This window comes from Alphaproteobacteria bacterium (genome assembly GCA_016722515.1).
Classification (GTDB): domain Bacteria; phylum Pseudomonadota; class Alphaproteobacteria; order Rickettsiales; family JADKJE01; genus JADKJE01.
Genome location: JADKJE010000002.1, coordinates 57,672 through 115,342, shown reverse-complemented (window position 1 = coordinate 115,342; position 57,671 = coordinate 57,672). Strand labels below are relative to the sequence as shown.

Below are 57,671 nucleotides of genomic sequence, written 5' to 3'. Positions count from 1 at the left end.
TAAGACCCTAATTCTTAGAGGGTATCTCATTGGATTCTTAGAATCAGATTTAATCGATGAACAATGCTACCTCAATCTCTCTCGCTGCCTCTATAGCATTGGGTACTCAGAATTGATCAGATTAATGACTGATGTTTTAGATGATTTCGAATACTATAAGAAACTGGATGACTTAACTCTTTCAATTAATCGCATCGAGCAATTAGGTTGTATACATCCAGAAGATTATAAGATAAATAGAAATCAACTTGATCTAGAGATAATTTTACATAAGAAGGAAAAGGATTATCGCCCTGAAATATTTAAAGAAAGGGCCTATAACCATTTGGAATCTGGATTTAATCTGGCTCATTTAATATGGGGAGGGTATTTGATCTGCCTTTATCAACATCATTTAATTGATTATGACTTGTATGCTTTTATAAATGCGAGGAGAGTCAATAATATCGCAAATGAAGAGTTATGTGAGCTATATGTTGGTCATCGATTAATTAAGAATGAAAATGAATATATCACACAATTTGTGTTAAATAATCCATCTTTTATTTAGAGTGGAGAGGCCTTGTGATATTTTATCCTTTGGTGCACTAAAATGATGAGATCGCTTTTATTTTCATTTCTTTGTCTCGTGTCGGCATTGATATTCATTTTTCCAGTGCCAGCATTGATGATGGTATTATAACCTGATCCCATTATTGGTTGGAGTCGGATTGGTTGCATTATCAGCGTACAATGTTTATGATGGCTATAAGACAAACGGTGCCTTAGGAGCTTTAAAAGCCGCCGGAGTAGAACTCGGTATGTACATGGTTTGGCGTACTAGTCAAAGGATTCATGGTAGCTGGCAAGGTCTATAAGGCTACACAAGCGGGTGAAGCGTTCGCTGCTTGGCTCGGTAGTGATTCAGTTACGGCTAAGTTTGTTGCTAAGTTTGTTAGTAATGGGGAAAAGGGTATTGAAGACGCAGCTAATGCTGTTGGAGTTGGTGGAAAGACAGCAAGTGGTACTGGAAAATTAATAGGATCAGTAGACGGGTTGCTTCACTCTAGACCAAAGCGCAAAGATCGGGCAATTTACAGCCTTGGGTGTAGGGTTCCTCAGTGGTGAGAGTGCGGGTGAGATACAGATATCAAATGCCACAGCACTACAAGCAATCAATTTTAATTTATTGCTGCCTACTGACACGCATGCTGGTGAGCTCCTTGACGAAGTGGGGAAGAGTTTTTCAGAAGGGGAAGAATTGACGGGTGATTTAATCGCTGAGCATACGCCTGAATCCATCAAAGAAGCTTACAAAGAAGCTTATGGGATGTTTGCCGATGGCGCTGAATATACCATGGGTACCGTTGATTCAGAATTACGTCTCTTGCTCGGTGATGCAGAGGTGGATGCATTGTATGATTATGTGGGAGCTAAAAAAGATGCAGCAGGAAACTGGCTCTATGATCAATTTACGCCGGATCAATTGCATGCTATTATTGGTTTTGGGGCGGTATTTCTTGCTCCGGCGTTTGCTCCAGAAAAGGCGGTAGCAAGTGCTGCGGCAACTGAAATGGGTGAATTGGCAAATAATATAAAAGTGATAGGTAGACTTACTGATACTGAAGTCGCTAAAGATTGGGTAGGACATGAAGTACTTGATATTCCTGAGTGGTCAATAGAAAAGAATATGCAATGGGTAGATTCGGGTATTAAAAATCAGCAGAATTTTTATTTGGCATCGCCATTAGAAGATAATCTTCTCCAAAGTTCTGGATTATATTCGGGAGAACCGACTATAATGGCATTAGAGATTGAACATTTAGAAAATGCCGGTTATGTGAAAATGGGTAATTATTTTGTGCATCCGTCAAATATATCAATTTTTAATATTCCATAACGGGTTAAAAAATGAGGGAAATCATAAAGGAAATCATTGTTCTAGAGGATCGCGAACTAGCGTATTTTCAATTGGTTTCTCTATTTAGGAACAGCTCAGCAGACGAAAGAGATTATATTATTAATCAATGGGATTTTGGGGTTAAGTGGAAATATCCAAATCAAAGAAGATTATGTTGCCTTAAAGGTGAGCGTTTCACTTGTAAGGATAGAATAGAGGCTTCTTTATCCTATTTTGCCATTTCAGCGCGTAAATCAAAAGACATTCGTGAGTCAATTTTCGCATATGCGGTTATATATAACTCATGCACTCTAATTGGATTAGATCCTGTTAGAATTTTTCACTCAATTTCTGAGATAGCAGATCCTAATATTAAACAATCAATGAATGATTTCATTTTAAGAAAAGATGAAAATAAGAGTCTCTCAGCCTTTAAGCTCACGACCAAGCAAAATGAACATGGAGAAATCGAATTAGTAACTATGTGGGATACTAAATCATCTAACGCCTAACGATAATATTATTATCCATTCGTTTATTTGGGGGGGATTGGTGGAACAAAACAAAATAAAATACTATTGTGCAGTCGCGATATCTATACTATTAATTGGCCTTGTAATTTTTTGTGGACCCTACTATATATTGGGGTATCTCGATCAATTAAAGATGTTTCTAATCCAAAAAGGATATTTAATTAATAGCTGCAATACACTTGGATTATACATAGGATTCATCTTATTGATAAGCGCAGCTGCTTCATTATTGATAATATTAAATAAAAGATACAAAATGGCAATTTATATTATCATTATTTCATTTGCCATGATATTAAAAGGAATTTATCACTTTGTGTTGCTGTTTAGCACTTAAGGGTATTCACATGTTGCGGTTCATATGGATAGACGCTATTTATGCTATACTCGTAAGTATGTTTCTTCCATGGCTAATAGGAATAATATAATGTATGTCGCTAGTTCAGTATCTGCTCTCCAGCGTAATAATCAAAATCTTGTGATGTTTTATCCTTTGGAGCACTAAAATGATGAGATCGCTTTTATTTTCATTTCTTTGTCTCGTGTCGGCATTGATATTCATTTTTCCAGTGCCAGCATTGATGATGGTATTAATGATGTCAATTGCTAGTGGATTCACTTCCTTTGGTTTTGGAGGCGTTGCTTTGTTCTATTGCATCGTCATGGTGTTTATAATGGCCTTGTCTGCATATGCAGCTTTTAAATTGAGGTCACGAAATGTGACCATCTATCTGATTATTGTGAATGTTTGTTTACTTATAGGTGGTCTCCTATCATTCGTAATGATCACTGTGGCGAGCGCTCAGTAAAAGAAGCTTTCTGGAGCGCTTGACTTTCGGAGGTATATTCCATTAAAGGCAGGTTAGAATGAGTCACAACGTAACATTTATTGCTGTCATTATAGTGATGTCGATATCTGTAGCATCTATAGCCATGATATATTGGGGATTCATAATGTATGGAGACTCACATTCTTTATGTTCAAGCTTTGATCATTCGCTGCGGTGTGAACAGGTGAGTTTCTTTGCTCCAGCACTTGTTTTGGGTGCATTGGGTTTAGTCATCTTTAGTAAGAAAGAAAAATATAAAGCCGTTATATATTTTTCTATAACGACTTACCTAATATGCGGTTTGTTGTTTTTTAGTATAAGTCCTGGATAACCACGTAGAATAATGGTTGAATTATGCTGTAGTGTCCAGATTAGAATGGGGTTCTAGCCATATGGCTAAATAGCCTTTGTTAAGGTGTCCCACTTACGATGAGTTGCTAAAGGATAATGCGTTACGATTAAAGACAGGAGTCAATAAGGCCACCAATAACGGCACTAAAGAATTTCGCCATAGTGCTCTTGGTTTATAAGGGAGCTTATTGGCATATTGATGCGCGAGTTGATTTAATGTAGCTTCAATTTTGAGTAAGGGATGTGATGATGCGTTGAATGGTAAGGAATTGCGCTGGTCGCGCAATCAGTATTGTGCTGGTTCCCCGATTTTTAGATGAGTGCTCGCCTTCGGCTCGCCACTCATCTAAAAACCAAGGATGACGGCGTTACTTAAGGTAAATTCTTACCTGCAAACTCGGTCATTCTCCCCCCTTCCAGCATGCTTTATCTTACCCCAACCAACCCAAAGGGTGTTGACTCCCTGCCATATATCTTTATTATAATGGCTAACGTACGTAAACTTAAGGCATATCTATGGAAATGAACGGCGCTTCGATTGTTGTGAAGGCTCTGGTAGATCAGGGTGTTGACACCATTTTTGGTTATCCGGGTGGGGCGGTGCTTCCACTTTATGACGAGCTTTTTAAGCAAAACCATATCCGCCATATCTTGGTGCGACATGAGCAGGGCGCTGCGCATGCGGCAGAAGGGTATGCGCGCTCTACGGGTAAAGTGGGCGTGGTGCTGGTAACGTCGGGGCCGGGTGCAACCAATACCATTACTGGTTTGGCTGATGCGCTGATGGATAGTATCCCTATCGTTTGTATTACCGGCCAGGTAGCCACCCATTTGATTGGAACAACCGCCTTCCAGGAAGCCGATACCGTTGGCATCACTATGCCATGTACTAAACATAATTACCTGGTTAAAAACATTGCTGACCTTGAAAGCACCGTCCATGAGGCATTCCATATCGCCCGTACCGGCCGCCCAGGACCGGTGGTGATTGATTTGCCTAAAGATATCCAAAATACCATTGGTGCGTATACGGGCGTTACTGAATGCACACGTACATCGTATCGTCCTCGTTTTACCCCCGATGAAGCCTCGGTTATTGAAGCTGTTGAATTGATTGCAACAGCTAAGCAGCCTGTTTTTTATGTGGGTGGTGGCGTCATCAATGCGGGCGATAAAGCCTGTGAAGCATTGAGAAAATTCGTAAAGCTGACGGGTTTCCCTATTACCCATACCTTGATGGGTTTGGGAGCTTATCCAGGAGATGATCCACAGTTTTTGGGAATGCTTGGCATGCACGGCAGCCTTGAAGCCAATATGGCGATGGCCGAATGTGATGTAATGATTAATATCGGCGCGCGTTTTGATGACCGAGTCACCGGTCGCTTAGATGGGTTCTCACCATATTCTAAAAAGATCCATGTGGATATTGATCCATCGTCTATTAATAAAAATGTCCATGTTGATATTCCGGTTATCGGCGATGCTGGTGTGGTGTTAGAGCGGATGCTGCATCACTGGAAGCAACGCAAATTTAAACCCAATACCAAGGCGCTGGAAGCCTGGTGGAAGCAGATTGATAAATGGCGTGCCAAGCATAGCTTTAGCTATAAGCAAAGCGGCAAAACGATTAAGCCTCAATATGTGTTAGACCGTTTGGATGCGCTCCTTAAAAAAGAAGATGCGTTTGTCACAACCGACGTTGGCCAGCATCAAATGTGGTCGGCGCAGTTTTTAAAATTTAACGAACCCAAGCGCTGGATGACATCGGGCGGTTTGGGAACCATGGGGTATGGCTTGCCTGCTGCGGTGGGTGTTCAAGTTGGTAATCCAAAAGGTAAGGTGGTGTGTGTCACCGGTGAGGCATCGATTTTGATGAATATCCAGGAACTGTGCACGGCGGTTCAATATCGCCTGCCGGTTAAAATCCTGATTCTCAATAACCAATATATGGGCATGGTACGCCAATGGCAGCAAATGTTCCACGGTGACCGCCATTCGGAAAGCTATATGGATGCGCTGCCTGATTTTGTTGAGTTGGCCAAAGCATTCGGCGTGACTGGTTTACGTTGCGACACGCCTGAAGAGGTTGATAAGACCCTCAAAAAAATGCTGGTGACCGATGGGCCGGTGTTGGTGGATATGTGGGTGGATCGCAAGGAAAATGTCTATCCGATGATTCCAGCCGGCGCTGCCCATAATGAATTGCTCCTGAAGCCGGGCGAAACGGTAGAAGTGGACGAAGAAGAAGCCAGGATGCAGGTGTGAGGAGAAAACTATGAAAAAAAACGATAAGCAGGAACGCCATATTATAGCCATCGTAGTCGATAACGAAGCTGGAGTGTTGGGACGGGTTGTTGGGTTATTCAGTGGCCGTGGCTATAATATCGAAAGCCTGACCGTGGCGCAGATTAATGACCAGGACCAATTATCCCGGATTACCATTGTGACCAAGGCCGTACCGAAGATTATTGCCCAGATTTTGGCGTTGCTTGAAAATTTGGTTCCCACCCATAAAGTCTGTGATGTAACGGTTACGGGCCCTTATGTGGAGCGTGAACTGGCATTGGTTAAAGTGGCTGGGGCTGGCGAGCATCGGATTGAAGCACTTAGGATTGCTGAAATCTTTCGCTCGCGGGTGGTGGATTCTACGGCGCAGTCTTTTGTATTTGAAGTGACTGGCAACCCAGAGAAACTCGACGCTTTTATCGATTTGATGAAGCCGCTTGGCTTGGTAGAAGTGACCCGTACGGGGATCACGGCTATTACGCGTGGGGCGGAAAGTATCTAATTTTTTTAAGGGGCTCCCTCTTGACAAAGGGGAAAGCGGATCCCATATCGATCTAGGGTGATTGATTCACTCAAGGTATCTATTGTTGATGTAATAACCAGAAGAGGTAAACTATGACCAGTATTACGCCATTACACGACCGGGTTGTCGTTCAGCGTTTAGAAGAAGAAACCAAAACCGCTGGCGGGATCATTATCCCAGACAGTGCACAAGAGAAATCATCGCGTGCTAAAGTGGTTGCGGTTGGTAAAGGAGCCCGTAAAGAAGACGGCTCTATCGTTCCTTTGGATGTTAAAACAGGCGATGTTGTCCTGTTGGCTAAATGGGGCGGTACTGAACTTAAAATCAATGGTCAGGAATATATCATTGTTAAAGAATCCGATATCCTGGGTATTGTTAACGAAAAACAAGCTGCCTAACTACCTTTAAATTTTAATCAATTGGAGACTAATCTATGGCTAATCAAGTAATTTTAGGCGATGAATCACGTAAACGTCTGCTCGAAGGTATCGTTATCCTTGCTGATGCGGTAGCGGTGACCTTAGGCCCACGTGGCCGTAACGTTGTGATTGAAAAATCATACGGTGCCCCACAAATCACCAAAGACGGTGTAACCGTGGCTAAAAGCATTGAACTTGAAGACAATGTTAAAAACATTGGCGCTCAGGCGATTAAACATGTTGCTACCAAACAGAATGATGATTCTGGAGATGGTACAACCACGGCAACCATTCTTGCCCGCGCGATTGCGGTTGAAGGTATTAAAGCGGTTGTTGCTGGTTTCAATCCTATGGATTTGAAGCGTGGTATTGATAAAGCAGTTGTGGCTGTGATTGAAGATATCAAAAAACGCAGCAAACCAGTGAATGGCAAAAAAGAAATTTGCCAAGTTGCGACTATTTCTGCCAATGGCGAAAAAGAAATCGGCGAAATGATTGCTGAAGCGATGGAGAAAGTGGGTAAAGACGGCGTTATCACCGTTGAAGAAGCCAAAGGCCTGAGCTCAGAAATCGATGTGGTTGAGGGTATGGAGTTTGATCGTGGTTATCTGTCTCCTTATTTTGTGACCAATGCTGAAAAAATGTTGGTAGAACTCGACAATCCATTTATCTTGTTGTTCGAGAAAAAACTGGCTGGATTACAGCAATTATTGCCATTGCTTGAGGCTGTGGTTCAATCGGGCAAACCTCTCTTGATCATCGCTGAAGATGTAGAAGGTGAGGCGCTGGCTACCCTGGTGGTTAACAAACTCCGTGGTGGTTTGAAAGTCGCTGCTGTAAAAGCTCCTGGATTTGGTGATCGCCGTAAAGCGATGTTGGAAGATCTGGCTATTTTAACCGGTGGACAAGTAATCAGCGAAGAGTTGGGTTTGAAGCTTGAAAATATTGGTATTGCAGAGCTTGGCCGTGCTAAGAAAGTTGTGATCAGCAAAGATAACACAACCGTGATTTCTGGCAATGGCTCAGAAGACGATATTAAAGATCGTTGTGCACAAATTCGTCAGCAGATTGCAGATAGCACTTCTGATTATGATAAAGAAAAACTGCAAGAGCGTTTGGCTAAACTCTCTGGTGGTGTTGCTGTACTGAAAGTTGGCGGCGCTTCTGAGACGGAAGTGAAAGAACGCAAAGACCGCGTTGAAGATGCACTGAATGCAACCCGCGCTGCCGTTGAAGAAGGCGTTGTGGCTGGTGGTGGATCTGCACTTTTCTATGCAGCTCATGCACTGGATGCTATTAAAGTGGATAATGAAGACCAAAGAGCTGGTGTGAATATCGTGAAGAAAGCACTGCAAGCCCCATTGAAACAGATTGTGGATAACGCAGGTGTTGATGGCGCTGTTGTGGCTGGCAAACTTGATGATAAGAAAGACACAAGCTGGATTTATGATGCTCAAAAACTTGACTATGTGAACGCTTTTGATGCGGGCATTATCGACCCAACCAAAGTAGTACGTACTGCATTGCAAGACGCTGCTTCTGTGGCTGGCCTCTTGATCACAACCGATGCATTGATTGCAGAGAAACCTGCACAAAATGATAATAAAGGTGGTGGTTCTGGCGGTATGGCTGGTGGCATGGGTGGAATGGGCGGCATGGGTGGAATGGGCTTCTAGTCGATTTTTACCAAGCGAAACATTTTATCAAAAAGGGGTGGCTTTTGCCGCCCCTTTTTTAATTTGCTCTTAGGAGGGGTGCTCCTACATGTCTGAGTCCCCTCCCACCACCCCAGATTCATGCCGAAGAGGGCATGAATCTGACACTCCTCTCGGAGGAGGGTAGAAAGAAGCGAGCTACTCCCCTCTTATGAGTAGGGTAGAAAAACGTAAATGTTGAGTTCTTGCTTTACTATCAGTCCTAGGTTACTATTAGGCTCAGAGCCCCAAGGAGGTTTGTGTTATGTCAGGAAAAATTGTGACACTCGATAATCAAAATAAAGACAAGATATTTGATAACAAGGACATGGAGATCCATGATTTCCAGTTTGATAAAGCTGTAGCGCAGGTATTTGATGATATGGTTAGTCGCTCTGTTCCCTATTACGCTGAAATGCAGCGTATGACGGTTGAGCTGGCATCTGATTTTGCCCGTCCAGGAACCAACCTTTACGATATGGGCTGCTCAACGGCGACCACGTTACTTGCTTTGGATAATGTGCTGGATCCCGGCGTTAATTTTATTGGTTTTGATAATTCAGCCGACATGCTGCAACAGGCCAAAGACAAAGTTAAAAAATCGCAATCAAGCCGTAAGTTTGACTTCCAAGAGGTCGATCTCCATCGTCCATTTTCGATGGAAAACGCCTCGGTTATTACGATGCTGCTAACGCTGCAATTTGTTCGCCCGCTACATCGCGAGCGGGTGATGAAAACCATTTGTGAAAGCTTAAATGATCAGGGTTGCCTTATTTTGATTGAGAAATTGACCAGTGAAGAAACCATGTTCAACCGTTTGTTTATCGATCATTATTACGATTATAAACGCCGTAACGGGTATACGGATACTGAGATTGCTAAAAAACGTGAAGCACTTGAAAATGTATTGATTCCTTACCGCATGGAAGAAAATATCGAATTATTAAAAGGTGCTGGCTTTAAACATACCGAGGTCTTTTTCCGCTGGTATAATTTTTGTGGCTTAATTGCGTTAAGGTAGGTGATGATGATGAAGCAGCAAATGATAAAAATTGGGAGTTTTTTCTTTAAATACCGCGATAAGGTATTTCCCATTTTAGTACTGGCGCTTTTTTTGTGTTTTGCGCCTATTCATACGGTTGCTGGAACGTTAGTGCTTGAACGGGCAAAAGATATTCTGGCTGTTGCCATTGTGGTAGCTGGTCTTGCGTATCGCGGCTTGGTGATTGGCTATGCCTATATCAAGCGTGGTGGGCTGAATAAGGAAGTCTATGCCGATAAATTGGTAACAGAAGGTTTGTTTACCTTAAGCCGTAACCCGCTTTATCTGGGAAACATGCTGATCTGCATCGGCATTTTTCTAATGCATGGCCATCCGGTGGTCGTTAGTGTGGGAATTGCCCTTTATTGGTTTATCTATCAATGTATTATCTATACCGAAGAAAAATACCTTGCTGACAAATTTGGTAGCGATTATGAGCAATATTGTCAGGAAACTCCACGTTGGATACCCATTTTAAGCCGCCTTCGTACCGCTGTTGAAGGGATGGAGTTTTCATTCAAGCGCGTGATTATCAAAGATTATGGCACTATGGCAACGTCGCTGGGAGCCCTTATCCTGATTAAAATATACGAGCATTGGACGCGTCCGCAGGACATCGTTGATAATGGCGGTGTTGTTTGGTTGATCGTGGCGTTTATGGCCGTGATTGCTGCTGGTGTCGTCATTCGTGTCCTAAAAAAGAAAAATCTGCTAGTTGAATAATCGGGGATCGTACTATGTCGGCTGATTCGCCTTACCATTTTGCTTTGTTGCCGCCTGGGTTCTTCGATGTTATTGAAGAGCAAGCTTCATCCCATGAGCGGGTGCGGGGTGTGTTATTGGCCCATTTTCAGCAATATGGATACCAGTTGGTCAGGCCTCCGCTGATGGAGTTTGAAACCAGCTTGTTTGCCGACAGTAACCAGCCCCTACGTAAGCACGCTTTTCAGCTGATTGATCCTATTTCCCATCACATGCTGGGCATTCGACCCGATATTACCACCCAGGTGGCACGTATTGCTGTGAGCCGTCTCGCTTATTTGCCACGACCGCTTCGCTTATGTTATGCTGGTGAGGTGCTGCGCACCAAAGGCGAGGGTATTGAAGGCAAGCGCCAGCGTACTCAGGTTGGCTTTGAGTTGTTGGGATCTGATAGTGTTTCTGCCGATTCTGAAGTGGTGCGTGTGGCGCTTGGGGCATTGTCTGTGCTTGGCATTACCGACGTTGCCATTGATTTAATTATGCCGCCGATTGTTCGTGATTTGTTCAAGCATTTAAACTTGAGCCTGGATACGCAACTTCAGTTAAAGGAAGCGTTGAGTAAAAAGGACCTGCAATCGATTAAAGTATTAGCCGGGGATGACCATCATTATTTTATTCCGCTGATTACACTTTACGGATCGGTCCAAGATACATTGTTGCATATACGCTCATTGCCGTTAACTGAAAAAACACTCGAGCTTTGCGGACGTTTGGAAACCATTGTTGCCATGATTGCAAGGCATTATCCGCATGTCCATGTAACGATTGATGCAGCAGAAGCAGATTATTTTGACTATCACACCGGAATAGGTTTTTCTATTTTCTCCCGTCATACGGCTGTTGAATTAGGGCGGGGCGGGCGTTACATCGTGCAGCAAAGCCAGCATCTTGAACCTGGGTGTGGTTTTACCCTTTATGTAGATAGTTTAGCCCATCTCATTGCTCCCCAGCCAGCCAGCCATACGGTGCTGGTTGCTCCCGATTGCGAAAACGGAGTGATTCATTCGCTCCAGCAGCAGGGTATGGTCGTGGTATTTGCAGATGACTCAGATACGCTTGAACAGCAGGCACTAAACAGAACCTATTACGGGTGGGTTGACGAGGCAGGAATATTGCACGCGGTAGCTTGACATGACATCGATCTTAACGATCACAGGGTGGAATTTGATACCGGAGAGTTTATTGCCGCATGTGCCTGATGCCCAGGCTCTAGATTATCGGCCCTTTAATCATATGGACGATGTTGCACGATGTTGCTTACGTTATAACCAATCATGGGATATCATTATAGGATGGAGTTTAGGGGCGCAGATCGCATGCAGGCTTGTTGCACAGCAGGTATTGCACCCCAAGAGGCTTATTTTAATAGCTCCCCCGTTTCAGCATGTGCAAGCTAATGGCACTGAATATGGCATGGCGCCATGTGTGTTTGAGTCATTCCGTAATGCCTATGCTGCTTATCCAGAAAAAACATTGCGGAAATTTGCACTGATGAATCACGGGTCGACTCAGATGGCCAAATACATGCAAACCATGCTGGATGAGAATATGAGCCACCATGCTCATTGGCTGTGGTGGCTGGATGAATTGGGCCGTTTCTCGTGCCATGATCTGGATTTTAAGGGTTTCCCTCCTACCACCCTTATTCATGCGAATGATGATCAGGTGGTGTCTATTCATCAGATTAAGGCGTTTCAAAAAGTGCTTCCGGATTATAAATTGGTGATGCTGGATCAAGGTGGACATGTCCCGCATTTGCATGACAGGGATTTATTAACAAGGGTGATCGCAACATGTTAAGACTCTTTTCGTTTAAACAGCGCGTCCAGCACGATTTTTCTGCCGCGGCCCAACACTATGACCACGTTGCCTTGTTGCAAAGACAAGTGGCTAAATCTCTGGCTCACCAAGCGGTGGCTGCCAGTCGTGAATTGCATCAGAAAAACCCTGTCTGGTTAGACATGGGTTGTGGTACGGGTTTTGTGGAACAAGCGTTACATGATTTGCGCTTCGATACAGAGCTTTTGTCATTCGATTTATCGCTGCCGATGTGTAATGTCCACGGCAAAGCTATCAATGCCGACATGGAATATGTGCCTGTGGGTAATGGTAAATGTAATGGTGTCTTGTCGTCTATGGCCATACAATGGGTGCCACAGCCACTCAAAGTATGGAATGAAATGGCCCGCGTTTTAGAGCCAGGAGGGTTTTGTTTAATAGCGGTGCCAGCAGAAAATACGCTCCATGAATTGGTGAAGACCTATCAGGCTTGTGGTTTACAGCAGCCTGTCTATGATTTTTCATTACCTTATTTAGGGGAGGTCAATGCTCTCTTTAAAGAAGTTGAAATTCGCCATGAAATTATCAAATGGCATTACCCGGATGTCATGGCATTACTGCGTTCAATCAAACAGGTGGGGGCTCGCCATAAAGCGCAGGCTCAAACCTTAACCCGTGGCCAATTTAAAGCATTGGAAACTTACTACAGGCAACATTTTGCGGATGATAAAGGCATTATTGCTACGTGGGATATTTGTTTTATCAAAGGCTATGTATGAAGCCACTGTTCATTACGGCGACGGGAACCGATATTGGCAAAACATGGATAGCAACACATTTGATTGCGCAGTGGCGCCGAGAAGGAAGGACGGTTGATGCCTGCAAGCCCGTTGTGAGTGGTTTTAGGTCCGATGACGAAGCATCGGATACGGCATTGCTTATCAAGGCACTGGGGTGCGCTCCAACTGTGCAGCAAATCGATACGGTCTCGCCATGGCGGTTTAGTGCTCCCTTGTCACCCGACGTTGCCGCAGCACGTGAAGGAAAAAAGATTGACGAATCGGAGCTGCTGGCATTTTGTAAAACACGATTAGTGTGTACGGAGGCTGATTATTTTCTATTCGAAGGGGTGGGGGGCGTTATGGTCCCTTTGAACCATCGGTACCTGGTGCTGGACTGGATGCAGGAACTCTCTATTCCTGTTTTAGTGGTTTGCGGAACCTATGTGGGAAGCATCAACCATACCTTGCTGACCTTATTGGCACTCAAGCAGCGTGGCATTGTGGTGGCCGGTTTGGTGGTAAACGAAACGCCTTCATCCCCCATGCGTGTAGAAGAAATGCTGGCTACCCTGGCCAGGCATAGTGATGTGCCAGCCATCGGTCTACATCAGCTTGATCATGGTGAAGAAGCGCCAAGTTTTATGTCATTTATGGAGAAGATTCTATGAATGAATGGATGGCCCTTGCTCTCACAGAAGCCAAAAAGGCATTTGCCCGTGATGAGGTGCCGGTAGGGGCGGTTGTGGTTTATCAAGGTAGAGTTATTGCTCAACAGGGTAATCAAGTAGAGGCGGAGCATAATCCCATGGCTCATGCAGAAATGTTGGTTCTCAAACAAGCCTGCGAATTTTTAGGCGATACCCGTCTGACCGAATGTGATCTTTATGTGACGTTAGAGCCCTGCCCGATGTGCGCCTATGCCATTAGCCTTGCCCGCATCCGACGGTTGTATTTTGCAGCCTATGACCCAAAGGGTGGTGGCGTTGAGCACGGACCGTGCATCTTCCATTCTACTTCCTGTCATCACAAGCCTGAAATTTACGGTGGTATTGCTGAAAGAGAGGCTCAATGGTTGTTAAAAGAATTTTTTCAACTTAAAAGAAGCAATTGCAATAAATAGAAAAATAGGCTATCAATACCGCGCTCATCTAGAGCTATAGCGGACATGTTAGTGTGTGTCGTTTTTAAAAAAACTAAAAACATCCAAAGCATGTGGAATAATTTTTATTTACACTAATTGCTTGCATAATGGTGTGTCACCCATTATAATTCCAGCTTGAGATTCAAGGAGAGATTGGTTAAATTCCTTTCCCACCCCAATAATCAGTAGGTTATGCCATGACAGACACGGTTAAAAAACCATCCCATGCGGAAGAAATTAAACTCGCAAGTCGCTATTTACGTGGTGATGTGAGTAAGGAACTGGATGATACTTCAAACGATTATGTATCAGATGATGTTTATGAATTGCTTAAATTTCATGGCAGTTATTTTGGTTATGATCGTGATACCGCGACTGAACGTAAAAAAGCAGGCCTGGAAAAGCACCATGAATTCATGGTGCGTTTGCGGATGCCAGGGGGGCAATTGACTGCCAAGCAATATCTGATCATGGATGATTTGTGCGACCAGTTTGCCAATGGCACATTGCGCATTACGACGCGTGAGACGTTCCAGTTCCATTGCATCGTTAAAAAAAATATGAAGCCCTTTATCAAAGCCATCAATGAGGCCTTACTGAGCACGCTGTCGGCTTGTGGTGATGTGGTGCGTAATATTTTGTGGACGAGTGCGCCGATTAAGGATGCCAAGCATAAAATCATCGAAGATTTAGGGTATGCACTGGCAAAACATTTTGCTCCGCAAACCCATGCGTACCATGAAATCTGGATCGATGGTGAAAATATAGTCGACCCTGAAACCGAAGAAGAGCCCATCTACGGCACATTATACTTGCCGCGCAAATTCAAAATTGCCATTGCCGAACCATTGGACAATTCAGTGGATGCGATGACGAACGACCTTGCTATTATTCCCTTTTTCAATGGTCAGACATTGGAGGGTTACAATGTCTGTTTGGGCGGAGGGCTGGGTATTACCCATAATAAGCCTGATACCTATCCGCGTCTGGCAACGCCTATTGCTTATGTAAAGCCAGAGGATATCGTTTCGGTCTCTGAAGCTGTGGTGAAATTGCAGCGTGATAATGGTGACCGTACCAATCGCAAGCATGCACGTCTTAAATATGTAGTAGAAGAAAACGGCATTGAGTGGACACGTAAAACGCTGGAGTCGTACTTTGGCAAGCCACTTCAGGATCCACGGCCTATGGGCAAATTTGACATACCCGATCATTTGGGATGGCATGAGCAGGGCGATGGTAAATGGTGGTTAGGAGTTCCGATATCTAGCGGAAGAATCCTGGACCGCGATGACGAGAGAATTCGTACCGGGTTACGCAAGGTAATCCAGACATATCGCATGGATTTACGTTTAACTGCGGATCAAAATATCCTGTTGTGTAACATTGATGCCGCCGACAAAGCGGATATCATCGCCCTTTTTAAAGAGCATGGCATTAAATTGCGTGAAGATATTTCTGCCGTATATCGGGATTTTCTGGCTTGTGTTGCGCTGCCAACCTGTGGAAAGGCCCTTGCTGAAGCGGAGCGTGTCAAGTTACCGCTGGTGGCTGATCTAGAAAAAATAATGGAAAAACATGGGGTTCTGCAGGAAAAAATAGCTGTACGCATGACGGGCTGCCCTAATGGTTGTGCCCGTCCGTATGTTGGTGATATTGGTATTGTAGGCAGAACCCCAGATCATTATGCCATTTATATTGGCGGCGATTTTGAGGGGACACGTTTGAATACAAAAATTCTCGACCGGGTTCCTTTCAGCGAATTGCCACGTATGTTTGATGTGTTTTTTGCTGATTATGCCCAAGGTAAGTTATCGGGTGAGGGGTATGGTGATTATGTGCATCGTGTGGGTACGGACCATGTCGTAACGCAGCTTCAATCACAATGTGCAGGAGCCGTGTGGCTTAAATAAAATCAAGCAGGTATAGCAACGTGTTTCCCATTATAGCCCTTCCATCATTGAGCATTTTATTAGTTGGTAAAGGCGCGCTTTTGACGAAGCGAGCCGCGCAATTGCGCGCAGAGGGCATGGAGGTTACGGTACTTGATTACTTTCCAGATGAAGATCAGATTGCTGGGCATGCAATGATGTTTGTCGTTGGGCTGGACCTGGAAACATCTAAACAGCTACGAGACATCGCGCATCGCTATCATGTGTGGGTGAATGTGCACGATACTCCAGATTTATGCGATTTCAATGTGCCTTCTATTATGCGTCAGGGTGATTTACTGATTTCCGTATCTACCGGCGGTAAAGCGCCGGGACTTGCCAAACGCATCCGTCATCATTTAGAAAAATTGTTGGGTTTGGATTGGGACAAGCGTATTACTAAGCTTCACGCCGTACGCCAGGACTGGAAAAAAGAGGAGCTTTCTTATAATGAGATGGTAAAACGTATGGATGCGTTAATTGATAAGGAAGGGTGGCTATGACTGTTTCCGTAACGCGTCTGCAAACGTTTTTTGGTGGACTTGATGCTTTACCTTTAATTCGGGTCATGGCTAAGGAAGAATTTCCTGGAGAAATTGCTGTTGTTTCGTCATTTGGTGCTGATGCTGTGGTGTTATTGGCTCTGGTTGCAGAGGTCGATCCAACGATACCTGTTCTATTTTTGGAAACAGAAAAGCATTTTCCAGAGACATTAGATTACGTTAATGAAGTGATTCATTGTTTGGGACTTAAAGATGTACGAATGCTTCGTCCAGATCCTAATTTGGTGAATAATATCGATAAGCAGGGAGACTTATGGAGCTATCAGCCCAATCGGTGCTGCTGGCTACGCAAAGTTGAGCCACTTGACCGCGAAATAGCCCGCTCAGGATTGCGGGCGTTAATAACCGGGCGCAAGCGATTTCAAACCAAAGATCGCGAAGATATGGATTCTATTGAGATCGACGAAAAGGGGATTTTTAAAATCAATCCCCAATTCAGCTGGACAAAGGATGATGTAACGCGTGAAATGGAAAAAAGAAATTTGCCTAAACATCCGTTGGTTGATAAAGGGTATTTGTCCATTGGCTGTGCTCCATGCACGAGACCTGTGAAGAGCGGCGAAGATGAACGCGCCGGACGCTGGGCACATACGGCTGGTTTTCCAGGCGGGGAGCAAAAGCAGGAATGCGGACTTCATGTACCGCAGGATGCAGATTGGAGTGTTTAATAGGCATAGATGAAAGTGAATTAAAAAAGGTAATATTATGGATCATTTAGATCAACTAGAAGCACAGAGTATTTATATTTTTCGCGAAGCGTTCAACGCCATTAACAATCTTGGTATGCTGTGGTCATTTGGTAAAGACAGCACGGTGATGATCCACTTGGCGCGCAAAGCTTTCTTGGGACATGTGCCATTTCCACTTATTCATTGTGATACCGAATTAGAAATGGAAGAAGTGTATGAATATCGTGCCAAGTACACCAAAGAATGGAACCTAGATTTAATTATCGAAATTTGTCCACCCATTGAAACCACCGATCCCAGCCTGCCGCATTCAGCACGTGTAGCAGCACGAAAAACCGGCGGTTTAAAAATGTATTGGCAAAACATGGTTTTAATGGTGTGATTGCCGGCATTCGTCGCGATGAGGAAGGAACCCGCGCTAAAGAGCGTTATTTTAGCCCACGCGATACCGAAGGCCAATGGGATGTCAAAGACCAGCCACCTGAATTTTGGGGCCAGTATATGACGGATTTTGCACCGGGCACACATATTCGTATCCATCCATTGCTGCATTGGACTGAGCTTGATGTGTGGCTTTATATTCAACGCGAAAAAATCCCGGTCGTTCCACTTTATTATGCACGGCCTTATTTTGAATTCTTTGGCAAAGAGTATGGTGGCGAAATGATGCGTTTCAGGTCGCTCGGTGAAAAAGGCATTACCTTCCCATTGCCAAGTGCAGCGCAAACCATTGAAGAAGTGATTCAGGAATTGCGTGAAACCAAAGTGTCAGAACGTTCAGGCAGGCCTATGGGCGCCGATGAAGACGAGTCGGCATTTGAGCGTTTGCGTGCTGATGGGTATATGTAGGCCATATCAATAAGAGATAAATTGAGCAATAATAGTGGATAGGATAGGAAATAATATGATGGATGTTCTTGCAGCACAATTTGGCCAGGAGCCACAATGTCATCGCGAACAAATGAAAATTGTGATTGTGGGTCACGTGGATCATGGTAAATCAACCTTAATTGGCCGTTTGTTCCATGATACGGATTCTTTGCCCGATGGCAAATTTGAGCAAATTCAAATGTTATGCAAAAAGCGTGGTATGCCGTTTGAGTGGTCATTCTTAATGGATGCACTGCAAGCAGAACGCGATCAGGGAATTACCATCGATACATCGCAAATCTGGTTTAAAACACCGTTGCGTGACTATGTTATCATTGATGCTCCAGGCCATAAAGAATTCTTAAAAAACATGATTTCTGGTGCGGCGAACAGTGAGGCGGCCCTATTAATTATTGATGCCAAAGAAGGTGTTAAAGAACAATCTAAGCGCCATGGTTATTTGCTGCATTTGTTGGGGGTCCGCCAGATAGCTGTTGCTGTCAATAAAATGGATTTGGTGGGATATGATGAAAATGTGTTCAGGCAAATTGAGCAGGAATATCGTGAGTATCTCAAAGATATTGGCGTCGTGCCTACCTATATTATTCCAATCTCGGCTCGTGAAGGCGATAATATCATCAAGACATCGGATAAGATGAAATGGTACACGGGTCCTGCGGTTATTGAAGCATTGGATCATTTTAAAAAACAGCCTGCTTCTGCAGAATTGCCGTTGCGCTTTCCGGTTCAGGACGTTTATAAATTTGACGAGCGTCGCATCATTGCCGGTCGTATTGAAAGTGGATCGATTCGCGTCGGTGATAATATCATTTTTTCTCCTACCAATAAAATGGTGAAGGTCAAATCCATCGAGAGCTGGAATGGCAGCCGTGATTTGCCAACTGTAGAGCACGCATCTGCGGGCATGTCCGTTGGAATTACACTGGAAGACCAGATTTTTGTCGAACGTGGCCATGTAATCAGTCATGTTCAGCAAGCGCCTTTTTTGACAAATATTTTTAGAGCAAGGATTTTTTGGTTGGATGATAAGCCTCTTGTTATTGGTGAGCGCTATAAATTAAAAATCAATACGTCTAGTTATGAAGTCGAAGTGAAAGAAATTGAACGCGTAGTTGATACATCCGATCTTGGGCATCATGTCAAAGAGCGTGTTGAACGCAATGATGTAGCCGAAGTCATCTTTAGAATTAAAGGGCTGGCAGCAATGGATTCGTTTAACGAAAATGCTGATACTGGTCGTTTTATGTTAGTGCGCGGGTTTAGACCGGTCGGTGGTGGTATTATTGATCTATATGGATTTACCAACCAACGTGTCGATGTGGAAATTAAATCCAAAAATATTCACGCGGTGGATATTCGTATTACACCGGAACAGCGCGCGCTGCGCAATGGCCACAAGGGTGGCGTGTTATGGTTTAGTGGCTTATCGGGTTCAGGAAAAACGACCCTGGCACTTGAATTGCAACAGCATTTGTTTAACAAGGGCTATCATGTGTACGTGCTTGATGGTGATAATATCCGTGGTGGTTTAAGTGCCGACCTTGGATTTGCCCCTGAAGACCGTTCAGAAAACATTCGGCGTGTCAGTGAAGTTGCCGCATTGTTTGCCAATGCTGGGATGATTGTCATTACGGCATTTATTTCTCCTTACCGTCAGGATCGTCATCGGGCGCGTACGGCAGCACCTTCGTCTTTCCACAGTATCTATATCAAAGCAGATGTAGCAACCTGTGAAAAACGCGACCCTAAAGGCCTTTATCAAAAGGCACGCAAAGGTGAAATTAAAGAATTTACAGGCATTTCAGCTCCTTACGAAGAGCCCGATAATCCAGATTTGATTGTCGATACCGAAAATTGCGACATCTTGACAAGCGTTAAAATGCTTCTTGATTATGTTGAGAAAAATTTGGTTGAAAGTGTCGCCGATTTGGATGCAAAAGCCACTACCGGCAGTGGCATTTAAGAAGGGAGAAGGATCAATGGGAAAATTGCATTTAGCCTTTGGGCTGACATTTGCCGATCTCTACAGGCGCGAAGGACTGGAGCGTGTTGACGCGGCCTTTATACACGCGCTGAAAGGTTCTAACATTGATCTCTTTAATCGCTTCGTTAAAGCAAGGGCTTTACCGGGAGAAATAGAAGCTAAAGATGAATCAAATCTTCTCATTGAACTAGCTCCTTATGTTGAGGATTTTATCGGGAGCTTATTTGGGTGCCAAAAAGAAGTGATTGCCTTACAGCAACAGCATCATGAATTAGCGCCTATCTATACGTGTAAGCGCTTATTTGTACAGCGTCGTGCCCCTAAATTGGCTACCAGCAAAGATATTTCAGTTATTGACGGTGAGCGTTTAACGCGTGATGTAGAAGAGTTAATTGGCGGCGATATTAATGAGTTGCGTTATTCCCAAGCGGTCAATAACAAGATGGAAGAAGAAGAGGCAAACCTCGAAGCATTAAGTATCCTTGCCAATTATGCGTTATGGGCGCTGGATTCGGACGAAGGCAAGCAGCGGCATAAATACGGTGTGTTATTTAAACGTCCGCATAAACTCGATTTTGATCACTTGGTGCCCGTAGAAACAGAAGTGATACATGGCGTTACCGTCCTTAAGATGGAGGATGAGAAATTACGCTATCGCGAAGGGTTTAAAATGACCGACCCGGGATATTCACTTAAGAAAGCACTTGATGATGCTAATTACTGTATTTATTGCCATAACCAGGGCAAAGATTCCTGTTCAAAAGGTTATAAAGAAAAGGATGGCAGCTTTAAAGTAAGCCCCACTAAAGTAACCTTGACCGGTTGTCCGCTTGAAGAAAAAATTTCTGAAATGAATATCGTGAGTGCCCAAGGGTACGCGGTTGGCGCATTAGCAATTGTGACAGTGGATAATCCAATGTGTGCAGGTACAGGGCATCGTATCTGTAATGATTGCATGAAAGGATGTATTTATCAAAAACAAGAACCGGTTAATATTCCGCAAGTCGAAACCAAGAACCTCGAAAATGTACTGCACTTGCCGTGGGGGTTTGAAATTTATTCACTGTTGACCCGATGGAATCCGTTAAATCTTCATCGTCCGTTACCGCGTGTTGAATCCGGATATAAAATATTAGTCGCCGGTCTTGGGCCTGCCGGATATACCCTGGCGCACCATTTGCTCAATGACGGCCATACGATTGTGGCCATTGACGGCCTTAAAATAGAGCCACTTCCTGTGGAAATATCAGGTATTACGCCTCATGGGGAGCGGGTGCCTTTTGAACCGATAAAACAGGTTCAGCAAACCTTATTTGAACCGCTTGATACGCGTACGGTAGGTGGATTTGGTGGTGTTGCCGAATATGGGATTACGGTTCGTTGGGATAAAAACTATCTTAAGGTGATCCGTCTTTTATTGGAAAGACGCGAGTCCTTCCGCATGTATAGCGGTATTCGTTTTGGCAGCAATATCACCTATGACGATGCAAAAGAACTTGGTTTTGACCATATCGCTTTATGTATGGGGGCGGGAAAACCAACGGTTCTAGATATCCCAAATGCCATGGCACGAGGTGTCAGGACTGCATCTGACTTTTTGATGGCACTGCAGCTAACTGGCGCAGCAAAAAGTGACTCGATAGCTAATTTACAGGTGCGTTTGCCGGTGGTTGTTATTGGCGGTGGATTAACCGGTATTGATACAGCCACTGAGGCGCTGGCTTATTACCCAATCCAGGTCGAGAAATATTTAAGTCGGTATGAAACCTTAGTGGCCCATTATGGTCAAGAAGCGATAGAGCGGGCATGGAACAGTGAAGAGCGAGAGCTTGCTCAAGAAATGATGAGTCATGCTAAAGCGATTCGGGATGAGCGTGAGCGTGCTCTAAGCCAGCAGCGTGAGCCAGATATTATTTCATTATTGAGACAATGGGGTGGATCATCCCTTGTTTATCGTCGGCCCTTATCCGATGCACCTAGCTATCGCTTAAACCATGAAGAAGTGGAAATGGCGCTACAGGAAGGTATTTATGTGGTCGAGAATGCCAATCCTCTGTCGGTTGAAGTTGATGGTACAGGACATGCCGCAGGGCTGTTGGTGTCTATTCGCGAAGAGGTGAATGGCGAAGTGGTTCTGCGTGAGCAGTTAATTCCCGCACGGACAATTTTCTTTGCCGCAGGAACCAGCCCAAATACCGTGCTGCATAGGGAAGATCCGGAGCACTTTGCTATCCATGGAAAATATTTCCAAGCAGTATCGGAAGATGGCAGTCCCGTTGAACCTGATGCTATAGCTAAGCCAGAGCAAGTGCAGGTGTTGTTATCTATTGATGAGGAAGGCAAGGCGGTCAGTTTCTTTGGTGATCTGCATCCTTCGTTTGCCGGTAATGTCGTGAAAGCTATGGGAAGTGCGAAACAGGGGTATCCGGTGGTATCGCGGATATTATCCAAAGCAGCCCCACGATCAGCAGAAGAAGCCGTGTCATTCTTCAAAAAACTCGATCATCTGCTAATAGCAACGGTAAAAGAAATCATTCGTTTAACGCCCACAATCGTAGAGGTTGTTGTTCAGGCGCCCTTAGCTGCGCGCCATTTCGAGCCAGGGCAGTTTTATCGTCTGCAGAATTTTGAGCGATTTGCCTTAAAAGTAACCGGCGATCACCAGACGACACTGGCGATGGAAGGATTAGCGTTAACGGGTGCTTGGGTTGATAAAGAGCAAGGGCTGATGTCAACGATTGTGCTGGAAATGGGGGGATCATCCAATCTCTGTGCACATCTTCATCCTGGAGAGCCGGTGGTGCTGATGGGACCAACAGGTACACCGACGCATATCACATCGGGTGAGACGGTTATGCTGGTTGGCGGAGGGTTGGGTAACGCGGTTTTATTTTCCATTGGTAAGGCTTTACGCGAAGCTGGGTCTAAAGTTTTATACATTGCCGGTTATAAGAAACTTGAGGATCGGTACAAAGTAAAAGAAATTGAAGACGCTGCTGATGTCATTGTCTGGGCATGCGATGAAGGGAAATTCCCAGTAGAGCGTTCGCAGGATGCCTCTATCCATGGCAATATTATTGAAGCGATTGTGGCATACGCCAAAGGCGATTTGGGATTGCAGGATATTGATACGCATGCAGTTGATCGGATTATTGCCATTGGCTCAGATCGCATGATGGCGGCCGTAGGACAAGCACGTCATGGCGTGCTTAAACCGTTCCTTAAATCCAATCATACGGCCATTGGCTCGATCAACTCACCTATGCAATGTATGATGAAAGAAATCTGTGCTCAGTGCCTGCAAAAACATATCGATCCCAAAACAGGCCGCGAGTATTATGTGTATAGTTGCTTTAACCAGGATCAGCATTTAGATGAGGTTAGCTTCCCTCATTTGAATGAACGTTTGAAACAAAATACCGTCCAGGAAAAATTAACCACCAAATGGATAGAATTTTGTTTATACTCTTTAAAGGCAAGTAAAGCATCCTGAGGGGCACTATGGAAGCGCAGACGGGTAAGAAACGAATGATCATCAAGTCGGTGGGGTATGCCCTGCCGAGGATTATCCTGCCTGGGTCGCTTATTGTGATTGCCGCCATAAGTCATTTGTTGACCTTGCCGATGGCTCTAGGCCTTATTATGATCATTCTGCTTTCTGGCATAGCATGTGGCTATGTACGTTACCGGGAAATTGAGGCGCTGAGTATCTATATTCGGCAACTTTCAGACGATCGCAAGCCCGCCGATGATATTATTCAATTCTTACGTAAAGATACAAGTCTTGCCGAATCCTTAGATGAGCTTCAGCATAATTGGCGCAATAAAAAAACCCAACTTGAAACGATGCTTGCCGAAAGCAAGATCGTTTTTGATACGATGCCGGATGTATTTGTCATGCTTAACCGCCGCTTGGAAATTATCCGGGCGAATTCAGCCGCGCATGAAGCTTTTAAGCGTAATCTCAAATGGAAGAATTGTGATGCTATTAGTGCGGATCCTGTGTTTCTGCAAGCCGTTCAGTCGGTTTTAGAAGAAGAAACCAGCCGATCTATAGAGCTGCGTATTCCAGAAAATGGGCGGGATTATTCATTGCGAATTGAACGCTTCCCAGTTGCATCACCTGGTGGGATTGCCTTAATTTTAGTCATGCATGATATCACTGAATCCAAGAGAATGAAGCAATTGGTCAGTGATTTCGTTGCTAATGCTAGCCATGAAATCAGAACACCGCTTACTGGAATTATCGGCCTCATCGAAACCATTCGAACGTCAGCCAAAGATGATCCGCAGGCACGTGAAACGTTTCTTGAAATGATGGCTGAGCAGGCAAAACGCATGAATGATTTGGTCAATGAGCTTTTGTCCTTATCAAAAATTGAAATCAATGCGTTTAGTACGCCCAAAGAGATTGTCCATGTTGAAGATATTATGGCCGATTGTATCCAGCAAATGGAAGCATTAGCGGCAGAGAAAGAAATGGATATCCTTGTGGAACCACATAATGATTTGCCACTTATCAAAGGCGATACGAATGAACTGGCCATGGTGCTTACGAATTTACTCAGTAATGCTATTAAATATGGCAATGCAAGAACTCCCATTCATGTCCATGTGGGGACGACATCGTCATTTGCGCTAGAAATAAAGGAAGCATTGCCGTTGGAATGCAAATTGGCAATTTATATAGCGGTGAGTGATAATGGCGAAGGTATTTCCCCGGATCATTTACCGCGTTTGACTGAGCGTTTTTATCGCGTTGATAAAGCGCGAAGCCGTGCAGTGGGTGGATTTGGATTGGGGCTTTCAATCGTAAAACAAATTATCAATCACCACCAGGGGGCATTACAGATTGAAAGTGTATTGGGCCAGGGAAGTAAATTCACGGTGTATTTGCCGGTATAAAAGGCGTGGACTTTCTTTGGTTTGACAAGGCGTTTAGATTCCGGCCAACCCCAATAACTCCTATACACATAAAAGCTGCTGTAATCCAACGATCGCGCCACATGTCATAATCAACCATCCCTATAAATAAGTAATTCACCAGACTTGCCATGCAGAGACTGCGAAACACGAGGTGATGATTGAGGCGATGAATGCCCAGCAATAAACAGATAACAAACCCGGCAAACAGGATAACCCCTAAAAACCCAAGCTCTAAATAGAGTTGGAACCACATATTGTGAGGGTGGCGCAGGGGAATTTCTATGTGGGCATCCAGGAGAGCTTGTGGCATGTTTTGAAGATTATCCAAATGTTCGGTATTCCCAATCCCCAGGCCCCATGGAAGTGCGTGCTTCAAATGCAACATATAGCGTTGCCATATATAAAGGCGATGTAACGAACTAAGTGGAAGATGTGGTCCATATTGATGAATAAATGGATCGTCAATCATCATGAGCAGTAATGGGATAATAACAGGAGTAATCATCACCAGTGCAATAAAGACATTTACGATTCTTCCGTTGGTTCGATAATAAAGGAGCATTGCCACGCTGCCGAGAATGAAACCTAATTGTCCTGCTAATGAATGAAGTTGGCTGATGACAAGTGCAATGCCTATCCACGCGCCTACGAGAAACGAGGGTTTACACCAACGCAGGCATAATGCGGCAACTGCAAAACTGTAGGGGGTCATAAATTGAACCGATTTATTTAATAAGTCTAAGGAAAAAACATCCTGTTCTTTGCGGTTAACGACGAAGCGCCACCAGCGGCTGACAAATCCATTTGAAACATACTCTTCGGTCAAAAAGGCCAATCCGCATAAAAATCCACCCACAATGGCAAAGACAATCCATGAGGATTGCTTCTGTGTTAGGTACCAAAGGCCAACCACAAACACAATACCGGGAACAACGGTGTTAAAAACAAGATGAGAAACATGGATGGCCCGATCAGGGTGAAGCGCCCAAAGGCATGAGAGGAACCCAAGCATCATCAATGCTAAAAACCATCTCCAAACAGGTAGTTTGATCCACTGCCATTGTTTGTCGGCGATAAGCAAACCAAGAAAAGGAATGCTGGCAATAGCAAGCGTTACAGAAATGGCTCCGCCGGAAACAACTTCCAGGGGAGGAATAATGCAAAATGCAAGGGTAGCGGTGATGATAGCAACCAGGTGAAAGAAACGGCTGGAGTAACGTTGAAATAGAACCATCTGTGACCGTCCACTGTTTAAATCCAGACAGGAGTGTCTATGATTCTGTGCATTTTGTCGAGAGTGAAAACTTTTCGGTTTTCATGTGAAAGATGTGAGGATCTGTTGACTTCTACCGTCAGGGTTTTTATTCTAGTAGGTAATAAGGGTTTAATGAAATCATATAAGGCTGGGCATGGCGGGTGAAGCGGCGGGAACGGTAGCAGCTAAAACAGGTTTCGGCGGGTTTAAAAAACTAACCGAATACCGCGATACCGCGTTTGCGATTGGCATTTTGGGGATTTTGTGTGTTTTATTGATCCCTGTTCCCAAGCAATTGCTCGATTTATTATTGGCAGTATCCATTACTGCTTCGGTGGTTATTTTAATGACCGTGCTTTTTATCAGCCGGGCTTTGGATTTAAGTTCGTTCCCTACTATTTTGCTTGTGACAACGATTTTAAGGCTGTCGCTTAATATTGCATCCACGCGTTTGATTTTAAGGGATGGCCATACGGGCTCAGACGCTGCAGGACATGTGATTGAAGCGTTTGGTAAATTTGTGATCCAAGGGTCAGTGGTGATTGGGGCCATTGTGTTTCTGATTCTAACCATCATTAACTTTGTGGTGATTACCAAAGGTTCTGGTCGTATCGCTGAGGTGGCTGCGCGTTTTAGCTTGGATGCCATGCCTGGAAAACAAATGGCTATTGATGCTGATCTTTCTGCGGGATTGATCGACGAGCAAACAGCAAAGAGTCGACGTAAGGAATTAGAAGAAGAGAGCACCTTCTTCGGATCGATGGATGGTGCCAGTAAATTCGTACGCGGCGATGCGATCGCCGGGTTGCTGATTACAGGCATCAACTTAATTGCCGGTATTGTGATTGGTGTTGTGCAGCGTGATATGGATTTTCATCATGCACTTGAATCCTATACATTATTGACAATTGGTGATGGGCTGGTGGCGCAAATTCCTGCCTTGATTGTGTCGATGGCGGCGGGTCTCTTGGTTGCCAAAGCAGGTGTTGCCGGCACCACTGAACGGGCGATTTTTGGTCAGTTAAGTAACTTTCCTAAGTCTCTGGCAATTTCCAGTGGATTATTATTTACGTTGGCTGTGGTTCCTGGAATTCCTTCGCTACCATTTTTGATATTATCGCTTATGATTGGCTCGGCGGCATGGAAATTGCGTGGAATTGATACTAAACACCCTCAAGGGGTACAGGGTGCGACGAAAGATGGACGAGATTCTGGCCTGTCTTCAGCAGCGACAGTCCCTGGAAAACCAGGTGCAGCAGAATCAGATGAACCCGTATCGCAAGCGTTACATATCGATATGCTGCGTTTGGAGCTGGGCTATGGGTTATTGCCACTGATCCATTATGCTAAAGGCCATAAATTAACGGAACAGATCAAAGCCCTGCGTAAACAAATGGCTCGTGATTATGGATTTGTGATGCCTTCCGTGCGTATCCAAGATAATATGCAAATGGCGTCAAGCCATTATGCTATCCGGCTGAAAGATATTATTTGCGGTGAAGGTACGATTGAGCCCGATAAATTATTAGTGATGGATCCCACGGGTGCGCCCATTACGTTGCCAGGAAATGATACCAAAGAACCAGCATTTGGCCTTCCTGCTAAATGGGTCGCCGAGCATCTGCGTGAGGATGCACTATTTAAAAACTTAACTGTTGTCGATCCGCCTACGGTTATCACGACGCATTTAACCGAAATTATCAAAGAAAACATTACGGATTTGCTCACGTACAGTGCCACCCAGCGCTTGTTGGATGAATTGGCAGAAGAACATCAAAAACTAGTTGGCGATACAGTACCTTCGCGTATCAGTGTAAGTGGTGTGCAGCGTGTGCTGCAAAATTTGTTATCAGAATTAATCTCTATCCGCGATTTGCCCACGATCCTTGAAGCATTAGCCGAGGCCACCCGTACGACCCAAAATATTACTCTGATTACCGAGCATGTACGCTCCCGTTTGGCGCGGCAGATCAGTGCCAGCCAAACCAGTGCAAAAGGTTATATTCCTATTATTGCCCTGTCGCCAGAATGGGAACAGGCATTTATGGAATCGTTAATGGCAGTGGGTGATGAAAAACAATTATCGATGGCGCCATCCAAGTTACAGGAATTTATTGCTAAAGTGCGTAAGGTGATGGATGAGCAATCGATGAAAGGTGAGCAACCGATACTGTTGACGAATCCAGCTACCCGTCCTTATGTGCGTTCAGTGGTAGAGCGGTTCCGGGCGATGACATCGGTTTTATCGCAGCAGGAAATTCATCCCAAAGCTAAAATTAAAATACTCGGTCAAGTGTAGGTATCATCATGAATGACAATGCCATCGAAAAAGCGTGGTTTGCCGGCGGATGTTTTTGGTGCATGCAGCCACCGTTTGATAATACCGTGGGTGTGGTTAAAACAACGGTGGGTTATATGGGAGGGCATTTATCTAACCCAACCTATCAGGAAGTCTGTAGCGATAAAACTGGGCATGTAGAAGCCATCGAAGTCGCTTTTGATCCCGCGATCGTGCGTTACGAGCAATTATTAGCGATTTTCTGGAGCAATATTGACCCCTTTGATGAGGGGGGCAGCTTTGCTGATCGCGGGGAGCATTATCATACGATTATTTTTTATGGCGATGAAAGTCAGCGTAGAGCTGCAGAAAAATCAAAAGCCGAAATAGAAATTCGCTTCCTTGGTAAACCCGTCGCTACCCGCCTTGTGCCGGCTAAGCCATTTTATACAGCAGAAGATTATCACCAGGATTACTATCAAAAAAACACTGTTCATTATAATCTCTATAAACATGCCAGCGGCCGCGTGTCGAAATTGAAAGAGATATGGGAGAAATAAGATGGATAAGCCTAAAAACGACATGCCAAGTTGCGCTATCAGCAATGAGGAATGGCAAAAGAAATTAAGTCCTGAAGCATATGCGGTACTGCGTCAAGAGGCTACCGAACGTCCCTTCACCAGCCCGCTTTATCTTGAGAAACGCGAAGGCATGTATGTATGTGCCGGTTGCGGTCATCCATTATTTCCTTCCACAACTAAATACGAAAGTGGTACCGGCTGGCCAAGTTTCTACGATGCCATACCCGGCAGCGTTGCCACCAAAACCGACCACCATATTGGTGTTGCTCGTACTGAGTATCACTGTGCTCAATGCGGCGGACATTTAGGGCATGTGTTTGATGACGGGCCTAAGCCTACGGGAAAACGCTATTGCAATAATGGGGTGGCGCTGCGATTTGAGGAGAAGGATAAGTAATCAAGCGACATGCTTTAACCAAAAAATAGGGTATATTCAGCACTTCTGACTCTCTCACTACGTTCTAACTGCTTTTTTTAGGTTTAATCCCCTTGAGACAATGAGGCCATTGAAAATTTTTTTGGCACTCAACCCTCTACTAATGGCGCATGGCTGCCGAATGGCGTGCGGTTGCCCGTGATAGGGGCATTGGTTCGACCGAAATTGGACGGATGGCCTCCGCCTTTGAACATCAAGATCGTGAACAGGCTATTGGATTTTAATGTTCATTTAAGCTTGCGCTAATCTGTTTAATGTCTGTTATAATGAGCGTGAATGTGGATCGCAAACGTGCGTTATAGACCAGAATTGCCCAGAGGCCTTCTGCGGAATTATTATTATTATGGAATGAACGATGTTTTCAAAAAAGGAAGATGGAGCATCCAAAACTAGCTTATACATCTTCGTTTCACTAACCAGTGGGGAGGGGCTGCGCCACCCGTGGCTCGTAAGAGCGAGGGGTGGTGAGCGCGGTGGGAATCGAACCCACGACACCATGATTAAAAGTCATGTGCTCTACCGACTGAGCTACGCGCTCCCGTTCAAAGGAGATGGGCATTCTAACCCTACTTACGACTAAAAATCAATTGTTTTTTCCAAAGTGGGCTATTTTTTCGTATTAAGGGCGAAGATACCGTGACAGTCGGGGTGGAGATTGCTATCCTGATGAGGATGGGTTGCGGTGCTTTTATCTAGGGAAATCATGTCAGTTGATATAAAAGGTTTGATAGCGGCGGTAGAAGGAATATCACCTTACCGGATTGAAGGGAAAGTATCCTCGGTAACCGGATTGATGCTTAAAGCCGATGGAATTCACCCATTTGTGAGTATTGGCAGTCGCTGTGTGGTTATTAACCGTTTTCGTCAGGAAGTGCGATGTGAGGTGATTGGCTTTGGTCATCGCCAGACTTTTTTAATGCCTTTTAGTCATTTAGATGGCATTGGGCCTGGCTGTAAAGTGATTATTGAAAATGAACAACCCTGTATGCACCCCCATGATTCGTGGAAGGGAAGGGTGATCAACGCTTTGGGTGAGCCCATTGACGGCAAAGGCCCTCTAACCCTGGGGGGAAAGGCCTATCCGCTAAAGGCCACTGCCTTGCCTGCCCATAAACGCAGGCGGGTCATGAATAAAATTGATCTGGGTGTGCGGGCGATGAATACGTTCCTGAGCTGTTGCAAAGGGCAGCGTATGGGGATTTTTGCCGGATCAGGTGTGGGAAAATCAATGTTGGTTTCGATGTTGACCCGTTATGCTGCGTGTGATGTCAAGGTAATTGGGCTGATCGGCGAACGCGGTAGGGAAGTTCAGGAGTTTTTAGAAGAATATTTAGGGCCAGAAGGGCTCAAAGAAGCTGTGGTTGTGGTGGCTACTTCGGATGAATCACCATTGTTGCGTAAACAGGCGGCCTATACCACGTTGACGGTTGCTGAATATTTTCGTGACCGCGGCAGTAACGTTTTATGCCTGATGGATAGTGTCACGCGTTTTGCGATGGCCCAACGGGAAATTGGGCTGACTGTTGGTGAGCCACCTACGACCAAAGGTTATACGCCTACGGTGTTTGCTGAATTGCCTAAATTATTAGAGCGCGCAGGGCCTGGAATAGAAGGGATTGGAGATATCACCGGGTTATTCAGTGTATTGGTAGAAGGCGATGACCATAACGAACCTGTAAGCGATGCTGTTCGCGGTATTTTGGACGGGCATATTGTGCTAAACCGAAATATTGCCATGCGTGGACGTTATCCAGCAATTGATATACTTAAAAGCGTATCGCGGACAATGCCAGGGTGTAACACGGATGCTGAAAACCAATTGGTGAAATATGCCAGAAACATGTTGGCAACTTACGAAAACATGGCAGAGATGATTCGCTTAGGTGCCTATCGTAAAGGCAGCGACCCAGACGTGGATAAAGCCATTCTCTATTATCCCAAACTAGAAGCCTTTCTGCATCAGGATCCCAAAGAACGCTCCACCTTGCAGGAAGGGTATAGTCAATTGGCAGAAATCCTTGACCTGCCAGGCTGGCAAGGCTCTCAACAATCGGCCATTGGTCAGGAATCGATTGATGCGTTGAAGGAAGAATTGGAAAAGATAACGCGGGAGTAGGCGGTGTTGGAAGGTATGTTAACAGGGATGATGTATGGAGCTATTGGCAAATGCTTTTGAGTGCATTCCATTGATCGTTGGTTAGAATGGGTTTTTCCTGAAGGGGAGGTGGTGTCATACGAATATGTTGAATCCTCTCGGCTGTTAATGGGTGGGCGGAAACAAAATTAAAGAGCTTAGAGGCTGTGCCTTTTAAGATTTCCCTTTTCTCAAGCCGTTCAAAGAATGTTGCAACGCCACCTGGACTAATCTGTGCTTTTACCAATAATTGAAGGGCTACGTCGTCTGCCTCAGATTCGGAATGCCGGTTATTATGCAAATGATACATATTATCAGCAAAGGAAATAATGTTGCTGGTATCGCCCATATTGCCAAAGAGCAGGCCGTTGATAAGTCCAATTCCAAAATTTTGAATAAATTGCTGTGTCGGATGGTTCTTTATCACATGCCCCATTTCATGGGCGAGAATTCCTGCCAATTCTTCAGGAGTCTGTGTATCGTCAATCATGCCGGAGAGGATAACTATTTTTTCGCCTGGAAGGGCAAAGGCATTTATCGCTTTATCTTTAATTACTTCGATTGTGAGGTTGACCTTTTTTGAAGAGGCGGCGCGTAACCGGTCGCTGATAATAGTCAGGATGTCGTTGCCATGATGCGCATTGCAGACAATTTTATTGCGGTATAACTGATTGAGTGTGCGATCACTCAATGCCCGTTCCCATGATGAGGGAAATAGGTCGGCAATGACACCGGTTATTTCTATAAACTGGCTGTAAATTCCTATGATGATAAGGCAAGAAATAAGGCTTAATAAACTGATTATTTTCCAGGATAATTGAAATGAAATGTTAGGAAGAGCGGATTTTGGTAATAATGAAAACAAGGAGGAATGGCTGTGACTTTCAAGAATCATCAAGGTGGCGTTAAGTTTGTCTCGATGGTAAATGAAAAGAGGTCTATTGGCCTCAGGGCGATTAGGAATTCTTAATTGCGGGTAATCCCAGTGTATAGCAGGCTCATTATGGTGCAGGTAAATGGTTAGACCGCTTGCTTCAAATGACACAAGCACGTCATGCGTTTGTGCCATTTTGCCATCATAATAACGTGCTGGGAACCGTTCTGTCATAGCTAAAATGCAACGGAATCGCCAAATAATAAATGAGCGCCCTCTCCCAATATGCCGCCTTTATTATGTTTAGATTGAATGATCCCTGACGTATTATCCTCGCCAATGACGGTGAAGTGGCGAACAAAGAATTCTAGCCTGCGTTGCATAACCAGTGCAGATGCCCATCCGCTACCCAATATTAATGCTATTACGGAGATAAGCACACCATAGAAGCCGGTAATATCGATGAAATTAATGATGGGCGAACCAAGTTTCCTTATGTTTTCTTGAACAATGTTATCTACGCGCGCTTGTACTTTGTTGACGGTGTCAGTGCTCTCAAGAAGAGTGTTAGTAGAAACGGGAGCTGGGATGGTTGAGTCAATGTGAATGGGCGGGGTTGCAAAAAATAACACCGAAAAGACAATGAGATAGGGAGCAAGGATAAGGATGATATTGCCAAACAGTAATTCAAGAATATTGTATCCGCTGTAAGTAGTATGAAATCTAAAATGCCCGAGCCTGAGTGAAGCAAAAATATGGTTATGCAGCTTTGCGCTGTACCATAGTCGGGCTACGCCAAAGGTTACTAAAGCTAGCAGCAGAGTCACTATATTGGTTTTCATCAATAGGCGCGGAGAGGGTGTCATGTAAAATGGTTGTGATCCAAAATAAGAATTTTTATAGAGGTACTGTGTGCATTTTATATCGGCATAAGGGGCGTAGATTCCCAGCGTTAATAAGGTCAACACGAGTTGTCCTATAGTATAAAACGCGTAAAACCAGGCGGATCCCTTTAATTGAAGGCACACGCCTCGCCAAAAAATGCGTGAATAGCGATAGCGTAATCCCGCATAGGAAGCAGCAAGTACCAAAATCAGCACGAATGGATAGACGTATAATATGGCGCGATTCATCATTGTCGGTGGTATGATCAAAAAAAGGGTAATAAAGGCTGCCCAAAAAGGGAGTGTTTTCAAAAAGCCCAGTAATAATTCTGTTCCTCGGCCGGTATAGGTAAATCGATCACCCATTAAACTAAAGCTCTCCACCAGATAGCGGCGCATCCGTGTTTTGCCCCAAAAAGTATAAGTTCCTAAGGTTATTATTTTAAGGACGAGGTTTAATATCCACATCGACCAGATCGTGTTGGTAGTGCCATCATAATGGACCTGATGGGGTGGGTTTTGCCATAAAGCGTCGGTCGATGGGGGAATCTGGGAGGCTTCATCGGTGCGCACAGGGATAGTGGAAGCAGACAAAGTGGTGTTTGTTGTATTGTTCATAGTGTTGCTGTTTTGTGAAAAATATATTTTTATCACAATTAAAAGTAATGTCAATGCAGTATGTTGTAGATGAGGGTATTTGTTTTTTGGATTCTTTGGCTATAAATATAATAATTTTAAATATTCTATGTTAAGAAAAAAGCCGCCACAGGGATGGTTGTGATATGTATTTTTATTAAAAAAACTGATACGGATCAATATCAATTTTTAAACGCACATTCCTTGGAATGGCCGCGTTTTGCAGCCATGCCATAATGAAGGGTTGCAGCATAACGTCGCGGGGGGACTTGATTAAAATACGGAACCGGTATTGTTTGCGAATATGGGCAATGGGTGCGGGCGTGGGGCCGAGGATGGAAATGTCTTTGTGAGGAGGGGCTATGCGGGTAAGCTGTTGGGCCACTTGCATTACCTGCCGCTCATCGCTGCCGGTGAGAATAAAAGAGGCTAGACGCGAAAATGGCGGCATGTTGGTGAGAGTCCGGCTTTCTTGTTCAAATTCTAGAAAATGATCACGATTCCAGTGGATGAGTGCTTGCAGCAATGGGTTATCAGGTTGATAGGTTTGAATATAAACTTCCCCCGGTTTTTCACGACCGGCCCGGCCTGCGACTTGATGCAGCAATTGGTAGGTGCGTTCGCTGGCGCGGTAATCGCCGCTGCCCATGCCGGATTCGGCATCAATGACGCCAACCAGGGTGAGGTTGGGAAAATGGTGACCCTTTGCTAAAATTTGCGTGCCAACCAGAATATCAATTTTTTTGTTCAAGATAGCATCAATGAGTGCTGTCATTTTGCTTTCACTATCCATGGTGTCGCTGGAAAGCAGTTCGACCGTTGCCCTGGGAAATAAGGCTCGTGCTTCTTCTACAATACGTTCGGCACCAGGGCCAAAGGCTTGAAGGCTGTTAGGTGTATTGCATTCGGGGCATGCGGTGGGCTTGATGGTTTTATAGCCGCAATGGTGACACATTAATTGATCGTGGCGCTTATGTTCTACCAGCCAGGTAGCGCAATCGGGGCAACCAATATGATGGCCACAGGAACTGCACACCGTAACAGGCGCATAGCCGCGTCTGTTCAAAAACAACAGGGCCTGATCGCCTTGCTCCAGATTTTTGGCAATCGCACGGCTGAGAGGTTCGGATATCCAATGCTGATAGGGTAATTTGACCGCTTTCAAATCGATAATTTTAATGGTCGGCATATCGTCCACACCGTAGCGTGACGGAAGTTTAAGGTGCTGGTATTTATGTGACATCGCATGAAGGTAGGTTTCTAGCGAAGGTGTTGCCGAGGCAAGGATAATCGGGAATTTCTCTTTATAGGCGCGGGTGACTGCCATATCGCGGGCATTATAGATGACACCTTCTTCCTGTTTATAAGAGCCATCATGTTCCTCATCTACCACAATCAAGCCTAATTGCGCATAAGGCAGAAAAAGCGCAGATCGCGCGCCAATGACCACCCGTGCTTCGCCACGGATAATGCGCTGCCAGGTTTCTTTACGCTGGCGTTTGCCAATCGACGAATGCCAGATATCAGGCGCAAAACCAAAGCGTTTCGTAAATCGTTCCAAAAATTGCGAGGTGAGGGCGATCTCTGGCAACATCACCAGCATTTGTTTGGAGGTGTGTTCCAGTAAATAGGCGATGGCTTCCATATACACTTCGGTTTTCCCAGACCCTGTAACGCCATCCAGTAACGCTGCATGAAATTGTTCGGTTTGCAAATAAGGGAGAATATCATCAAGGGCTTGCTGTTGATAGGGGCTCAGGGTAACCATGCAGGGTGCTAGAGGAATCATATCATCACTGTGAGTGAGGTCTGCTTCAGCTTTAACCAGGCATTTGGACTCAACCAAACTCGAGATAACCGCTTTGCTGACGCCGGTCCATTCTAGGATGCTTTTTAAGCTTCGAATCTGATGGTCGTCCATCAAGGCTATCACTTTTTTGCGTTCAGGCGTCAGGCGGCTTGGGGTGGCTAGTCCTCTTTGAAAATAAAGGTCCGTTGGTTTGGTCTGAAATTCCAGTGCGTCTTCCACGGGCATAGCCATTTTAACGATATGGCCGATGGGGGTGAGGGTGTAAGATGCCGCCCAATTCAGAAAATCTATAAAACGTGACGAAACCGGCGGTGTGTCCAGAACCCGGATAATCGGTTTTATTTTTTCGGGGTTCAGTTCGGAAACAAGCAACGATTCTACCACACCAAAATGGCGGCTGCGGCCAAAGGGCACTTCCACGATATGGCCAATGTCGACCGCCATGCCCGTGGGAATGGCATAATCAAAGCCCGTGTAAAACGGTAAGGGAAGTAAAATATGGGCGTGTTGATTGAGGGACATTGGTGTCTACTATTTTGAAGGTGGATAGTCGTGTATGTGGGGCTAAAAGGCAAGGATATTTACTATTAAAGCGGTGACGTGGAGCTTGTGGGTTATAATCGTCCTTGCTTCCTTTCGTATGTTTGGTTACCCTTTGGCCATCTTTATATTTAGGAGAATGATATGGAATTTTTTGTCGATACCGCAGATATTAATGAAATACGCGACCTTGCCGCAACCGGTATGATTGATGGAGTTACCACCAATCCTACGCTGGTAGCGCAGTCGGGTGGAGATTTTCGTTCGATCTTAAAGGAAATTTGTGCCATTGTGCCTGGTCCTGTCAGCGCAGAAGTAACGGCTACCAAAGCCGATGCGATGATTGAAGAAGGTCTGTCCCTTCACAAAATTGCCCCGCAGATTACGGTCAAAGTACCCCTTACCTGGGATGGCTTAAAAGCCTGTAAAACACTCAGCGGCCAAGGCATCATGGTCAATGTAACGTTATGCTTCTCCGCTTCACAGGCAATCCTTGCCGCGAAAGCAGGTGCTACCTTTATTTCGCCATTTGTTGGGCGGTTGGATGATATCAGTCAGGATGGCAATCAGCTTATCCGTGATATTTGCCAAATTTATAGCCAATATCCTGCCTTTAAAACCAAAGTGCTAGTGGCATCCATCAGGCATCCTATCCATTTGATAGAAGCTGCCAAAGTTGGAGCGCATGTGGCAACCCTGCCTCCGAAAGTGATTCGTCAATTAGCAAATCATCCCCTAACCGATAAAGGGTTGGATACGTTCCTTAAAGATTGGGCAAAGACTGGACAGAATATTTTGTAAGGGCAAAATAATCGTATTGTTTTTGGCTTGAAAGGTTTTGGTGTTGTGGTAATTTAAGAGGTAGAGAGGGGCGGTAATTGCCGCCCCTCTCATGCTCATGCTCCGAAAAAAGCTGAATATCCAGCGCAACACTTAATTGCGCGAACCGCGCAATTCTTAATCTAATTCTTAACGTAACCGATGGGTATTCGTAGATGGTTGCAGTTAAGGAGTTAATCATAAAAACCAAAGATAAAAATACAATATAGCCGCTTTTTGGAAGGTCTGTGGCCAAAATGCCATGCCATTAAAACCGTCTAGCGAATAAACATGCTTGAGTTCGGGGCGAAAATATGGTACATAGGCACGTTCCATATATCCATGTAAACATATTTCAATAGGTTTTTCCTGATGACGTTAGGCCTTTCACTTGTAGCGGGTCGTTATGCTAAAGCGCTTTTTTCCCTTGCTAAGGAAAAAAACGTACTTGACCAGGTTGCAGACGATTTAAAAAAACTAAAAGAACTTTTTTCTCAATCTGAGGAATTAAGGTTGTTCGCGGTCGATACCTTGTTATCGCGTCCGCAACAGGCCGAAGTGATGAAGAAGGTTGTTTCTTCCCTGAATCTTCATGATCTGGTGATTCGTTTGTTGGGCGTTTTAGCTGAGCGCAGACGCATGGGTGCATTTGAAGACGTGGCTCAGAGCTTTTTAGGCTTGATGGCTAAAGAAAAAAATATCGTTCCCGTCACGATTGTTGGTGCTACCACATTTAGCGACCAGCAACAAAAAACAGTGACAACATTGTTAGAGCAATCGCTGCAACGCAAGATAACGGCGGAGTGGGAAATTGATCCTTCTATCATTGGTGGAATGTTAGTTAAAATTGGTTCAACGCTTTACGATTGCTCGCTTGCTGGAAAATTACAGCGGGTTGAAGCGCTTGGTCATGAAGCAATTGCTGCATAAATAGGATTATAAAAAGGAGTATCTATGGCTGATAACGCTGTATCTGAAGTTTCGTCAATATTAAAACAGCAAATTGAACATTACGGCCGCCAGGCAGAACGTAAGGAAGTGGGTGAAGTCATCACTATGGGTGATGGTATTGCACGTATTCATGGCCTTGATAATATTCAAGCGGGCGAGCTGGTTGAATTTGCTAATGGCATTAAAGGCATGGCCTTAAACCTAGAGCACGACAATGTGGGCGTGGTGGTGTTTGGTGACGATAGAGCCATTACCCAGGGTGATGTAGTGAAGCGTACCGGCGAAATTGTGACGGTTCCTGTTGGTAAAGAATTGCTGGGCCGCGTGGTGAACGCGCTTGGTGAACCCATCGATGGTAAAGGCCCGCTGAATGCCAAACATACCAGCCCGGTAGAAACCAAAGCCCCTGGTATTATTGCCCGTAAATCAGTTCATGAGCCTGTTCAAACCGGGATTAAAGCGGTTGATACCTTGATTCCAATCGGTCGTGGTCAGCGTGAGTTGATCATTGGTGACCGTCAAACGGGTAAAACAGCAGTTGCGATTGATGCTATTTTGAATCAAAAAACCAATAACGCCAGCGATGATGAGCATAAAAAACTTTATTGCATCTATGTGGCTATTGGACAAAAACGCTCAACCGTTGCGCAGATTGTGAAGCGCCTCGAAGAAGAAGGTGCGCTTGAGTACAGTATCGTAGTTGCGGCTACTGCTTCTGATCCTGCGCCAATGCAGTTCCTTGCTCCGTATACGGGGGCTGCCATGGGTGAGTATTTCCGCGATAACGGAATGCACGCGTTGATCGTTTATGATGATTTGAGTAAGCACGCTGTGGCTTATCGTCAGATGTCATTGTTGCTTCGTCGTCCTCCTGGACGTGAAGCGTATCCTGGAGACGTATTTTATCTCCACTCGCGTTTGTTAGAGCGTGCTGCTAAAATGTCTGACGCGATGGGTGCTGGATCATTAACTGCACTGCCTATTATTGAAACACAGGCGGGTGACGTATCTGCGTATATCCCAACCAACGTCATTTCAATTACGGATGGTCAGATTTTCTTGGAAACCGAATTATTCTATAAAGGTATCCGTCCGGCTGTAAACGTGGGTCTGTCTGTCTCTCGGGTAGGATCTGCGGCGCAAATTAAAGCGATGAAACAAGTAGCCGGTACGATTAAATTAGACTTGGCGCAGTATCGTGAATTAGCGGCCTTTGCCCAGTTTGGTTCTGACTTGGATGCCTCAACGCAAAAAACACTGGCACGAGGTGCTCGTTTGACCGAACTTCTGAAACAAGCTCAATATTCTCCGTATGTGGTAGAGCAGCAGGTTGTTTCGATTTTCGCAGGCGTAAAAGGTTATCTGGATCATATCGAACTGAAAGACGTTACCCGTTTTGAGCGTGAGTTGCTGTTAGAATTAGAAAGCAATTACGCGGGTATTTTGAAGTCGATTCGTGACGAACAGAAAGTATCGGATGAAACCGAGAAAAAACTGCGTGAAGTGATTGAGCAAGTGGTGAAACGTTTCACTCCTGTTGATTAAAGATTGGAACTGCTATGCCAAGTTTAAAAAGCCTTCGGGTTAGAATTAACAGTGTAAAGTCAACGCGTAAGATTACCAGCGCCATGAAAATGGTGGCTGCGTCAAAATTACGCCGTTGCCGTGATCGTGTTGAAGCGGCCTTTCCTTATGCTAACTGCATGAGCCAAATTTTGGAAAACCTAGCTTCAGCGGCGATGACCTCTGGGACTGCGCCACCGTTATTATCGGGTAATGGCCATGATAAAAAGATTTTAATTGCCGTTATCAGTTCCGATCGTGGATTGTGCGGTGGTTTCAATGGTTCCATCAGCAAAGCAACGCGTCAGCTTTATGCCGAGCTTACCCGTCAGGGCAAAGATTGCTATTTCTATTTTATCGGTAAAAAAGGCTTTGAATCGCTGCATCGCTTGGAGGAAGGCCACATTGTGGCACGTATGCCAAGCCCGGCGTCTAAAGTGTTTAAATATCATGAGGCTGAAGAAATTGCGCATGACATTATCCAACGCTTTGAAAAGGGCGAATTTGATCGCTGCATGTTGGTGTATAACATGTTTAAATCGGTGATTAAGCAAGAAATCGTTACGCAGCAATTGATACCGGCTTATGTCTATAATGAATCGCGTGATTCAGCAGAAGGCGTCGATCATGTTGAGGCCGATTATGAATACGAGCCAGATGCTGAACAGGTATTAGGTTCGCTCTTGCCTAAAAATATTGCGGTTCAAGTGTATCGTGCGTTGCTTGAAAGTGCTGCCAGTGAGCAAGGTGCTCGGATGACAGCAATGGATAATGCAACACGAAATGCGGGAGAAATGATCAAAAAATTGTCGTTGCAGTATAATCGTTCGCGTCAGGCTGCTATTACGAAAGAATTGATCGAGATTATTTCTGGTGCGGAAGCATTATAATTATTGGAATTTAAGTTAAGGAAGGAAACACTATGTCAAAAAACAAAGGCATCATTACGCAGGTGATTTCGGCGGTTGTGGATGTGCAGTTTGGTGAAGGGAAAGTCCCATCGATTTTGAATGCATTGGAAACCCAGGTTGGCGATCGTCGTCTGGTTCTTGAAGTTTCTCAGCATTTGGGTGAAAACTCGGTTCGTTGTATTGCGATGGATTCTACCGATGGTTTGCAGCGTGGCGTAGAAGTGCGTGATTTGGGCAGCCCGATTTCAGTGCCCGTTGGACGTGAAACCTTAGGCCGTATCATCAACGTGATTGGTGAGCCAATCGATGAGCGTGGTACCTTAACCACTTCCATGCAAATGGCAATTCACCAACCTGCTCCGTTACTTGAAAATCAAGCAACCGACCGTGAGATTTTGGTGACTGGTATTAAAGTCATCGACCTATTAGCGCCGTATGCTAAAGGTGGTAAAGTAGGATTGTTCGGTGGAGCCGGTGTAGGTAAAACCGTGTTGATCATGGAATTGATTAACAACGTGGCTAAAGCCCACGGTGGATTTTCGGTATTTGCCGGTGTGGGTGAACGTACCCGTGAAGGTAACGACCTTTATCACGAGATGATGGAATCGGGCGTTATCAATCTGGAAGACCAGAGCAAATCCAAAGTTGCCCTTGTTTACGGACAAATGAATGAACCACCTGGGGCTCGTGCTCGTGTTGCCTTGACCGGTTTGACCCTTGCTGAATATTTCCGTGATCAGGAAGGCCAGGATGTGTTATTCTTCGTGGATAATATCTTCCGATTCACACAAGCAGGATCAGAAGTATCTGCGTTGCTTGGACGTATTCCATCTGCGGTAGGTTACCAGCCAACCCTGGCTACCGACATGGGTGCTCTGCAAGAACGTATTACCTCAACCAATAAAGGTTCGATCACCTCCGTACAGGCTATTTACGTACCTGCGGACGACTTGACCGACCCAGCGCCTGCGACCTCGTTTGCGCACTTGGATGCAACCACGGTATTGAATCGTCAAATCGCCGAGCTTGGTATTTATCCGGCGGTGGATCCACTTGATTCAACCTCACAAATGCTTGATCCGGCTATTATCGGTGAAGAGCACTATAAAGTAGCGCGTGAGGTGCAAAGGATTCTGCAAACCTATAAATCACTCCAGGATATTATTGCGATTTTGGGTATGGACGAATTATCAGAAGAAGATAAATTGATCGTAACCCGTGCGCGTAAAATTCAACGTTTCCTGTCTCAGCCATTCCACGTAGCCGAAGTGTTCACTGGAAGCCCTGGTAAACTGGTGCGTATCGAAGATACGATCGCTGGCTTTAAAGGATTGGTTGAAGGCCGTTATGACGATTTGCCTGAATCGGCATTCTACATGGTAGGAACCATGGATGAAGCGATCGAGAAAGCAAAACGCATGGCTGCTGCTTAAGGCACCATAGGAGGTTACAGGTATGTCTAGTATTTACGTAGAACTTATTTCGCCTGAAAAGGTTGTCTATGCGATGGATGCCAACAGTGTTATCGTTCCTGGCACCGAGGGTGAGTTTGGCGTATTGCCAGGACATGCCCCTTTTATCTCAACCATCAAGCCGGGCGTTGTGCGTGTTGAAACACTCGATGGACAAATCGAAAAAGTGTTTGTAACGGCAGGTTTTGCCGAAGTGCACAACACCAAATGCCGCTTGTTGGTAGACAAAGCAGAAATGCTTCAGGATATTGACCGCAAAGAGGTTGAAAAACACATCCAGGAAGCGAATGAAATTCTGACCTACACCACTGATGAAGATGGTAAGGCAAGGGCAGCAAAAGAACTTGCACTGGCCCAGGCTAAAATCCAGGCGCTAGACGCGTTTGGGGGGTAGGGTTTTAGTAATTAGTTGAGTGGATACGGTGTTTGTTGTGGATGTTAGTTAGCCCCGACACTCCGTCATACTCAGCTTTTTTCATAGTCTGAGCCGTAGGCAAGGACGGAGAAAAATGCTGGGTATCCAGGCGTCTTCTTAATACTTGTTGCGCCTAGGAGCAATTCCTACTTCTTCTCCTCGTACCGTTGCTCCAGCCATTCAAAGCAGTCGCTAGCTCTATCCTTAAAGCCATGAAGATCAATCGGATAAACATCCATTGGTCCACCATCGCGCGGTTGCACTTGAATTTCAGCGTATTCTTCGATTTCAAAATACGTCATGATTTGCGCATTATTTGCCTCATTAAAGCGATCTCCATAATACGAAAATTCATGGCCATGTACATTAAGGATAACCGTGTCCGATGGTGCAACGATTTTATTCCATTGAATGAAGGCACCATAGCGTTGCTTAAATCCTTCCCTGTTAAAAACAATAATCAAATCGTCTTTTTGTACCAGGCAGACATGTTCAGCACGTGTAGATTGCTTTTGTATCTGCCATGGCTTGGTCGAGACGCTGTGATTGATTCGTTGCCTTGTTCCCCCAGTTGGGTTAGTGCAGGCACTTATTAAAATCAAAAGAAGCAGCATTACTACTTTATAAGCGGGTGGCTGCATGGGTCGATAAAACCCTACTTTAAAAGAGTGCATGGCTTATTGCGATTTATGATTAGGGTTAATCGAGGCATCGTTGATATAAACCTGACATTCATGCCTTAGTTTTTTAAAGCCGGTTAAATCAATTTTATAGATATTGATGGGCTCTTGCGACAGGGGATTGACTTCAATTTCGGCTGAATTGGCAATTTCAAAATCATCGGCGATCTGATGCTCGTCTTTGCTATAAAACAGAACCAGAATATAGGGGTAGGTATGGTTGTTAACCTTAAGCGAAATTTTATCTTTGCTAAAAAGCCTGGCATCCCATACTACGACTTCGGTTGCTTTGTTTTTCTCAAAATTATAGGTCAAAGCCACCGTGATATCACCCTTAATGGTACAGCTCTTGCTGGTCTGGGTCATTTTAACTTCTTTGGTCCAATGTTTTAAATAGGGCTCGTGATAGATTCGTTCTTTTGATTCGTCATATTTGCGAGCTGAAAGGCGGTACGGTGTGCAGCTGCAAAGGGTTATGAATAGGGAAAGAAGGGTTAGCTTTTTGAGTGTGGGGCGATACATAAGGCTCTCTTGGTTGTAGATTGCGTTATGGGATCATATACAAATAAAATTCTATTACAAGAGAATAAATTAGGTGTCGAGGATATTGACAGATACAAAAATTGATGTGATCAAAAGCCAAGATGGATAATACTAAATAAATGAAAATAGTCTTGTAAACTAGACTAAATTAACAATGGGTCCCTTAAATTCATGGGATTGGGCACATATTGCAACGAATATAAAGGTTGTTTTTTAGCAGATGTTGCTCGCCTCATTCTCAAGGTGCTTCACGATGTTTCTGGCTTTCCTGATGTTGTATGATGTTGATAAGCTGTGAGGGTAATCACGAGTTGCTACCTTGGACCCTCAATGTGGATTAATAATTGCTAATTTAAGCGGGTTCACCGGACGCTTCCATACCATCTGCGATTGCAATTCCTTCTTTATCTTATGCTATTAAGGGCACACCAACGCGTTGGTGCAATAATAATTAGAATGCGGGCTGTATGAACTAAAAAATAAGAACGGTACGTTCTTAAGTCCATCTACAAAGTTATCCACATTCGTAAAATTACCTCCTGCGATAACGGCGATAGGATCGCCCGGATTGATTTGGTGGCCACCGAAATTAGCACCGCTCAAAGTGGCGGCATTCTCAAGGTCTGCCGTATTTTGAGGCGTTCCATAAAACAGAACAGTTGAACCCGAAAAGGTTCCGAATTCTGCTTGCATGAGTTGGTTATAGAGGCTCTCGCCTCCGGCACTGTGGGATGCAAAAACAACAGAACTGGGATCCGCATCGGGGTTGTTATCCAGAATAATGTGATCTAATGCCAAAGCATCCATTGAATTTGGTATCGTCCATGCAAATTTATTAATACCCACCTCTAATAAATCGGGAAGGAGGCCATGTGTTGGATCATAGGCTAAGATAAAATCTCCCGGGGCACCCAGTTGCATAAATCCATTACGCAGTGCCTGATCTAGTGGATTCAGCATTCCATTATTAAAGACTTTATTGCTTTCGGTGATGCTTGGATCATTTTTAATTTCTTCTAGCGTGTACTCATGTGTTTCCACTTCATAGCGCTCGGTACCATTAATAACCAAATATTTTTTACCATCACTGTCAGTCACAATTTTAACTGCCTCTTTATCGCGGTTGAAACGAGCGGCACGTTCAGGTGTCATTCCCAAAATTGAAACGCTGATATATTTTAAATCGCCTTCAACCAAAGCTACGATTTGACCAAGAATGCCGCCGTTATTTGTTTTGGTGGGAATAATATCCAACGCAAAGTGGTTGAGTGTTGCGACCGTTCCTGAATTATAGATAGTTTCGGCGTTTTGGGGAAGAGATTCAATTTCCTTTATGATTTGATCTCTCCCCTCCGCTGTGAATAAGCGTGGGTCAAGTGTTACATAGGCATTCAACCCTCCAGTGTCTTTGTCGATCACAATCTGCTGCGTGGTGGTGACATCACGGTTGACACCGCTTAATTGTTCGTCACTGGCGCTTTGTCCGGCAATTATAATGTCGCCATTGCCGATGGTTGGATGCGTATAGCCAACGGTTTCATGGCCATTTAACGATGCTGAGATAAAACCGCCACCAAAATGGACATCGGATGAGCCAACTTGATCACTATGGTTGTTAGGAGAGTCGGTCGGCTGTGGTGCGCTTCCGGAATTCACTGTGTTTCCAGCGTTTCCAGCGTTTCCACCACTTCTAGCGGTGCTGCCATTACTAAAAGGTACCAAGTCGCCAGAGACACTTAAGCCAATACCAAATCCGCTGTTTTCTGAAATATTTTTATCAATGAGATCACTCACTGTTAGGGAGCCTGTTTCTAATAACAAATTACCGCCATCTAATAATGTTCCATTTTCCTGCGGGGTGGCTTGCGCAATCAGTGCTCCTTTAATGTCAGTATTCCCATTGACGTGAATCGCGACGCTATCAGTGCCGATGATTGAGGTAATGTGATCTGTCCAGATCCGGTCACTGTTGCCGTTGCTGGCAGAAAAATTAGCACTGGCAGTAGGGGTTATGCCCGTTACGCTAATGTTAACCCCAATGCTAGCGCCGCCACTTGTGGAGCTGCTGGAGGAATGAGATACATTCTGGCTTGATTCAACATTCAAATCATCACCCACGTCCATGGAAATATTCTGTGCCAGGATATTTCCGCCTTTGATCGTTGTATCGCCGCCGCTTATGGTATTAATATCATGGCCGGCAATGAGATCGCTATTGAGATAATTAGTGCCGTCGGCAACAAATTTGGATGAACTGCTTGATACGCCGAGACTCACATTGAGTGATGGAATAAACGAAGTAAATCCGCCACCAGGACCAAAGAAGTCTGTATGATCTCCAGAAAGTGCATCGGCTAATCCAGAAGCTGAATGGGCAATGCTGATGACAGATGAAACGCCGGTGGTCATGATATTAACAGCGCCATAACTTCCTGTTGCTTGAATGTCGGCCAATCGTTCAACAGCACCAAGCGCTCCTGCTGCACCAAAGGAAAGCGATGCCGTTACACCGATGCTGCTGGTTTTATGGGTTTCTTTGTAATCATTATCATAGGCTTGGCTTAGGATATTGATGTCATCACCCGCCGTAAGATTGATATCATGGCCTGCATTTATATGGCTGCCTTGGAGCGTAATGTCGTCGGTTGCCATCATGTTAAGGTCATTACCGGCTAATAATTCAGACGGCAATATGGTTTCAGTATACTGGTTTAATGTATCTTTGCTTGCTTGATAAGAGACGCCAATGCTCGTTAAACTGACACTGGCTGAAAGTCCACTCTGTTTCTTCATTTGAGCCAAATAGGAGGTGTTTTCAGCCCCTTGGATGGTTATGTCTGCTGTATCATCGTGATAGATGGTTCCATCCGCTGCCTTATAGATACCGGCGCTAATGCCTAAATTATGGCCGGCAGTCAGTTTACTGGCCGTGAGATTAACATCGCTTCCAGATGTGATGGTTAGATCGCCTGTTGCAGCTATTAGGGAACCTGTTTGCCAAGTGTTGACTTTATCAACAGAACTTTTCATGCTGCTTAAAAATCCTTTTGCACTCGTTTTGGTGTGGTCATCAGATTCATTCAGAGTCGAGCCAATGGTGATGTCATCAACGGCACTTAATGAAATGCTGCCGCCACTGCCGATAACACTGCCAGCGACATTGATGGTGCTGCCTTGATTAATGGCATTAATGGCTAAATCGCCACCAGCTTGAATAATGGAAGATACCTGCGTTGTTGAGGTATCATCGTGGTGGTAACGCTTATAGGTAATATCATTATGGCTATAATCTTCAGCAGAGGTGATATTGACATCACCCCCTGCCTGCATGGCTAATGTACCTTGTGCACCGACCATTGAGCCTGACACCGAAATAGTATTGTCGGCTAATAATATCATATTGCCTCCAGCACCTGTTTGGCTGCTAAGGTTAACAGTGCTATCGTGCTCTCCCAATAATTTTTGACCGTTCCACGTATAATCATTTTCAATGTGCGTTGATTCCAGGCTTATATCATTACCGGCTAGGGCATAGAGGCTATCCTGGGCGGTTAAAATGCCGCCGACATTTTGAATGTCGTGTCCTGCATTTAATAACATTGAACCACCAGAGGTAATGCTGCCGATACCCCCAAGATAACCAACCTTGTTGCTGCCAACGGTGACATTTCCAATATTGGTTTTGTTAAGAATGCTGCCATTGACGCTGGTCAGTCCAACGAAAGAACCACCAGAGATCGTGCTGCCAATATTGTTGATGTTATTGCCTGCGCTTAATTGAATGGCATGATTGCTGCTGATGACAGAACCAGAAGGATCAATGCCAGCCAGTGTGTTGGCACTTAAATACAGTGTGGGCACCCAGACAACCTTGTTATTGATGACTTGTTGCACCGGCCAGATGATGTCCGTGTTCAGTGACGCTAATTGTTCGCTGCTGAGCGCTACCCCAGGAACTAATTCTAAATCCACCATCGCCGTGGCGGCGTTATCCATCAAATACTGCATTTGTTCGGTACTGTTAGAAAGGGCTGATGAGATAAAACGTTTGCCAAGTTTATTCATGACGGCCTGTTCTATTAAATTGGTTTCATAGAAGGGATCGCCAAGCAATGTAATCATATGATCTGGATTAAAACCAATCAGGTTAAGCAAATATTCCGATCCCAGATAAGCGTCGACATTAATGTAATCAACATTGGTTTCAACTTCATAGGTGAAACCAGGATTTTCGTTATCTGCTGCAAGACCACGTGGTGTGAATTGGCCATCATAAGTATGGTAAGAAGCGCCTTCAATATCGCTCCCAAGCCTGCCGATACCGGCTAAAGCGCCTGTGCTGCTATTGACGACAAATAATCCATTTTGCCCCTGCGGTAAGTGGATGTAGTCATTCATATCGGTTTGTGAGCTGGCTGATGAGGGGTTGGCGTTGTGATAGTCGGTGACCCCTGGGGATGGATAATAGTTGGTCAAAGCAGCGTTTTCTATGATCGAAATAGTGTCAATCCTATCGCTAAAATCGCCTGTGATGCTGCCACCTGCAGTCATAAGTGCTGGTATTTTCTTATAAATGCCTGTTGCTAAATCGATTTGCGAGCCTGAATCAATAATATTAAGCCCAAAAAAAAGTCCATCCTCGGGATGATACACCGAACAGGCCAATTGATAAGTGCAAGTGATTCGGTCTGTTTTAGAAAGTTCATATCCTTTGTTTACCAAGGTGGTTCCCGCCAAATCCATATTGTTACCACTGGCGAGAATGCTGGCATCATTCAAAATAGATGACGCATGAATAGATAAATTGTTGCCGGCAATGATCTGTGATGCCCCGGTGTCAGACGTGACCGCTTCTTCAATGTGGCTCATCTGCACACCAACAGTATCGGATATGGTGAGGTCATTAACATACGTAACATACCAATCTTTGGTGCTTGCAGGATCGCCCACATAAGTATTTAAAGGTACAGATATCGAAGTAAAATAGCCATCGACCCATGTTCCAGCGCTCCCAAGATCATCATAATAAACGGTTTCAAGCATGGTATTTGCCATGTAATTTGTGTTGTTATAAGGAGGAAGACCTAAGCTCCAGAAGTCCCCTTGATAAAGAAGCACGATATGATCGGAATGTGCCTCTTTGTAGGCTCGGTTTTCTGGCGTATCTGGAAGCATTTCTGCGCCAATGAGGTCATCCTGCAATGAAAAGGTGTGCAGAGGATCTGTGATTGTTACCGTATCAAACGTCAATGATTTTCGCTTATTAACAAGCGAGTCGGCATGAATCGCGATATCACCATTATAAGATTGGATTGTTCCAGATAAATTGTCCACTTCTCCTACATTGCCGCCTGCTGCATTATGAATGGCAATCGTGCCATTGAGTGCAGCAAGCGTTCCTTGATCATTCAATAGCTGATTTTCTGTTAACAGATTTAAATGTTGACTGGCATAGACAAGGCTTGTATTGGTGATATTATTAGCTTTCATTGTCACTGAACCGCCGGAACTTATTTGGCCATTATTCATAATGTTTGTGGCCGTCAATGACGCATCCAATAAGCTGCTGACCCGACCTTGATTAATGAGGGCAGATCCAGCATTGAAAGCTAGCGATCCACCCGTAGTCATCAACGCATCGAGCCCGTTTATAATGACTCCACCGGTGGTGAGGTTTAGCCCATTAGCACTACTGATTTCACCGTAATTAAGAATGTCGCCAGTGGCCGTTAGGTCAATAGTATCGTTGGATAGAAGCGAAGCTTGGGCTTGATTTTCAATCGCACCTGTTGCATGGAAAACAACCGATCCCTGAGACTGTAGTGAGCCGCTATTGGTAATATGATGGGCGGTGATGTCGACTGTTCCTGAAGATTGCACATCGCCAGTGATGGTATAATCGTTATCAACGGCTAAATTAATACCACCGGCAGCCAAAATAGTGCCACCTTGATTATTAATATCCTCGCTTGCCGAAATCCAGACCAGCCCGTTACCATTGCTACCGTAAGATTGCACGATCCCACCTTGATTCTCAAAGCGCGTGTCATTAACAATTTCAACGGTGCCGCCAGCTTCCATCAATCCATTGCGGTTATCTACATTGTGAGCCGTAAGATGAGTGCCAACCGATGTGATGCCATATTGATTATTAAAAGAATCAGCGGTAGCGATGAATGACCCGTTAGTCACGATAGTGCCGTTGCTGTTATCAACTGAGTTGGCATTCATGGTGAGATCATGGGCGATGCTGATGGTGCCTTGATTGTTAGTTAACGTTCCATCAATGTTTAATTGTGAAGCGTGTCCTGCCTGAGCTGCACCTGAGGCAATAATGGTTCCTTGCGTATTGTCTAGTTCGTTTGCTGTTAGTGCTAAGAATCCTTCTGTATAGAAAGTTCCTAGCGTATTGGTCATCGTGTTTGCCTGCACCGTTAAATCCCCAAGACTCCCAAATAACCCATTTTGGCTATTGATGAGGTCTGCTGCGCTGACATCAAGCAACGTACTGGCAATCACCGAGCCAGTATTGTTTAGTGTTTGGCTGTGGAGAGTTACACCTTGTTCGCTTTGAATCGTGCCGCTATTGGTGGTATCGCCGCTGATAGTGACAAGAATGCCACCCAAGGTATAAAGGGTTCCACTTTGTGCAAGCGTCGCTGCACCTAATGAGAGCAATCCACTGGAAACCAACGTAGCGCTATTATCTATTTCACCCTGTGATAAGAGCACAAGGCCGCCATCGCTACGGATGATGCCTTGATGTTGATTCGTGATGCTGGAAGAGGCATCCAACGTGGTCGTGCCAAGAGCCGCCCATTCACCTCCATCATTCAACAAGATTGTCGTATCCGCATTCACATCGCCTTCACTGTAAAACAAGCCGCTGCTATTGGTGATGGCATGTGACGATAGATGTAACGTGCCACCTGCTTGAACAGCGCCTCCCTGATTCACAATCGAATGGGCTGTTAAGGTGGTTTGTCCGAGTGACATTAAACTGCCGGTCAGAGTGACATCGCCGCTGGCGGTGATGGTCAAGGTTCCTAGTGTCTGCACCTGGCCATGATTGAGAAAGGATGCGCCGTTGAGTTGCACATCGCCATTGGCAGCCATATAACCATCCAACGCATTGGTAATATCGCCAGCCTGTATATTCAAGATATCTTGCGCTGATAATTCGCCATTATTAACCAATGTTCCACCAGCGTGAATCTGTGTTTGATGTTGTGAGGTCACAACCCCCTGGTTGTTTTGCCAATCACCGGATACCTGCATGGTTAAATCATGGGCAGCAAGCAAGGTGCTGTTGCTTGTGGCAAAGCCAGCGGCAGCAAGTGAGATGTCCTGCTGTGCCACAATAACGCTATCAATCGCATTAGCAGTCAGTCCGGCATTAAGAGTGAGATTGTCGGCAATGAGGGTGCTGGTATCTAAGTCAATAGTCTTGGCAGCGTTAAGTGCGATCGATTGCTCCTGGCTGCTGCTGGTTACCTGTGAAAACAATACATCGCCACCCGCATTCACAGATACATGATTGGCCATGAGGAAAGCGAAACTGTCGCCTGCTTCCGTGCCATCCAGGCTAACATTATCATCGCTGTTGATGGTAACGTCGCCACCATCGGCATACACATAATGACCGGCAACATCAACAGGGCCCTTGGCCTGTATGGTGATGGATTTTCCAGCATAAGCTCCTGTCTTTTGCGAAACGCTGCCCTGTTGTGAGGTGATGTGGACATCATTGGCTGCCTGCGCAGTACCATAGGTAATCGATCCATCGGCATTGATGCCTAGATCACCACTGGTTGCCACCATCTCACCCAAGCTGTTAACGCCAACACCGGCTTCGGTACTTTTCAATGTAATTTTGCCCGCATACATCGATCCCAATTGTGATGCATCAATGGCAACCGTTGGTTTCGTTGCCTCGCTGGCTGCGTCGGCTGGCAGAGGGGTTGCTGTGCCTGTTGCGTAGTCAACATGATTGCGACCTGCGGTAATATTCAATGATTTGCCACCCCAAATAGTGGCGTTGATTTGAGCTGCGCGGGAAATGATTTCAACCGAATCGGTAGCAGAGGCATCCATACCTTCCCCGCCAATGGTGATCGTGCCTTGTTTAACCTCGAAGGAGGTCACATTGCCATGTGCATCAAACCCAGGCTTACCCGTGGTCATCACCACTTTAGGAGTGTTGATGTAACCACAGCCATTACAGCTAATGCCATTGGGATTGGCAACGATATACTCGGCGGCTTTGCCAAAAATTTCGGTGTAGCCTTCCTGGTTCGTGGCGTTGGTTCCGGTGACCTCATTGACAATGATCTTAGCTTCGTTGCCTGAATGGATATTCGGATTTGCAAGCACAACACCGCCAATGTTAGAAACGCCATTGTTGCCGCTGTTGTTGACAACCAGTCCTTCTGGGCCAACTTGTAAATCGGTAAGGGCATTATGTGATACGCCTCCTGCACTGGGGGCTGCAATATTTTCAACCGGCGTGTGATTGGCCGATTCTGCAACGACGGGCTTATGGTTAGCGGCAGCGCTTTGATCCGGTGTGATAACCGTTTGCGTTTGTGCGTATGCAGCCAGTGGCTGAAGCAGTTGCAAGGCCGTCAATGAATAAATCAGCGCTCTTCGAAAAAGAGACGTTAGCAATGTTGGCATAGTATTATTCCACGTAGTGACCCGTATTTAAGGGGCATTTTCCATAACAAGGTTTTCTTAATAACATCTGTGGTTGAAATTTACAAGGCTATTTTGCAAATTTGTGATTGAATCATCGGTGAATGATTGCTATTGTTATGCACCCTCTATTTAATGTCATTAAGAAAGATTATTATGATTGTTTATTCAAATTCAAGATGTATTGGTTTTCTCATTACCCTGTGCCTAATGTTTCCTTCGCCAGGATTTGCAATTCCTCCTGTGGACGAGCAGAGGGCCATTGAGCAGCAAAATCGTATTTTGCAACAACAGGATAAAGCGTTTGATCAATGGCAACAGCAACATCAGCACGAACAGCAAAGCCCGGATATCGAAATAGATATTCCTCAGCAGCCTTCGGCTACAGGTGCAAATAAAAACCGTTGCTTTGAGGTGCAAACCATCACGCTTGAGGGGGCAGCTAAAGTGGATGCCCAAACGCAACAACAACTGGTGGCTCCTTATATTAACACGTGCATATCGGTGCAGTCGATACAGTCATTGGTGAAAGAAGTAACCGCTTATTATGTTGGCAAAGGGTATATTACTACCCGTGTCTACGTACCAAAACAGGATTTGCATCAAGGTTCATTAAAGCTGCAAGTGATAGAAGGAAAACTCGAAGCGATTCAATTGAATAAGAACTCAACGCAAGATCAATGGCAGGTAGCAACCGCTTTTCCGCAAATGAAGCGGGGCGAATTATTGAATCTGCGTGATTTAGAACAGGGGCTTGATCAAATGGGGCGTTTATCGTCTAACAACGCCACGATGGATTTATTGCCTGGTAAAGAAAAAGGCAGCAGCATTGTTTCGTTGTCCAATACCCCACAACATCAGACACGGTTTGTATTGGGGGCCGATAATGCTGGCCAAAAATCAACCGGAGAATATCGACTGAAGGGTACGTTGTATCGTGATAACCTGATTGGGGTCAATGATTTCTGGTCGCTGAATTATGCAGAAAATCCCGATTCCACCAGTGGTAAACTCAGCCGCAGTGCGGGTTTGTATGTCTCTGTTCCCTACGGTTATTGGACCTTCTCATCCAATGCCACATACTCCGAATATGAAAGCACCATCAATGGCTCGGTAACCGATTTTATTACCTCAGGTAATACCGATAATTATTCGGTCGATCTCAGTCGCTTGATCTATCGTTCGCAAACCCAAAAACTTTCGCTTGCGGGAAGGCTTGATTTAAAAGAAAGCGAAAATTTTATCGAAGATGTTAAAATCGATAATAGCAGCCGTAGCCTGAGTGTTGCCTCGCTAACGCTAGATCACAGTTATCATTATAACGGCCATACATTGAGTTCAGCTATGGCCTATCATCAAGGGTTAGATGCCTTTGGTGCCAAAGAAGATGGTAGCGGATTAACATCAGTGAACCCGCGTGCGCAGTTTCAGAAATTCACGGCAGATGTTAATTATTGCCATCCAGTGCCGTTGTCTGGGTCGTTTGCCCTCAATTATTGTGGTAATGCGCAAGGGCAGTATAGTTTTGATCCGCTCTACAGTCAGGAACAATTAGCTATTGGCGATCAATATAGTGTGCGTGGTTTTAAAGAAAATGGCATTTCCGGTGATAGCGGCGCTTATCTGCGTAATGAATTATCGTTTGTGTTGCCACCGTTAAGTGATAAGGAATGGTATCAGTCAGTTATTGGATCTATCCAACCGTTTGTGGCATATGATAATGGGATGATCCGTGATATGGGTGGCAAAGAAGCCAATGGCGGGCGTGGCAAAGGCTATTTAAGTGGTTGGGCAACGGGGATCAATATCCAAAGTCCTTATTTAAATATTGGCCTTACTTATTCTCAACCAATCACATCTCCTTCATTTGTGACGGAGCGGGATGATGAAATTTATGCATCGGCTTCGGTGACGATACGCTTGTAGGTGGATATGCAAATACAGTACGTCGGTTGGGAGAGAGGATGGCAATTTACTTTGAGCCAAGTCAGATTGCCAAGATTGTTTGTATAGCACCCATTAAAATAGAAACAAAGCATGATTTGGACGATCCAAGCTTTTATCAGACGGAACATATCCTATCCGAAACGGCCTGGTCCATAGGTTTCGAAGATTGAAGCTATTGACTAAATAAGTACATGTGCTAAAATAAGTACTTATAGTTGGGGGCGTACCATGCGAGTTATAAGCTACACATCAGCAAGAAATCACTTTAAGGATGTTATGGATAAGGTATGTGATGACCATGCCCCAACGATTATCACACGCCAGAATGAGCGGCCTGTTGTCATGATGTCGCTTGAGGACTATAACTCTATCCAAGAGACCTTCTATCTTGTTCGAAGCCCTGCGAATGCCTCCCGCTTAATTGAGTCGATACAGCAACTAAATAGTGGGCAAACGCAAGTGAGAGAGTTGGATGACGGCGAGTAAGATAACCAAAGTTTCATTTACTGACCACTGTTGGGAAGAATATCTTTACTGGCAGGATTACGACAAAAAGATTCTGAAAAAGGTAAATAAGTTAATTAAAGATATCAAGAGGGATCCCTGTAATGGTATAGGAAAACCAGAACCGTTAAAATTTGACCTTTCTGGTTTCTGGTCGAGGCGCATCAGTGATGAGCATCGTTTAGTATACAGGGTTGATAATGATACCTTGAATATCATCCAATGCCGCTACCACTATTGAGTGGTTGGGGGAGAAAGGGGCTGGTCCTATTTTAGGACACTGACGCCCTCTTGCATTTCACTAAAAAGCAATAGCAAGTTACCTGTTTATATTAAACAGGTCCGAGCGGCGTGCAGTTATGGCTTTTCCAAGTCCGGCACAAGAGGCAAACATTATGGCAGGTGTGAAGCACCTTCTCCTGTCTTCGTCAATGGGACATCCGAAACGAGGTTTTAGAGATCGATCAACTTTTTTCCTGACTTCTGCCAAATGTGAGGCTGTTTGGTTTTGTTTTTAATAGAATCATTGAATGACAGCATGTTGCCTTCCCACCTCCCCGGCCTTTGGCCACCCCTCGTTACCAGAGGAGGGGTGACGGGGAGTACTGCGCCTCCCTTTTATGCTTTGAAAATAATCTCAGTTGAGGATCTATCGCTCTTATTCTTCTAGGATCGCATGTACATCAAAGGAACATACCAAATCTCGGCAAGACACCCAAAACGAATTTTATCATTCAATAACCTATTAATTTATAATGATCTGAAATTTCAAATCTCAGTAGCCGACGAAAACAAGAAGAGTGGGAACCCAGCTAAATTCCACATTACTTAACCTATTATTAAACGGGCTTAGACCAGGGTTTCCCGCTTACCAAACAGCGCCGTTCCCACACGTATGATGGTGGCGCCAAATCGAATGGCTGTATTAAAATCGTGGCTCATGCCCATGCTCAACTGATTAAGCTGGTAGCGATCTGCCAGCTTTTTTAAGAGGGCAAAATAAAGATCGGGATGTTCATTTTCGGGAGGAATGCACATCAGGCCGATAATAGGAAGTGCTAGTGCCTGACAGGCTTGCATGAGGGCAGGGAGTTCTGCTGGCAACACTCCGTCTTTCTGGGGTTCTTCACCAATATTCACCTGGATAAAGCAAGGAACTTCCTTGTTTTGCTTGGTCATGGATTTTTTTAAGCATTCAGCCAGTTTAATGCTGTCGAGTGAGTGGATGCAATCAAACAGAGCCACTGCTTCATCACATTTATTGCTCTGTAAATGGCCAATCAAATGGCATTGAATATGGGGGTGTTTTTCTTTTAGAGCAGGCCATTTGGCCTGGGCTTCCTGCACTTTGTTTTCACCAAACAGATTCATGCCCGCGTTAATGGCTTCTTCGATGATGTCGATGGGTTGCTGTTTGCTTGCTGCCATGAGCCTGACCGCGTGTGGAGGGCGGGATGATTCTTTTTCGGCTTGTGTTATTTGCTCTTGTATTCGGATAAAGTGTGTGTGTATGCTTTCCATAGGCTGGCAAAAAATAAATGAAATATGGGCGGACATGATCATCCCATATGGACACGAAAATGTTTAAAAGTAAAGCAAAACAACCCCGATTTTTAAAGGTACTAATCGCCGATGAAGCGAATCGCGCATTCCTGAAAGCCAAGTTGGGTGGCGCGGTTGATGTCGATTTGATCATCGTGCGGGATTATGAATGCCCTAATCGATGTGGATGGGCGCAGGAATTGGTTCGCTTCGGCCATGCGCGGCGTATACCTGTTATGGTAGCAAGAGATGGAAGATTGGCCGATGTTGTGGGGGCCGATGGCTGTCATTTTCCAGAAAAATTGATGCGGCAATCCCTTTGGTGGCGATACCAGCATCGCCATTGGTATCTTTCGGCATCGGCTCATACTGAATACGCAGTTGCCCAGGCAAACCGCTTACCGCTTGATTTTCTGTTAGTCTCTCCTGTTTTTAGAACCCAAAGCCACGAAGGGGGTCGGCCGCTTGGATTCATGGTGTTGCGGAAGTTAGTGCAGAAATCGCGCTGCCCCGTTATTGCCCTTGGCGGCATTAGCCACAAAAATATAAACTCCTTATTAAATACGGGGGTGGAGGGGGCTGCAATGATAAGGGGTGTAATATCGAGATAGGGTGCGTAATTGATTAGAATAGATGCCCTTGGAGGGGGTTTGTGGCAATTATGCAACAGATGTAAAGTAAGGTTGGGTTTGCACGAAGAAAATATTAAATAGTGTTGGTATGGCCCCTTGTGAGCTGATAAAGTTTATTTAATTGTCAGGGCTATCGTCCTGCAATTGTGTGTTTAATCATTTATTAAAGGTCGTGATTATGAATAAAATTCTTTTAGCAACCTCAGCTTTAGTTGGTGCAGTGTCATTGTACGCTGGTGCTGCTATGGCTGCTGGACCTGAAGTTACTGTTGGTGGCTTCTTAAATTTCCAAGTTGGTCATTCAAGCCAGAAAGATTCTTACGAGACCGGTAATTACTCTCGTAAAACTCACTTCTTGAACGATACCGAAATTCACGTTAAAGTTGACGGCAAAACAGACAATGGCATCGGTTACGGTGGTGTTATCGAGTTGAATGCTGACGTTACTGAAGACGGTGATAGCGATGGCGTTAATGCTGATAAAACCTTCCTCTTTGTTGATACAGCTTGGGGACGTGGTGAATTCGGTAATATGTCTGGTGCTGAGCACATCTTGAAAGTTGAT

General features: G+C 44.9%; 44 protein-coding genes, 1 tRNA gene and 1 pseudogene (2 of these 46 cut by a window edge). 37 read left to right on the top strand and 9 right to left on the bottom strand.

Annotated elements, in window-relative coordinates:
* The 22 genes and pseudogenes from IPP74_05240 to IPP74_05135 form a co-directional block, all read left to right on the top strand.
* Positions 1-550, top strand: the 3' end of a protein-coding gene (locus tag IPP74_05240) for a hypothetical protein (GenBank protein MBL0318679.1). The gene continues 791 nt to the left of window position 1, outside the view; the window shows 550 of its 1,341 coding nt (coding positions 792-1,341); its start codon lies beyond the left edge, outside the window; its stop codon occupies positions 548-550.
* A 284-nt stretch (positions 551-834) separates the two neighbouring features.
* The gene (locus IPP74_05235; protein MBL0318678.1) at positions 835-1,107 is read left to right on the top strand and encodes a hypothetical protein; all 273 of its coding nucleotides are present in this window, start codon (positions 835-837) and stop codon (positions 1,105-1,107) included.
* A 133-nt stretch (positions 1,108-1,240) separates the two neighbouring features.
* Complete coding sequence (locus IPP74_05230; GenBank protein MBL0318677.1) at positions 1,241-1,879, top strand: hypothetical protein; 639 nt, start codon at positions 1,241-1,243, stop codon at positions 1,877-1,879.
* 11 nt (positions 1,880-1,890) lie between these two features.
* Entirely contained in the window at positions 1,891-2,391 is a 501-nt protein-coding gene (locus IPP74_05225; protein ID MBL0318676.1) for a hypothetical protein, read from the top strand.
* A gap of 1,718 nt (positions 2,392-4,109) precedes the next feature.
* Positions 4,110-5,858 (top strand): acetolactate synthase 3 large subunit, encoded by a 1,749-nt coding sequence (locus IPP74_05220; protein ID MBL0318675.1) that lies wholly within the window; start codon positions 4,110-4,112, stop codon positions 5,856-5,858.
* Between the two features lie 10 nt (positions 5,859-5,868).
* Positions 5,869-6,381 (top strand): acetolactate synthase small subunit, encoded by a 513-nt coding sequence (ilvN, locus tag IPP74_05215; protein ID MBL0318674.1) that lies wholly within the window; start codon positions 5,869-5,871, stop codon positions 6,379-6,381.
* 113 nt (positions 6,382-6,494) lie between these two features.
* Positions 6,495-6,800 carry a co-chaperone GroES gene (locus IPP74_05210; protein MBL0318673.1) on the top strand — a complete coding sequence of 102 codons (306 nt, stop codon included), beginning with the start codon at positions 6,495-6,497 and terminating at the stop codon, positions 6,798-6,800.
* A 35-nt stretch (positions 6,801-6,835) separates the two neighbouring features.
* Positions 6,836-8,497: a chaperonin GroEL gene (gene groL / locus IPP74_05205; GenBank protein MBL0318672.1), complete on the top strand. Its 1,662-nt coding sequence runs from the start codon at positions 6,836-6,838 to the stop codon at positions 8,495-8,497.
* 283 nt (positions 8,498-8,780) lie between these two features.
* Positions 8,781-9,536, top strand: coding sequence for a carboxy-S-adenosyl-L-methionine synthase CmoA (gene cmoA / locus IPP74_05200; protein MBL0318671.1), 756 nt, complete (start codon positions 8,781-8,783; stop codon positions 9,534-9,536).
* 9 nt (positions 9,537-9,545) lie between these two features.
* The gene (locus tag IPP74_05195; GenBank protein MBL0318670.1) at positions 9,546-10,280 is read left to right on the top strand and encodes a DUF1295 domain-containing protein; all 735 of its coding nucleotides are present in this window, start codon (positions 9,546-9,548) and stop codon (positions 10,278-10,280) included.
* A 14-nt stretch (positions 10,281-10,294) separates the two neighbouring features.
* Positions 10,295-11,449, top strand: coding sequence for an ATP phosphoribosyltransferase regulatory subunit (locus tag IPP74_05190; protein ID MBL0318669.1), 1,155 nt, complete (start codon positions 10,295-10,297; stop codon positions 11,447-11,449).
* Position 11,450: 1 nt separating this feature from the next.
* Complete coding sequence (locus IPP74_05185) at positions 11,451-12,119, top strand: alpha/beta fold hydrolase (GenBank protein ID MBL0318668.1); 669 nt, start codon at positions 11,451-11,453, stop codon at positions 12,117-12,119.
* Positions 12,113-12,877 (top strand): methyltransferase domain-containing protein, encoded by a 765-nt coding sequence (locus IPP74_05180; GenBank protein MBL0318667.1) that lies wholly within the window; start codon positions 12,113-12,115, stop codon positions 12,875-12,877. Before IPP74_05185 ends, IPP74_05180 begins: the two co-directional genes overlap by 7 nt.
* On the top strand, positions 12,874-13,548 hold the full coding sequence (bioD, locus tag IPP74_05175) for a dethiobiotin synthase (GenBank protein MBL0318666.1): 675 nt from the start codon (positions 12,874-12,876) through the stop codon (positions 13,546-13,548). Before IPP74_05180 ends, bioD begins: the two co-directional genes overlap by 4 nt.
* The gene (locus IPP74_05170) at positions 13,545-14,000 is read left to right on the top strand and encodes a nucleoside deaminase (GenBank protein ID MBL0318665.1); all 456 of its coding nucleotides are present in this window, start codon (positions 13,545-13,547) and stop codon (positions 13,998-14,000) included. Before bioD ends, IPP74_05170 begins: the two co-directional genes overlap by 4 nt.
* Before the next feature lie 218 nt (positions 14,001-14,218).
* Entirely contained in the window at positions 14,219-15,934 is a 1,716-nt protein-coding gene (locus IPP74_05165; GenBank protein ID MBL0318664.1) for an NADPH-dependent assimilatory sulfite reductase hemoprotein subunit, read from the top strand.
* 80 nt (positions 15,935-16,014) lie between these two features.
* Entirely contained in the window at positions 16,015-16,455 is a 441-nt protein-coding gene (locus IPP74_05160) for a hypothetical protein (protein ID MBL0318663.1), read from the top strand.
* Positions 16,452-17,183 (top strand): phosphoadenylyl-sulfate reductase, encoded by a 732-nt coding sequence (locus IPP74_05155; GenBank protein MBL0318662.1) that lies wholly within the window; start codon positions 16,452-16,454, stop codon positions 17,181-17,183. The genes IPP74_05160 and IPP74_05155 overlap by 4 nt, the downstream gene beginning before the upstream one ends.
* A gap of 37 nt (positions 17,184-17,220) precedes the next feature.
* A pseudogene (gene cysD / locus IPP74_05150) lies at positions 17,221-18,053 on the top strand (sulfate adenylyltransferase subunit CysD).
* Positions 18,054-18,111: 58 nt separating this feature from the next.
* Positions 18,112-20,058, top strand: a complete 1,947-nt coding sequence (cysC, locus tag IPP74_05145) for an adenylyl-sulfate kinase (protein MBL0318661.1) — start codon at positions 18,112-18,114, stop codon at positions 20,056-20,058.
* A 16-nt stretch (positions 20,059-20,074) separates the two neighbouring features.
* On the top strand, positions 20,075-23,572 hold the full coding sequence (locus IPP74_05140; protein MBL0318660.1) for an FAD-dependent oxidoreductase: 3,498 nt from the start codon (positions 20,075-20,077) through the stop codon (positions 23,570-23,572).
* 8 nt (positions 23,573-23,580) lie between these two features.
* Positions 23,581-24,984, top strand: a complete 1,404-nt coding sequence (locus tag IPP74_05135) for a PAS domain-containing protein (GenBank protein MBL0318659.1) — start codon at positions 23,581-23,583, stop codon at positions 24,982-24,984.
* Here the strand turns inward: IPP74_05135 and IPP74_05130 are convergent.
* Positions 24,962-26,239, bottom strand: a complete 1,278-nt coding sequence (locus IPP74_05130; protein MBL0318658.1) for an O-antigen ligase family protein — start codon at positions 26,237-26,239, stop codon at positions 24,962-24,964. The two genes, IPP74_05135 and IPP74_05130, sit on opposite strands and share 23 nt — an antisense overlap.
* 175 nt (positions 26,240-26,414) lie before the next feature.
* On the opposite strand from IPP74_05130, the gene flhA reads away from it, so the two are divergent.
* From flhA to msrB, 3 genes are read left to right on the top strand one after another with little or no spacing between them, the layout of a single operon-like run.
* Positions 26,415-28,559 (top strand): flagellar biosynthesis protein FlhA, encoded by a 2,145-nt coding sequence (gene flhA / locus IPP74_05125; GenBank protein MBL0318657.1) that lies wholly within the window; start codon positions 26,415-26,417, stop codon positions 28,557-28,559.
* Between the two features lie 8 nt (positions 28,560-28,567).
* Positions 28,568-29,098 carry a peptide-methionine (S)-S-oxide reductase MsrA gene (msrA, locus tag IPP74_05120; protein MBL0318656.1) on the top strand — a complete coding sequence of 177 codons (531 nt, stop codon included), beginning with the start codon at positions 28,568-28,570 and terminating at the stop codon, positions 29,096-29,098.
* A 1-nt stretch (position 29,099) separates the two neighbouring features.
* Entirely contained in the window at positions 29,100-29,516 is a 417-nt protein-coding gene (msrB, locus tag IPP74_05115) for a peptide-methionine (R)-S-oxide reductase MsrB (protein MBL0318655.1), read from the top strand.
* A gap of 501 nt (positions 29,517-30,017) precedes the next feature.
* Here msrB and IPP74_05110 read toward each other — a convergent pair.
* Positions 30,018-30,093: transfer RNA gene (locus IPP74_05110), tRNA-Lys, on the bottom strand.
* A 165-nt stretch (positions 30,094-30,258) separates the two neighbouring features.
* On the opposite strand from IPP74_05110, the gene fliI reads away from it, so the two are divergent.
* Positions 30,259-31,671, top strand: a complete 1,413-nt coding sequence (fliI, locus tag IPP74_05105; GenBank protein ID MBL0318654.1) for a flagellar protein export ATPase FliI — start codon at positions 30,259-30,261, stop codon at positions 31,669-31,671.
* A 40-nt stretch (positions 31,672-31,711) separates the two neighbouring features.
* On the opposite strand, the gene IPP74_05100 is transcribed toward fliI, so the two are convergent.
* The 3 genes from IPP74_05100 to IPP74_05090 form a co-directional block, all read right to left on the bottom strand.
* Positions 31,712-32,797, bottom strand: a complete 1,086-nt coding sequence (locus IPP74_05100) for a M48 family metallopeptidase (GenBank protein ID MBL0318653.1) — start codon at positions 32,795-32,797, stop codon at positions 31,712-31,714.
* 2 nt (positions 32,798-32,799) lie between these two features.
* A complete protein-coding gene (locus IPP74_05095) occupies positions 32,800-34,065 on the bottom strand; it encodes a DUF898 family protein (protein MBL0318652.1) in 1,266 nt (421 codons plus the stop codon).
* 175 nt (positions 34,066-34,240) lie between these two features.
* On the bottom strand, positions 34,241-36,415 hold the full coding sequence (locus IPP74_05090) for a primosomal protein N' (protein ID MBL0318651.1): 2,175 nt from the start codon (positions 36,413-36,415) through the stop codon (positions 34,241-34,243).
* Between the two features lie 162 nt (positions 36,416-36,577).
* On the opposite strand from IPP74_05090, the gene fsa reads away from it, so the two are divergent.
* From fsa to atpC, 6 genes are all read left to right on the top strand, one after another.
* Positions 36,578-37,234 (top strand): fructose-6-phosphate aldolase, encoded by a 657-nt coding sequence (fsa, locus tag IPP74_05085; GenBank protein ID MBL0318650.1) that lies wholly within the window; start codon positions 36,578-36,580, stop codon positions 37,232-37,234.
* Between the two features lie 390 nt (positions 37,235-37,624).
* The gene (gene atpH, locus IPP74_05080; GenBank protein MBL0318649.1) at positions 37,625-38,182 is read left to right on the top strand and encodes an ATP synthase F1 subunit delta; all 558 of its coding nucleotides are present in this window, start codon (positions 37,625-37,627) and stop codon (positions 38,180-38,182) included.
* A 24-nt stretch (positions 38,183-38,206) separates the two neighbouring features.
* Complete coding sequence (locus IPP74_05075; GenBank protein ID MBL0318648.1) at positions 38,207-39,748, top strand: F0F1 ATP synthase subunit alpha; 1,542 nt, start codon at positions 38,207-38,209, stop codon at positions 39,746-39,748.
* A gap of 14 nt (positions 39,749-39,762) precedes the next feature.
* Positions 39,763-40,656: a F0F1 ATP synthase subunit gamma gene (locus IPP74_05070; protein ID MBL0318647.1), complete on the top strand. Its 894-nt coding sequence runs from the start codon at positions 39,763-39,765 to the stop codon at positions 40,654-40,656.
* 32 nt (positions 40,657-40,688) lie between these two features.
* Positions 40,689-42,110 (top strand): F0F1 ATP synthase subunit beta, encoded by a 1,422-nt coding sequence (gene atpD / locus IPP74_05065; protein ID MBL0318646.1) that lies wholly within the window; start codon positions 40,689-40,691, stop codon positions 42,108-42,110.
* A 22-nt stretch (positions 42,111-42,132) separates the two neighbouring features.
* Positions 42,133-42,543: an ATP synthase F1 subunit epsilon gene (atpC, locus tag IPP74_05060; GenBank protein ID MBL0318645.1), complete on the top strand. Its 411-nt coding sequence runs from the start codon at positions 42,133-42,135 to the stop codon at positions 42,541-42,543.
* A gap of 167 nt (positions 42,544-42,710) precedes the next feature.
* Here the strand turns inward: atpC and IPP74_05055 are convergent, their stop codons facing one another.
* The 3 genes from IPP74_05055 to IPP74_05045 all read right to left on the bottom strand — a co-directional run bounded on the left by IPP74_05055 (position 42,711) and on the right by IPP74_05045 (position 52,463).
* Complete coding sequence (locus IPP74_05055) at positions 42,711-43,205, bottom strand: hypothetical protein (GenBank protein MBL0318644.1); 495 nt, start codon at positions 43,203-43,205, stop codon at positions 42,711-42,713.
* A 36-nt stretch (positions 43,206-43,241) separates the two neighbouring features.
* Entirely contained in the window at positions 43,242-43,610 is a 369-nt protein-coding gene (locus tag IPP74_05050; protein ID MBL0318643.1) for a hypothetical protein, read from the bottom strand.
* A 594-nt stretch (positions 43,611-44,204) separates the two neighbouring features.
* Positions 44,205-52,463, bottom strand: a complete 8,259-nt coding sequence (locus tag IPP74_05045; protein ID MBL0318642.1) for a hemagglutinin repeat-containing protein — start codon at positions 52,461-52,463, stop codon at positions 44,205-44,207.
* 174 nt (positions 52,464-52,637) lie between these two features.
* On the opposite strand from IPP74_05045, the gene IPP74_05040 reads away from it, so the two are divergent.
* The 3 genes from IPP74_05040 to IPP74_05030 all read left to right on the top strand — a co-directional run bounded on the left by IPP74_05040 (position 52,638) and on the right by IPP74_05030 (position 55,173).
* On the top strand, positions 52,638-54,407 hold the full coding sequence (locus IPP74_05040) for a ShlB/FhaC/HecB family hemolysin secretion/activation protein (GenBank protein MBL0318641.1): 1,770 nt from the start codon (positions 52,638-52,640) through the stop codon (positions 54,405-54,407).
* A 249-nt stretch (positions 54,408-54,656) separates the two neighbouring features.
* Complete coding sequence (locus tag IPP74_05035; protein ID MBL0318640.1) at positions 54,657-54,914, top strand: type II toxin-antitoxin system prevent-host-death family antitoxin; 258 nt, start codon at positions 54,657-54,659, stop codon at positions 54,912-54,914.
* The gene (locus IPP74_05030; protein MBL0318639.1) at positions 54,901-55,173 is read left to right on the top strand and encodes a Txe/YoeB family addiction module toxin; all 273 of its coding nucleotides are present in this window, start codon (positions 54,901-54,903) and stop codon (positions 55,171-55,173) included. Before IPP74_05035 ends, IPP74_05030 begins: the two co-directional genes overlap by 14 nt.
* 608 nt (positions 55,174-55,781) lie before the next feature.
* On the opposite strand, the gene IPP74_05025 is transcribed toward IPP74_05030, so the two are convergent.
* Positions 55,782-56,453, bottom strand: coding sequence for a YggS family pyridoxal phosphate-dependent enzyme (locus tag IPP74_05025; GenBank protein MBL0318638.1), 672 nt, complete (start codon positions 56,451-56,453; stop codon positions 55,782-55,784).
* Between the two features lie 59 nt (positions 56,454-56,512).
* On the opposite strand from IPP74_05025, the gene IPP74_05020 reads away from it, so the two are divergent.
* Both IPP74_05020 and IPP74_05015 read left to right on the top strand, forming a co-directional pair.
* Positions 56,513-57,085, top strand: coding sequence for a thiamine phosphate synthase (locus IPP74_05020; GenBank protein ID MBL0318637.1), 573 nt, complete (start codon positions 56,513-56,515; stop codon positions 57,083-57,085).
* A 199-nt stretch (positions 57,086-57,284) separates the two neighbouring features.
* A protein-coding gene (locus IPP74_05015) for a porin (GenBank protein MBL0318636.1) crosses the window boundary here: on the top strand, positions 57,285-57,671 show its start. Its footprint extends 780 nt past the window's final position; the window shows 387 of its 1,167 coding nt (coding positions 1-387); it begins with the start codon at positions 57,285-57,287; the stop codon falls past the right edge of the window.

Coding starts and splice junctions, on each gene's coding strand:
- IPP74_05235 (MBL0318678.1), top strand. CDS start 835: ATGGTAGCTGGCAAGGTCTATAAGGCTACACAAGCGGGTGAAGCGTTC.
- IPP74_05225 (MBL0318676.1), top strand. CDS start 1,891: ATGAGGGAAATCATAAAGGAAATCATTGTTCTAGAGGATCGCGAACTA.
- IPP74_05220 (MBL0318675.1), top strand. CDS start 4,110: ATGGAAATGAACGGCGCTTCGATTGTTGTGAAGGCTCTGGTAGATCAG.
- ilvN (MBL0318674.1), top strand. CDS start 5,869: ATGAAAAAAAACGATAAGCAGGAACGCCATATTATAGCCATCGTAGTC.
- IPP74_05210 (MBL0318673.1), top strand. CDS start 6,495: ATGACCAGTATTACGCCATTACACGACCGGGTTGTCGTTCAGCGTTTA.
- groL (MBL0318672.1), top strand. CDS start 6,836: ATGGCTAATCAAGTAATTTTAGGCGATGAATCACGTAAACGTCTGCTC.
- cmoA (MBL0318671.1), top strand. CDS start 8,781: ATGTCAGGAAAAATTGTGACACTCGATAATCAAAATAAAGACAAGATA.
- IPP74_05195 (MBL0318670.1), top strand. CDS start 9,546: ATGAAGCAGCAAATGATAAAAATTGGGAGTTTTTTCTTTAAATACCGC.
- IPP74_05190 (MBL0318669.1), top strand. CDS start 10,295: ATGTCGGCTGATTCGCCTTACCATTTTGCTTTGTTGCCGCCTGGGTTC.
- IPP74_05185 (MBL0318668.1), top strand. CDS start 11,451: ATGACATCGATCTTAACGATCACAGGGTGGAATTTGATACCGGAGAGT.
- IPP74_05180 (MBL0318667.1), top strand. CDS start 12,113: ATGTTAAGACTCTTTTCGTTTAAACAGCGCGTCCAGCACGATTTTTCT.
- bioD (MBL0318666.1), top strand. CDS start 12,874: ATGAAGCCACTGTTCATTACGGCGACGGGAACCGATATTGGCAAAACA.
- IPP74_05170 (MBL0318665.1), top strand. CDS start 13,545: ATGAATGAATGGATGGCCCTTGCTCTCACAGAAGCCAAAAAGGCATTT.
- IPP74_05165 (MBL0318664.1), top strand. CDS start 14,219: ATGACAGACACGGTTAAAAAACCATCCCATGCGGAAGAAATTAAACTC.
- IPP74_05155 (MBL0318662.1), top strand. CDS start 16,452: ATGACTGTTTCCGTAACGCGTCTGCAAACGTTTTTTGGTGGACTTGAT.
- cysC (MBL0318661.1), top strand. CDS start 18,112: ATGGATGTTCTTGCAGCACAATTTGGCCAGGAGCCACAATGTCATCGC.
- IPP74_05140 (MBL0318660.1), top strand. CDS start 20,075: ATGGGAAAATTGCATTTAGCCTTTGGGCTGACATTTGCCGATCTCTAC.
- IPP74_05135 (MBL0318659.1), top strand. CDS start 23,581: ATGGAAGCGCAGACGGGTAAGAAACGAATGATCATCAAGTCGGTGGGG.
- IPP74_05130 (MBL0318658.1), bottom strand. CDS start 26,239: ATGGTTCTATTTCAACGTTACTCCAGCCGTTTCTTTCACCTGGTTGCT.
- flhA (MBL0318657.1), top strand. CDS start 26,415: ATGGCGGGTGAAGCGGCGGGAACGGTAGCAGCTAAAACAGGTTTCGGC.
- msrA (MBL0318656.1), top strand. CDS start 28,568: ATGAATGACAATGCCATCGAAAAAGCGTGGTTTGCCGGCGGATGTTTT.
- msrB (MBL0318655.1), top strand. CDS start 29,100: ATGGATAAGCCTAAAAACGACATGCCAAGTTGCGCTATCAGCAATGAG.
- fliI (MBL0318654.1), top strand. CDS start 30,259: ATGTCAGTTGATATAAAAGGTTTGATAGCGGCGGTAGAAGGAATATCA.
- IPP74_05100 (MBL0318653.1), bottom strand. CDS start 32,797: ATGACAGAACGGTTCCCAGCACGTTATTATGATGGCAAAATGGCACAA.
- IPP74_05095 (MBL0318652.1), bottom strand. CDS start 34,065: ATGAACAATACAACAAACACCACTTTGTCTGCTTCCACTATCCCTGTG.
- IPP74_05090 (MBL0318651.1), bottom strand. CDS start 36,415: ATGTCCCTCAATCAACACGCCCATATTTTACTTCCCTTACCGTTTTAC.
- fsa (MBL0318650.1), top strand. CDS start 36,578: ATGGAATTTTTTGTCGATACCGCAGATATTAATGAAATACGCGACCTT.
- atpH (MBL0318649.1), top strand. CDS start 37,625: ATGACGTTAGGCCTTTCACTTGTAGCGGGTCGTTATGCTAAAGCGCTT.
- IPP74_05075 (MBL0318648.1), top strand. CDS start 38,207: ATGGCTGATAACGCTGTATCTGAAGTTTCGTCAATATTAAAACAGCAA.
- IPP74_05070 (MBL0318647.1), top strand. CDS start 39,763: ATGCCAAGTTTAAAAAGCCTTCGGGTTAGAATTAACAGTGTAAAGTCA.
- atpD (MBL0318646.1), top strand. CDS start 40,689: ATGTCAAAAAACAAAGGCATCATTACGCAGGTGATTTCGGCGGTTGTG.
- atpC (MBL0318645.1), top strand. CDS start 42,133: ATGTCTAGTATTTACGTAGAACTTATTTCGCCTGAAAAGGTTGTCTAT.
- IPP74_05055 (MBL0318644.1), bottom strand. CDS start 43,205: ATGCAGCCACCCGCTTATAAAGTAGTAATGCTGCTTCTTTTGATTTTA.
- IPP74_05050 (MBL0318643.1), bottom strand. CDS start 43,610: ATGACCCAGACCAGCAAGAGCTGTACCATTAAGGGTGATATCACGGTG.
- IPP74_05045 (MBL0318642.1), bottom strand. CDS start 52,463: ATGCCAACATTGCTAACGTCTCTTTTTCGAAGAGCGCTGATTTATTCA.
- IPP74_05040 (MBL0318641.1), top strand. CDS start 52,638: ATGATTGTTTATTCAAATTCAAGATGTATTGGTTTTCTCATTACCCTG.
- IPP74_05035 (MBL0318640.1), top strand. CDS start 54,657: ATGCGAGTTATAAGCTACACATCAGCAAGAAATCACTTTAAGGATGTT.
- IPP74_05030 (MBL0318639.1), top strand. CDS start 54,901: ATGACGGCGAGTAAGATAACCAAAGTTTCATTTACTGACCACTGTTGG.
- IPP74_05025 (MBL0318638.1), bottom strand. CDS start 56,453: ATGGAAAGCATACACACACACTTTATCCGAATACAAGAGCAAATAACA.
- IPP74_05020 (MBL0318637.1), top strand. CDS start 56,513: ATGTTTAAAAGTAAAGCAAAACAACCCCGATTTTTAAAGGTACTAATC.